This window comes from Phormidium tenue FACHB-1052 (assembly GCF_014696675.1).
GTDB classification, from domain to species: domain Bacteria; phylum Cyanobacteriota; class Cyanobacteriia; order Phormidesmidales; family Phormidesmidaceae; genus Nodosilinea; species Nodosilinea tenuis_A.
In genome coordinates this window covers 56485-112231 of record NZ_JACJQN010000020.1, presented here as the reverse complement: position 1 = coordinate 112231, position 55747 = coordinate 56485, and the positions used below count along the sequence as shown (strand labels likewise).

At 57.2% G+C, this 55747-nt stretch carries 53 protein-coding genes, 1 pseudogene and 1 riboswitch (2 of these 55 running past the window's edge); of the genes and pseudogenes, 25 read left to right on the top strand and 29 right to left on the bottom strand.

The window, feature by feature from the left end:
• Positions 1-1820: the 3' portion of an ABC-F family ATP-binding cassette domain-containing protein gene (locus H6G07_RS22660; RefSeq protein WP_073610460.1), read on the top strand. The gene continues 112 nt to the left of window position 1, outside the view; the window shows 1820 of its 1932 coding nt (coding positions 113-1932); its start codon lies off the left edge, out of view; it ends in the stop codon at positions 1818-1820.
• A gap of 228 nt (positions 1821-2048) precedes the next feature.
• Here H6G07_RS22660 and H6G07_RS22655 read toward each other — a convergent pair whose 3' ends face one another.
• The 4 genes from H6G07_RS22655 to H6G07_RS22640 all read right to left on the bottom strand — a co-directional run bounded on the left by H6G07_RS22655 (position 2049) and on the right by H6G07_RS22640 (position 5750).
• Positions 2049-2741, bottom strand: a complete 693-nt coding sequence (locus H6G07_RS22655) for a hypothetical protein (protein WP_073610459.1) — start codon at positions 2739-2741, stop codon at positions 2049-2051.
• Positions 2742-2844: 103 nt separating this feature from the next.
• Positions 2845-3525, bottom strand: a complete 681-nt coding sequence (locus H6G07_RS22650) for an actin-binding WH2 domain-containing protein (protein WP_073610458.1) — start codon at positions 3523-3525, stop codon at positions 2845-2847.
• A gap of 216 nt (positions 3526-3741) precedes the next feature.
• The gene (locus tag H6G07_RS22645; RefSeq protein ID WP_073610457.1) at positions 3742-4680 is read right to left on the bottom strand and encodes an exopolyphosphatase; all 939 of its coding nucleotides are present in this window, start codon (positions 4678-4680) and stop codon (positions 3742-3744) included.
• A gap of 284 nt (positions 4681-4964) precedes the next feature.
• Positions 4965-5750: a dienelactone hydrolase family protein gene (locus tag H6G07_RS22640; protein WP_199312361.1), complete on the bottom strand. Its 786-nt coding sequence runs from the start codon at positions 5748-5750 to the stop codon at positions 4965-4967.
• 153 nt (positions 5751-5903) lie between these two features.
• Here H6G07_RS22640 and H6G07_RS22635 point away from each other — a divergent pair, with 153 nt between their 5' ends.
• Complete coding sequence (locus H6G07_RS22635; RefSeq protein WP_242026949.1) at positions 5904-6122, top strand: PCP reductase family protein; 219 nt, start codon at positions 5904-5906, stop codon at positions 6120-6122.
• Between the two features lie 659 nt (positions 6123-6781).
• Here H6G07_RS22635 and sir read toward each other — a convergent pair.
• The gene (sir, locus tag H6G07_RS22630) at positions 6782-8722 is read right to left on the bottom strand and encodes a sulfite reductase, ferredoxin dependent (RefSeq protein WP_073610454.1); all 1941 of its coding nucleotides are present in this window, start codon (positions 8720-8722) and stop codon (positions 6782-6784) included.
• 311 nt (positions 8723-9033) lie between these two features.
• On the opposite strand from sir, the gene H6G07_RS22625 reads away from it, so the two are divergent.
• The gene (locus H6G07_RS22625; protein WP_073610453.1) at positions 9034-9315 is read left to right on the top strand and encodes a CRR7 family NDH-1 assembly protein; all 282 of its coding nucleotides are present in this window, start codon (positions 9034-9036) and stop codon (positions 9313-9315) included.
• 144 nt (positions 9316-9459) lie between these two features.
• Here the strand turns inward: H6G07_RS22625 and H6G07_RS22620 are convergent, their stop codons facing one another.
• Complete coding sequence (locus tag H6G07_RS22620) at positions 9460-11691, bottom strand: PhoX family protein (protein WP_073610452.1); 2232 nt, start codon at positions 11689-11691, stop codon at positions 9460-9462.
• A 389-nt stretch (positions 11692-12080) separates the two neighbouring features.
• On the opposite strand from H6G07_RS22620, the gene H6G07_RS22615 reads away from it, so the two are divergent.
• On the top strand, positions 12081-13103 hold the full coding sequence (locus tag H6G07_RS22615; protein WP_073610451.1) for a cysteine hydrolase family protein: 1023 nt from the start codon (positions 12081-12083) through the stop codon (positions 13101-13103).
• Positions 13104-13387: 284 nt separating this feature from the next.
• Here H6G07_RS22615 and H6G07_RS22610 read toward each other — a convergent pair whose 3' ends face one another.
• Positions 13388-13996, bottom strand: coding sequence for a cytochrome b/b6 domain-containing protein (locus H6G07_RS22610; protein ID WP_199312359.1), 609 nt, complete (start codon positions 13994-13996; stop codon positions 13388-13390).
• Between the two features lie 417 nt (positions 13997-14413).
• On the opposite strand from H6G07_RS22610, the gene H6G07_RS22605 reads away from it, so the two are divergent.
• Complete coding sequence (locus tag H6G07_RS22605) at positions 14414-15037, top strand: TMEM165/GDT1 family protein (RefSeq protein ID WP_073610450.1); 624 nt, start codon at positions 14414-14416, stop codon at positions 15035-15037.
• Between the two features lie 34 nt (positions 15038-15071).
• Here the strand turns inward: H6G07_RS22605 and H6G07_RS22600 are convergent, their stop codons facing one another.
• The 5 genes from H6G07_RS22600 to H6G07_RS22580 form a co-directional block, all read right to left on the bottom strand.
• The gene (locus H6G07_RS22600) at positions 15072-15512 is read right to left on the bottom strand and encodes a YbjQ family protein (RefSeq protein WP_073610449.1); all 441 of its coding nucleotides are present in this window, start codon (positions 15510-15512) and stop codon (positions 15072-15074) included.
• 2 nt (positions 15513-15514) lie between these two features.
• Positions 15515-15862, bottom strand: a complete 348-nt coding sequence (locus tag H6G07_RS22595) for a YbjQ family protein (RefSeq protein WP_073610448.1) — start codon at positions 15860-15862, stop codon at positions 15515-15517.
• A gap of 231 nt (positions 15863-16093) precedes the next feature.
• Positions 16094-17935, bottom strand: a complete 1842-nt coding sequence (ftsH3, locus tag H6G07_RS22590) for an ATP-dependent zinc metalloprotease FtsH3 (RefSeq protein ID WP_073610447.1) — start codon at positions 17933-17935, stop codon at positions 16094-16096.
• A 165-nt stretch (positions 17936-18100) separates the two neighbouring features.
• Positions 18101-18901 (bottom strand): aminotransferase class IV, encoded by an 801-nt coding sequence (locus H6G07_RS22585; RefSeq protein ID WP_073610446.1) that lies wholly within the window; start codon positions 18899-18901, stop codon positions 18101-18103.
• Between the two features lie 6 nt (positions 18902-18907).
• Positions 18908-20431 carry an N-acetylmuramoyl-L-alanine amidase gene (locus H6G07_RS22580; RefSeq protein WP_073610445.1) on the bottom strand — a complete coding sequence of 508 codons (1524 nt, stop codon included), beginning with the start codon at positions 20429-20431 and terminating at the stop codon, positions 18908-18910.
• 140 nt (positions 20432-20571) lie between these two features.
• On the opposite strand from H6G07_RS22580, the gene H6G07_RS22575 reads away from it, so the two are divergent.
• Positions 20572-21789: a DNA double-strand break repair nuclease NurA gene (locus H6G07_RS22575; RefSeq protein ID WP_073610483.1), complete on the top strand. Its 1218-nt coding sequence runs from the start codon at positions 20572-20574 to the stop codon at positions 21787-21789.
• A gap of 177 nt (positions 21790-21966) precedes the next feature.
• Positions 21967-22998: a WD40 repeat domain-containing protein gene (locus tag H6G07_RS22570; protein ID WP_073610444.1), complete on the top strand. Its 1032-nt coding sequence runs from the start codon at positions 21967-21969 to the stop codon at positions 22996-22998.
• Between the two features lie 72 nt (positions 22999-23070).
• On the opposite strand, the gene H6G07_RS22565 is transcribed toward H6G07_RS22570, so the two are convergent.
• Positions 23071-23814, bottom strand: coding sequence for a succinate dehydrogenase/fumarate reductase iron-sulfur subunit (locus tag H6G07_RS22565; protein ID WP_073610443.1), 744 nt, complete (start codon positions 23812-23814; stop codon positions 23071-23073).
• Between the two features lie 231 nt (positions 23815-24045).
• On the opposite strand from H6G07_RS22565, the gene H6G07_RS22560 reads away from it, so the two are divergent.
• Positions 24046-24402 carry a translation initiation factor gene (locus H6G07_RS22560; protein ID WP_084173499.1) on the top strand — a complete coding sequence of 119 codons (357 nt, stop codon included), beginning with the start codon at positions 24046-24048 and terminating at the stop codon, positions 24400-24402.
• A 29-nt stretch (positions 24403-24431) separates the two neighbouring features.
• Positions 24432-26576, top strand: a complete 2145-nt coding sequence (locus H6G07_RS22555) for a glycoside hydrolase family 10-like protein (RefSeq protein ID WP_073610442.1) — start codon at positions 24432-24434, stop codon at positions 26574-26576.
• Between the two features lie 69 nt (positions 26577-26645).
• On the opposite strand, the gene H6G07_RS22550 is transcribed toward H6G07_RS22555, so the two are convergent.
• Complete coding sequence (locus H6G07_RS22550) at positions 26646-27056, bottom strand: cupin domain-containing protein (protein WP_073610481.1); 411 nt, start codon at positions 27054-27056, stop codon at positions 26646-26648.
• Positions 27057-27272: 216 nt separating this feature from the next.
• Here H6G07_RS22550 and H6G07_RS22545 point away from each other — a divergent pair, with 216 nt between their 5' ends.
• From H6G07_RS22545 to H6G07_RS22535, 3 genes are all read left to right on the top strand, one after another.
• Positions 27273-27890, top strand: coding sequence for a hypothetical protein (locus H6G07_RS22545; protein ID WP_073610441.1), 618 nt, complete (start codon positions 27273-27275; stop codon positions 27888-27890).
• Between the two features lie 133 nt (positions 27891-28023).
• Entirely contained in the window at positions 28024-28308 is a 285-nt protein-coding gene (locus tag H6G07_RS22540) for a DUF3493 domain-containing protein (protein WP_073610440.1), read from the top strand.
• 150 nt (positions 28309-28458) lie between these two features.
• The gene (locus H6G07_RS22535) at positions 28459-29451 is read left to right on the top strand and encodes a ligase-associated DNA damage response exonuclease (RefSeq protein ID WP_073610439.1); all 993 of its coding nucleotides are present in this window, start codon (positions 28459-28461) and stop codon (positions 29449-29451) included.
• Positions 29452-29498: 47 nt separating this feature from the next.
• Here H6G07_RS22535 and H6G07_RS22530 read toward each other — a convergent pair whose 3' ends face one another.
• Positions 29499-30110 carry a hypothetical protein gene (locus H6G07_RS22530; RefSeq protein WP_073610438.1) on the bottom strand — a complete coding sequence of 204 codons (612 nt, stop codon included), beginning with the start codon at positions 30108-30110 and terminating at the stop codon, positions 29499-29501.
• Positions 30111-30281: 171 nt separating this feature from the next.
• A complete protein-coding gene (locus H6G07_RS22525; protein ID WP_073610437.1) occupies positions 30282-30962 on the bottom strand; it encodes a HupE/UreJ family protein in 681 nt (226 codons plus the stop codon).
• Between the two features lie 31 nt (positions 30963-30993).
• Positions 30994-31168, bottom strand: a riboswitch (cobalamin riboswitch).
• A gap of 118 nt (positions 31169-31286) precedes the next feature.
• Between H6G07_RS22525 and H6G07_RS22520 the strand changes: the two genes are divergently transcribed.
• The gene (locus H6G07_RS22520) at positions 31287-32933 is read left to right on the top strand and encodes an ABC1 kinase family protein (protein WP_073610436.1); all 1647 of its coding nucleotides are present in this window, start codon (positions 31287-31289) and stop codon (positions 32931-32933) included.
• A gap of 29 nt (positions 32934-32962) precedes the next feature.
• On the opposite strand, the gene H6G07_RS22515 is transcribed toward H6G07_RS22520, so the two are convergent.
• Complete coding sequence (locus tag H6G07_RS22515; protein WP_073610435.1) at positions 32963-34393, bottom strand: FAD-binding domain-containing protein; 1431 nt, start codon at positions 34391-34393, stop codon at positions 32963-32965.
• 122 nt (positions 34394-34515) lie between these two features.
• Between H6G07_RS22515 and H6G07_RS22510 the strand changes: the two genes are divergently transcribed.
• Positions 34516-34680, top strand: a complete 165-nt coding sequence (locus H6G07_RS22510) for a hypothetical protein (RefSeq protein WP_171973082.1) — start codon at positions 34516-34518, stop codon at positions 34678-34680.
• Between the two features lie 431 nt (positions 34681-35111).
• Positions 35112-35411: a ferredoxin gene (locus H6G07_RS22505; protein ID WP_035992149.1), complete on the top strand. Its 300-nt coding sequence runs from the start codon at positions 35112-35114 to the stop codon at positions 35409-35411.
• A gap of 126 nt (positions 35412-35537) precedes the next feature.
• Here H6G07_RS22505 and H6G07_RS22500 read toward each other — a convergent pair whose 3' ends face one another.
• The 3 genes from H6G07_RS22500 to H6G07_RS22490 all read right to left on the bottom strand — a co-directional run bounded on the left by H6G07_RS22500 (position 35538) and on the right by H6G07_RS22490 (position 37235).
• Positions 35538-36047, bottom strand: coding sequence for an inorganic diphosphatase (locus H6G07_RS22500; protein ID WP_073610434.1), 510 nt, complete (start codon positions 36045-36047; stop codon positions 35538-35540).
• Positions 36048-36305: 258 nt separating this feature from the next.
• Positions 36306-36494: a TLTLP motif-containing protein gene (locus H6G07_RS22495; protein WP_073610433.1), complete on the bottom strand. Its 189-nt coding sequence runs from the start codon at positions 36492-36494 to the stop codon at positions 36306-36308.
• A 324-nt stretch (positions 36495-36818) separates the two neighbouring features.
• Positions 36819-37235 carry a DUF8631 domain-containing protein gene (locus H6G07_RS22490; protein ID WP_073610432.1) on the bottom strand — a complete coding sequence of 139 codons (417 nt, stop codon included), beginning with the start codon at positions 37233-37235 and terminating at the stop codon, positions 36819-36821.
• Between the two features lie 138 nt (positions 37236-37373).
• Between H6G07_RS22490 and H6G07_RS22485 the strand changes: the two genes are divergently transcribed.
• Positions 37374-39329 (top strand): FAD-dependent oxidoreductase, encoded by a 1956-nt coding sequence (locus H6G07_RS22485; protein WP_073610431.1) that lies wholly within the window; start codon positions 37374-37376, stop codon positions 39327-39329.
• A 14-nt stretch (positions 39330-39343) separates the two neighbouring features.
• On the opposite strand, the gene H6G07_RS22480 is transcribed toward H6G07_RS22485, so the two are convergent.
• Both H6G07_RS22480 and H6G07_RS22475 read right to left on the bottom strand, forming a co-directional pair.
• Positions 39344-39817, bottom strand: a complete 474-nt coding sequence (locus H6G07_RS22480; protein WP_073610430.1) for a Tery_1686 family protein — start codon at positions 39815-39817, stop codon at positions 39344-39346.
• A gap of 110 nt (positions 39818-39927) precedes the next feature.
• Positions 39928-40500, bottom strand: coding sequence for a hypothetical protein (locus H6G07_RS22475; RefSeq protein WP_073610429.1), 573 nt, complete (start codon positions 40498-40500; stop codon positions 39928-39930).
• Between the two features lie 442 nt (positions 40501-40942).
• Here H6G07_RS22475 and H6G07_RS22470 point away from each other — a divergent pair, with 442 nt between their 5' ends.
• Positions 40943-42121 (top strand): histidine kinase, encoded by a 1179-nt coding sequence (locus H6G07_RS22470; protein WP_073610428.1) that lies wholly within the window; start codon positions 40943-40945, stop codon positions 42119-42121.
• Positions 42122-42198: 77 nt separating this feature from the next.
• On the top strand, positions 42199-43113 hold the full coding sequence (locus H6G07_RS22465; protein WP_073610427.1) for a YhjD/YihY/BrkB family envelope integrity protein: 915 nt from the start codon (positions 42199-42201) through the stop codon (positions 43111-43113).
• Between the two features lie 16 nt (positions 43114-43129).
• On the opposite strand, the gene H6G07_RS22460 is transcribed toward H6G07_RS22465, so the two are convergent.
• Positions 43130-43318 (bottom strand): hypothetical protein, encoded by a 189-nt coding sequence (locus H6G07_RS22460; RefSeq protein WP_073610426.1) that lies wholly within the window; start codon positions 43316-43318, stop codon positions 43130-43132.
• 295 nt (positions 43319-43613) lie between these two features.
• On the opposite strand from H6G07_RS22460, the gene H6G07_RS22455 reads away from it, so the two are divergent.
• Positions 43614-44201 (top strand): SRPBCC family protein, encoded by a 588-nt coding sequence (locus H6G07_RS22455; RefSeq protein WP_073610425.1) that lies wholly within the window; start codon positions 43614-43616, stop codon positions 44199-44201.
• A gap of 75 nt (positions 44202-44276) precedes the next feature.
• Here the strand turns inward: H6G07_RS22455 and H6G07_RS22450 are convergent, their stop codons facing one another.
• Positions 44277-44468, bottom strand: coding sequence for a hypothetical protein (locus H6G07_RS22450; protein WP_073610424.1), 192 nt, complete (start codon positions 44466-44468; stop codon positions 44277-44279).
• 164 nt (positions 44469-44632) lie between these two features.
• On the opposite strand from H6G07_RS22450, the gene H6G07_RS22445 reads away from it, so the two are divergent.
• Positions 44633-45301, top strand: a complete 669-nt coding sequence (locus H6G07_RS22445) for a class I SAM-dependent methyltransferase (protein WP_073610423.1) — start codon at positions 44633-44635, stop codon at positions 45299-45301.
• A gap of 124 nt (positions 45302-45425) precedes the next feature.
• Here H6G07_RS22445 and mnmE read toward each other — a convergent pair whose 3' ends face one another.
• Positions 45426-46871 (bottom strand): tRNA uridine-5-carboxymethylaminomethyl(34) synthesis GTPase MnmE, encoded by a 1446-nt coding sequence (mnmE, locus tag H6G07_RS22440; RefSeq protein ID WP_084173495.1) that lies wholly within the window; start codon positions 46869-46871, stop codon positions 45426-45428.
• Between the two features lie 246 nt (positions 46872-47117).
• Here mnmE and H6G07_RS22435 point away from each other — a divergent pair, with 246 nt between their 5' ends.
• Complete coding sequence (locus tag H6G07_RS22435) at positions 47118-47690, top strand: DUF2062 domain-containing protein (protein ID WP_199312355.1); 573 nt, start codon at positions 47118-47120, stop codon at positions 47688-47690.
• Here the strand turns inward: H6G07_RS22435 and dapB are convergent.
• The gene (gene dapB / locus H6G07_RS22430) at positions 47661-48485 is read right to left on the bottom strand and encodes a 4-hydroxy-tetrahydrodipicolinate reductase (RefSeq protein ID WP_073610422.1); all 825 of its coding nucleotides are present in this window, start codon (positions 48483-48485) and stop codon (positions 47661-47663) included. The two genes, H6G07_RS22435 and dapB, sit on opposite strands and share 30 nt — an antisense overlap.
• 125 nt (positions 48486-48610) lie before the next feature.
• On the bottom strand, positions 48611-49132 hold the full coding sequence (ilvN, locus tag H6G07_RS22425; RefSeq protein WP_073610478.1) for an acetolactate synthase small subunit: 522 nt from the start codon (positions 49130-49132) through the stop codon (positions 48611-48613).
• A 585-nt stretch (positions 49133-49717) separates the two neighbouring features.
• On the opposite strand from ilvN, the gene H6G07_RS22420 reads away from it, so the two are divergent.
• Both H6G07_RS22420 and H6G07_RS22415 read left to right on the top strand, forming a co-directional pair.
• Positions 49718-52723, top strand: a complete 3006-nt coding sequence (locus H6G07_RS22420; protein ID WP_073610421.1) for a HEAT repeat domain-containing protein — start codon at positions 49718-49720, stop codon at positions 52721-52723.
• Positions 52724-52775: 52 nt separating this feature from the next.
• Positions 52776-53306 carry a Crp/Fnr family transcriptional regulator gene (locus H6G07_RS22415; RefSeq protein WP_084173493.1) on the top strand — a complete coding sequence of 177 codons (531 nt, stop codon included), beginning with the start codon at positions 52776-52778 and terminating at the stop codon, positions 53304-53306.
• Positions 53307-53453: 147 nt separating this feature from the next.
• Here the strand turns inward: H6G07_RS22415 and H6G07_RS22410 are convergent, their stop codons facing one another.
• Both H6G07_RS22410 and H6G07_RS22405 read right to left on the bottom strand, forming a co-directional pair.
• Positions 53454-53621 carry a hypothetical protein gene (locus H6G07_RS22410; protein WP_171973081.1) on the bottom strand — a complete coding sequence of 56 codons (168 nt, stop codon included), beginning with the start codon at positions 53619-53621 and terminating at the stop codon, positions 53454-53456.
• 62 nt (positions 53622-53683) lie between these two features.
• Complete coding sequence (locus H6G07_RS22405; RefSeq protein WP_084173491.1) at positions 53684-54928, bottom strand: serine/threonine protein kinase; 1245 nt, start codon at positions 54926-54928, stop codon at positions 53684-53686.
• An 83-nt stretch (positions 54929-55011) separates the two neighbouring features.
• Between H6G07_RS22405 and H6G07_RS22400 the strand changes: the two are divergent.
• Together H6G07_RS22400 and H6G07_RS22395 are read left to right on the top strand one after the other, a co-directional pair.
• Positions 55012-55232, top strand: a pseudogene (locus H6G07_RS22400) (Tn3 family transposase); the annotation flags it as partial.
• Positions 55233-55342: 110 nt separating this feature from the next.
• Positions 55343-55747: the 5' portion of a LemA family protein gene (locus H6G07_RS22395; RefSeq protein WP_073610418.1), read on the top strand. The gene runs 186 nt beyond the window's last position; the window shows 405 of its 591 coding nt (coding positions 1-405); it begins with the start codon at positions 55343-55345; its stop codon lies off the right edge, out of view.

Here is a 55747-nt window from a genome sequence, read left to right as displayed (position 1 = left end):
ACGGCTCGGGCAAATCGACCCTGCTGAAGATGATCGCTGGGTTAGAGCCCTTCGACGGCGGCGATTTTTGGGTCAACCCCGGCGCGAAAATTGTCTACTTGCCCCAGCAGCCTGACTTTGAGGCCGATCGCACCGTCCTCGAGCAGGTGTTTGCCGACGCGGGCGAGCAGATGGCGCTAATTCGCGAGTACGAAGACATCTCACACCACATGGCCCAGGGCACAGGCGACGCCGATGCCCTGATGGCCAAGCTCTCGATAGTCTCTGAAAAAATTGCCGCCGCCGATGCCTGGGATTTAGAGAGCAGCGCCAAAGCCATTCTCAGCCGGTTAGGCATCAATGACTTTGACGCCAAGGTGGGCGATTTGTCGGGGGGGTATCGCAAGCGGGTGGCGATCGCCGCTGCCCTGCTCGCCGACCCCGACGCATTGCTAATGGACGAGCCCACCAACCACCTTGATGCCGAATCGGTGGAGTGGCTGCAAAGCTACCTCAGCGGCTTTCGCGGCGCGCTGCTGCTAATCACCCACGATCGCTACTTTCTCGACCAGGTCACCAACCGCATTCTCGAAATTGACCGGGGCGACCTTTACAGCTACTCCGGCAACTACGCCTACTACCTAGAGAAAAAAGCGTTAGCCGAAGCTGCCGACCAGAGCACCCAAAAGAAACATGCTGGCGTTCTGCGCCGCGAGCTGGAATGGCTGAAGCGTGGCCCCAAAGCCCGCAGCACCAAGCAAAAAGCCCGCATCGATCGTATCGGCGACATGCAAAACCGCGAGTTTAAAGAATCCCTCGGCAAGGTCGATATTTCCACCGTCGGTCGCCGCATCGGCAAGAAAGTGATCGAGCTAGAGAATGTCTCTAAAAGCTACGAAGATCGCCTTTTATTCAAGAATTTCACCTACGATTTTGCCCCCGACGATCGCATCGGCATCATCGGCCCCAATGGTGTCGGCAAATCGACTCTCATGAACGTGATCACCGGGCGGCTTGAGCCCGACACCGGCATCGTCGATATTGGCAGCACCATTCATGTGGGCTACTTCGACCAGCATTCCGAAGATTTGTTTGCCAACCCCAGCCAGCGGGTGATCGAATACCTCAAAGAAACCGCCGAACTGGTGACGACCAACGACGGCAGTGTGATCACCGCCTCCCAAATGCTAGAGCGGTTTTTGTTTACCTCCAACCAGCAGTATTCTCCCTTAGAAAAGCTCTCCGGCGGCGAGCGGCGGCGGCTGTTTTTGCTGCGGGTGCTGCTCTCCGCCCCGAACCTGCTCATTCTCGACGAGCCCACCAACGATCTCGACGTGCAAACCCTCGGCGTGCTCGAAGAATACCTGGAGGAATTTAACGGCTGCGTGATTGTGGTTTCCCACGATCGCTACTTTCTCGATCGCACCGTCAACACCATTTTTGCCTTCGAAGGCAACGGCGTACTGCGCAACTATCCCGGCAACTACTCGGTTTATTTAGATTACAAAAAAGCCGCCTCAGACACCGAAAAGGAGAATGGGAAACAGGCTGCTAGCAAAGCCCAAGCCGCTGCGTCTGCTCAAACAATGGCAAAGGCAGAGCCAACTTCCGATGCCAAATCCAAAAAACTCTCCTACAAAGAAAAGCGAGAATACGAGCAGCTAGAAACCCAAATTCCCGCCATGGAAGCTGAAAAAGAGGCGCTAGAAAAGCAGCTCTACGGCAACCCACCCAGCGACTACAGCGAGGTGACAAAGTTGTCTGAGCGCCTAGGGGAACTCACTGCCACCATCGACACCTCCACCGAACGCTGGATGGAATTGGCAGAGCGGATGGAGTGATATTGAATGCAACTCACACTTGCAGCTGCCCACCGATCAATTGGCAAAATCTAGGTTTAAACCGAAGACCGACCACTCCTTTCCGTGAGGTGAAGGACGGCGGAACGTCCTTCTCGATAGGGGTCTGGGGGTAGCGAAATACCCCCAGCAGCAGATCTGGCCTCAGCGTAGAATTGTGCGCTGCAATAGACAACCTAAGCTCTCCTAAGATATTTCTAGGGCTTAGTTTCAGTCTCTATTCCGCTGTCCCATCTCTCGTTGGACAGCGAGGCCGATATTGAGCGCCTCCTGCAAAAACTGTCGGTACTCGCTGGCCTGATGATTGACCTGAAGGGTTTGCAGCGTGACCAGGTTGGTCTCAATGGTGGTGAACAAATCCTGTCGGCGTTCCAGCAGCGCGCGATGGTGACGCAAAATTTTTTCGGTCATCAGAGCCGAAGTCAGACTGTCTCGGGTGGACTGGAGGGCAATCAAGATCTCGCTGTTCTGCAACCCTTGAGAGCCTGCACCCTGCGCCACATCCAACTCCTCCATCACTTGCAGCGCCTGAATGATGTCGTTGTGGCGATCGCACTCATCCAGCAATCGCGCCAGGGTGATGAAGCTTTTAGATCGCTGCCACTGGTAGAAGTGCCAGGCGATGGCTCCAATCGCGATCGCCCCGGCAATCCCCAGCAGCAGCGCGCCAAACTGGTCAAAGCCCTCCTGCTGACTCACCAGCACCAGCCCGAACCCCAGACAAACTACAAAAATTGTCCCCAGCACCAGGCATTCTGTAATGAAAAGGGAGAACAGTTGCCGCCGCGATCGCCACACCGAAGGGCGAATCATTCTGCCCATAAAGACCGAGTCGATATCTAAACCCGTGAGCTGATCGAGTTCAGACCGGGTAATGCGTAGCGCCTGCAAATCAGAGGTCATCGTCTCTGCAAAATTAGAGATTATCAGTTAAAAATATGAATCAGAAATACAGTATTTTTGGCGGAGAAAGTGACCGTTTCCTCTGCCTATGCAGAACAGTCAATCAATTGCCAAACAACAGGGCGACAATGCTGCGAATTACCTGGGAGTAAAAGTTGCCTTCTACCTCACGGAAGAGTTGAAAGGGTTGGCCAGGGGAGCCAAAAAAGGGTCTTAGCGTCCACCCCAACTGGCTGCCCACCAGTCCATAGAGCGTTAGCCAAAACAACAGCAGCCGATTGCGAATCTGCGGTGTATCTTCAGTGAAATTCATTACCGAACGAATGCCCGAATAAAACAGCCTCACCCCAATAAATCCGGTGAGACCGAAGATAGCAACATTGAGCAGTAAAAAGAAGTGATAGCTGCGAATAGAGATTAAAAAGAACAATGTCACTGGCGCAAAGCTGAATAGCAGCACGCTAATCACCGAAACGGTGGTAAGGCTGAGTACCGCATACTGGCGAAAGTCGGCTTTAGAACCGAACAAGATGTCAAAAAAGTATAGTGTTGGCAGACAAATGAGCAGGGTTAGCAAGTAGAGGGCCGGCAGCTTGACCATCGACACCAGCAGTTGTTGCCAGCCGCTCGACGAGCCAATAATGGCCCCATAGATGGCAAAAAATAGCGAACTAACCACTAGCAGCGATAGAATTTTGGACTCGATTTTTTTGCCCTCGCGGACTTCTTCTAGAAAGGTGGGGCGATCGCGCAGCAACAAAATCAGGGTTGAAAAGTGATCCATAATCTCACTCAAAGCGACAGCGGTATAAGCTTATCTGGAGCATAGCCACATCTCAGGGTGGAATAGGTCGGAAAAAGTCGGTGCTGTCTAGAAGCACCTCATAGGGTAGGCTAGGTGATTCAGCACTTGCAGCAAAACACACCTACTGCTAACTGCCGATGGGGCAAACCAGCGGTAGGCGTGCTGGCCAAGGTTACGTATTCTTAGGAATACGCCTCAGCCATCTGCATTAATCTGAGTAATTAGGTCGGCTAAAACCTGCTCAGCCTGCTCGTTCTCGATCTGGCAGGTACCAGCGGCATCGTGCCCGCCGCCGCCATACTTGAGCATGAGTTCGCCAATATTGGTTTGAGAGGTGCGGTTAAAAATAGATTTGCCTGTTGCCAGCACGGTGTTTTGCTGTTTTAACCCCCACATCATATGAATCGAGATATTGCATTGGGGGAACAGCGCATAGACCATGAAGCGGTTGCCCGCGTGAATGATAGATTCTTGCCGTAAATCCAGCACGACCAGGTTGTTGTGAACTGTAGCACAGCGCAAAATTTGGGCTTTGAACTCAGGCTCTTGGGCAAAGTAGAGTTCTACCCGCTCTTTCACATCGGGCAGGGCTAAAATTTCGGCGATCGTGTGATTTTTGCAGTAGTCAATCAACTGCATCATCAGGGTATAGTTTGAAATGCGAAACTCTTTAAACCGCCCCAGTCCTGTCCTCGCATCCATCAAAAAATTCAGCAGAGTCCAGTCTTCAGGTTGCAGCACTTCTTCTTCGACATACTGGGCTGAATCGGCCTGATCTACTGCCAGCATCATTTCATTAGAAATAGAAGGAAAACGGGTGACTCCACCGTAGTAGTTGTAGACAACCCGAGCCGCTGAAGGAGCTTGCGGGTCGATGATGTGGTTGTCGCGCTGTCCTTGATTGCGGAGCATTTCGCTGGAATGGTGATCGAAGGCTAAGTGCACCCCTTCCACATAGGGCAGGTTGGTGGTGATATCGTTGTCATTGACATCAACTTTTCCATCCTGCATGTCTTTAGGATGAACAAACATAATGTCATCAATGAGATCCATCTCCTTCATTAGAACAGCACACACAAGGCCATCAAAATCGCTGCGTGTGACCAACCGATGCTGAGTTTTAGTAGCTACCATAGGGGCTCCTTGCGATCCAAAATGCTGGATAAACGCTGAAAAAATGGTTATTCGAGCCCAGTTTTCCCAAACTCAGTCAATCACTACCAAGAACAAGTCTCGATAGTTGGTAAACGTACAGCTCCGCTAGCTACTGGCCGCCAAAGTTCTCTATCTGACCAAAATCGTCCTTATGAAATGTAAAAACACCGCAGGCTGGGCCTAGCCTACGGTGTTTTGATGAAAATGCACTGCCTAATCTGCGCTAAAGCATAGCGATCGCGCCCACGACCCGCGCTACAGCGTCAGCTTAGGACTTCTCCTAAAAAGGTCATGAGGGTTTGCCACGAGCGGCGATCGGCCATGCCATCGTAGCGGTTGGCGTCGCTCCAAATCGTAAAGGCGTGGTCAACGCCGCCGTAGATTTCCATCTCGAAGTCAACCTCGGCGGTGTCGAGTTCGGTGGCGAGCTGAGCTACGTCGGCCATGGGGGCCGCGCTATCGGCAGAGCCATGCAGAATGAGAACGCGGCCCTGGGTTTGGCTGTAGTCTTGCCCCTCAGGGGTGTCAAAGCTGCCGTGGAACGCCACGAAACCATCCACATCCATACCGGCGCGGGCCATTTCCAGCACAGCGGCCCCGCCAAAGCAGTAGCCGATCGCCACGACCTGGCTACCATCTACCCCAGTTTGAGCTTGAGCCTGGGCTAGACCGGCCATCAGCCGGGCACGCATGGTGGCGCGATCGCCGTAGAGAGCGCTGGTTTGAGCCCGCGCCTCATCGACGCTGGTAGGCCGCACCCCCTGACCAAAGAGGTCTATCGCAAAGGCTGCGTAGCCCTGCTCCGCCAGCATTTGGGTGCGGCGCTTTTCATAGTCATCTAGGCCATCGCGATCGTGAATGAGCAGCACTAGGGGCTGGGTGTCGCCAAAGTTTTGATTGAAGGCAAAGTAGCCTTCAAAGGGCTGCCCATCAATGCTGTAGACCACAGGCTCGGCCACAATATTGGCTTTGGCCTGGGGGGAGAGGCCCACTGCCACTAACATGGTCACCACGGCGGCTAGTATGACGAGTAAGAGTTTCCTGAGCACTGCGATCTCCTTAATTCTTGACAAAACACTAGAGCTAAAACTCTCTGGCAAGAGGATTTTAGAGCCTAACATCCCCTTAACTGAGGGGAGACCTGCGGCGGATAGGGCATGGGTTATAGCCCTATCGCTGCAAAATTAGACTTTGGGTTAGAGATGGCTCTATCCCCTGATATCGTAAAGAAGTTTGAAGCTCTACGCAAAATTGCGCCTCTACCTATGGAATGGACTGCTGACGCTGAAGCTCGACTCAAAGAGATTCCCTTCTTTGTGCGCCCTGCTGCTCGTAAAAAAATCGAGAAGTTTGCCCAAGAGCAGGGTACGAGTCAGATTACCGTCGAGGTGTACGAAGCGGCTAAGAAGCAGTTTGGCTAAGAGGGCGATCGCCCCGACAACAATTTCAGCGACACCAAATTCCTATTTGTGCCGCTAAAAAGTATAGGGTTTTAGTCCATTTGCCTGCCCCTTTATCGTTAGTAAATGGGCAAAATTTCTCACCTAAAAACTGGCAATCTACGCACCGCAATCTACGCAAAAAAATCCTGCCAACTATTAAGTGGGCAGGATTTTTGTCATATCTGGTTGCGGCAATCCGAACTACTTCGAAGTAGTAAAACCCCTATCTTCAGCAGAAGCTTTGGCTAGACTATAGGAGTGAACCTAGAGGAAAGACATCGTTCATCCTGTCTAACGCTTGACATTGCTAGCTTGATAGGACAAGTAGAGAAACCCCTCTCGAAGGAACGTGCCAACCATTCTCTGCCTTGGGAGGCGAATCTAGTTATGAGCACTGCTCTTGTTGCCGGACTCGAAATCATTGCCGCAGTCACCCTGATGACCGTGGTGGTCTGCCCCATGCTGGTGTGGATACTGCCCGATCGCAGCCAACTCGTGGGCTAACATATCCAGGGGGCGGGAGCCTATTCAGCTTGGTTTGCAAAACTTGCTGGCAAAGTCAGGCTCCCGACCCCTTTGGCACTTAACTTTGCTGAAAAAAGGGGGATGGATCGCGCGATCCATCCCCCTTTGTCGTACTAGTCTCTAGGCACTGGCTTTTGCAGGTAGACCGCTAGGGCATCGGCCATGACCTGGGCCATGGGTCGACCCTCTTTGTCGGCGGTGGATTGCAGGGTCATGAACAAATCGTGGGAAATGCTCAGCCGGTGCCGCCCTTCTTTGGTGTGGCGCGGGGTGTATTGGTCGGCGTTGTAGGTGGCAGAAAACTGCCGCAGGGCTTCAAAGCCGACGCGATCGCAGAAATCCCCAAAGCTTTCGCCCTTTTTGCGCCCGTCGCGAAAGAACACAAACAGCGGTTCTAGGGTGGTGTCGACATCGTTGTCGTGGAGGCGCTCTAGGTAGGGACGAGCCAGGCGGGTCTGGTTGGGCGAGCCACCTAGCCAAACTTGATACGACTCGGGGGCGCTGCCCACCAGACCTAGCTCGGCCATGTAGGGGCGGGCGCAGCCGTTGGGGCAGCCGGTCATGCGCACGACGAAGTGCTCATCTTCGAGGCCCAGCTTGGTGAGCAGGGCGCGCAGACGACCCAGCACCGTGGGCATGATGCGCTCTGACTCGGTCACCGCCAGGCCGCACAGGGGCAGGGCCGGGCAGGCCATGGCGTAGCGCACCAGAGGGTCGATTTCGGTTTCGGTGGCGATGCCGCAGCGGGTGAGAATGGCCTGGATTTCAGCGCGATCTTCGGGCTTGACCTCGTAGAACAGCACGCTCTGGTTAGGGGTGATCAGCATCGGCAGGTGGAATCGCTGCACGATCTCCCTCAGCGCCGTTTTGAGCTGAATGCCCTCGCGGCGATCGATAATTCGCCCATTCTCAACGGGGATGCCGACAAACAGGTTGCCGTCGCCCTGCTCGTGCCAGCCCAGGTAGTCATAAAACGTCCACTTAGGCAGCTTCTTGAAGGGCTTGAGGGGCTTGCCCAGGTAGGTTTCGACCTGCTGGCGGAAGCGATCGACGCCCCAGTCGTTGATCAGGTATTTCATGCGGGCGTGGCGGCGATCGTGGCGATCGCCGTAGTCCCTCTGAGTCGCTACGATCGCCTTCATCAGGTCGTAGACATCGGCTTTGTCTACGTAGCCAATTTCGTCGGCGACGCGAGCGAAGGTTTCTTCTTTGTTGTGGGTGCGGCCCAGACCGCCGCCCGCCAAAATGTTAAAGCCCTTGAGCTGTCCAGAGCGATCGGTGATTACCACCAGGGTCACGTCGTGGGTGTAGGCATCAATGGAGTTGTCGCCGGGCACTGTGACCGCGCATTTAAACTTGCGGGGCATGTAGTGGGTGCCGTAGATCGGCTCTTCGCTGTTGTGCACGACGGTGCCGTTGCCGTTGCGCTGGCGGGCCGCCACCACGTCGGGGTGCTCTTCAACGGAGACTGCCTTCTCGCCATCTAGCCAAATTTCGTAGTAGGCTCCGGTTTGGGGCCGCAGCAGGTCGGCGATGTTGTTGGCATACTCCTGGGCCAGCCGGTACTCGGGCCGGTTTTTGTAGGGAGCCGGGGGAGCCATGATGTTGCGGTTGAGGTCGCCGCAGGCCCCTAGGGTCGAGCCCATGCTGCGCACGATCGCCCCGATGGTGGCCTTGAGGTTTTGCTTCAGCACGCCGTGGAGCTGAATGCCCTGACGGGTGGTGGCCCGCAGGGTGCCGTTGCCGTACTCATCGGACAGGCGATCGAGGGTGAGATAGAGTTCCGGAGACAGGTACCCGCCGGGGTTGCGGGTGCGCAGCATCATCTGGTAGTCCTTCTCCTGGCCCTTGGTGCGGTTGTCGCGGTTGTCTTGCTGGTACGAGCCGTGGAACTTGAGAATTTGAATGGCCGGTTCAGAGAAGTGCGTGGTGTCTTGCAGCAGCTCGCTGGCCACGGGCTCGCGCAAAAAGTGGCTATTCTCTTTAATGCCCTCCATTTTGGAGGGGGTCGGCCCAGGGGCGGCGGTGTTGGGTTTGATAGGAGTCTGAACCATAGCGGCAGGCAATAACCGTTAAAACAGAAAAATCCAGGCAATGGCACCGCAGAGCGGCCTATTCCCGGAAGCTTGGACAGTGACAAAACCGAAAATTCACCGGTAACCCGGTCGGGATTTCGGTGAATGCTTCATTATCCTACCATCGGATCCAAAGATTCGGGCGCTTTGCCCACGGAAGTTCACAGTTCCCCATAAGAATTCCCGCTAGAGTTGGGGATGGTTGGGGAGGGGTTGACAAACGCGATCGCCGCCGCCGTTTCAGGGAACCAATCCGTTTAGGATCAAACCAAAGCCCAAGGAGCGACACTATGCCCGATGCCATTATGTACCAGGAAGAGATGTTCGTCGTGCTGATGCCCGGCGTCGCCGAAGAATTTCTTTCCCCCGAGGAGCTGCTAGAGCGGTTGACGGGGCTGCTGAGCGCTGGCGCAGCCTCTCCAGCGGAGAATCGCCAATACAACTTGCCCCGTGACCTCCAGCGCTTTACCACCGTCGCTGAGCAGGCCCGTCACCTACGCGATACTGCCTGCGAGCTAGAACTCAGCCCCGGCGAAGCCATGCAATGGTATGTGGTACGTCTGGAGAAGTAAAGGTCGTCCCTGGCAAGCGATCGCAACTCTAAGACAACTGTAAATGTAATTCTTCCCGCTTGATTACGACTTGCGGCCATAAAAACGGGAACCTGGCGATCGCCAGGTTCCCGCTCCGACACCAATGGTGCTGTTTAGGCGGGTCTAGACCGCAATTCTGCCGCCATCATTGCGGGTGATGACCACCGTCGCCGAGCGGGGACGAGCATCGCCGCCATCGGGCCAGTGGCTGGTAAATTGTGCTGGATCCGTTACCGAGGCGCTATTCTCGCCCGGATGCTGAATGTTGACGAAAATTACCTGGCCATCGGGCGATTCAGTGATGCCGGTGATCTCACAATCACGCGGCCCCACCAAAAAACGGCTCAATACCGTGGGGCTAGCCCCTTGGCCAACATAGGTCTTAACCTGCTGATCGGCATCGCCGTTGATCGGTACACCTTTGTTGGTCACCATTTTGGCGGTGCCATCGCCTACGGTTCCCGGCAGAGCCGCTAGCATCATGCAGTTGGTGGAGTCGGTGATGTAGCCGTCATCGGTTTGTAACCACAGCAGACCGGGCACCGCCTTGCTAAACCACAGGCCATCGGGGCTAGAAAAATCGTTCTCGTCGGTGAGGCCAGACAGATTGACATCGGCTTCAGCCGTGGCCCGCGCTCCAAACAGGTATACATCCCACTCAAAGGTGGTGGCGGCATGGTTGCCCCCGGCCTCGCGCCAGCGAACGACGTGACCATTGACGTTGCCCTTGCTGACGGTGTCCCCCTTGGCGTCAGCATAGTAGCGAGGGTTGGCGGCATTTAGAGGCGTTCCAACGCCGCGCCCACCGCTGCTCGACACGTTGTTGGTTAGGGTGAGGTAAACATCCCCATTCACTGGGTTAACACCGCCCCACTCAGGCCGATCCATCTTAGTGGCCCCGGCGGCATCGGCGGCGATGCGGGCGTTGATGAGCACGTCGGCTTCGTCGGCAAAGGCGTAGTCGGCGTAGTTGGCGATCTTGGGGTTGCCCATGGTCAGGGGCAGCCACTCGCCAGTACCGTCGTCGTTAAATTTGGCGGCGTACAGGGTGCCTGCGTCCAGGTACTTATTCCCAGCGGCCATGCCTCGGTTGGTATCGCGGGGATCCCACCTGGCGGCGGAGACAAATTTGTAGGTGTACTCGTTGCGGGCGTCGTCGCCGGAGTAAAACACCAGGGGTTGACCTTCTACAGCCGCCGCAGGCCAGCAGCCCTCGTGGGCAAAACGCCCGATCGCCGTGCGTTTTTGCGGCATGGCGCTGGGGTTGAAAGGGTCAATTTCGACCACCCAGCCAAAGGTGTTGGCCACATTGCGAAAATCTTGGTTAGCGCGGGCGGCGGTTTTGCTAGCATCCCAGCGCTGGTAGAGGTCGGTGTTGCCGGTGGCGTCGGCCCGCGACCAGTTGTAGCGGCCCGAGGTGGCATTGCCGATGCCATAGCGCTTAAAGGCCACCAGTTCCTTGGCGGTGCGGGCGCTGTCGTCTTCGCGGCGGTTAAAGTAGCCTGCCCAGTTTTCTTCGCAGGTGAGGTAGGTGCCCCAGGGGGTGTAGCCGTTGGCGCAGTTGTTGAGGGTGCCTCGGGTCTGCTCACCACTGGGGGAAAAGGCCGTGGCCAGCAGAGGGCTGCGCCGGGCGGGGCCGCTGATCTGACAGCGGGTGGCGGCGGTCACGCGATGGTTAAAGCGCGAATCGCGGTTGATCGCGTAGGTCGAGCCCTGCTTGACCACTTCCACAACGGTGACGCCGTGGGCCGCCACTTCTTTGTCGATTTCGATCGCCGGACGGGCCTCGGTGCTCTCGGTGCCGTAGTTGGTGGGGCCGTTAGGGTGCACAAAACCCACGTCTTCGCAGACTTCGTGGTTGATGCAGAGCAGGGCGCGATCGCTGCCGTTGGGGTCCCAGCCGTTGCCGGCCCGGTTCAGACCAAAGTAATGCATGGCGTCGTGGTGGTCGCCCGCCCGTCCTTCAAAGTCGTTGTCAGTGCCGTCGTTTTTGTAGGGGGTGACGTTGCCCTTGATCGGGTCACCCGTAGCCAGCAGTACGCGGGCAGTGTAGCCCTCGGGCACCACCAGCGTATCGGCAATGCTCTTGGCCACGGGGCTAAAGCTGAGGCGCAAATCGGTAGCAGCTTTGGCAGCTTTGCCAGCCTGCTTAGTAGAATCGGCGGCAAAGGCTAAACCTGTACCCAGCATGGCGGCGGCGGCCAGAGATGAACTGCCCTTAAGAAACCCCCGCCGACCCAGGCGGGCGCGCTCTAAAACTTGGTTAAAGGAATCGTTATTTGAGGGATTGTGATTTTCATCCTCAAGGTTGACCAGCTTTTTAAGGACGGTCCGAATATCTGACTTTTTTGCCATGGTCAGGGCTCCCAATAGGCTTTTTGAGTAACCAAAAAATATTATTGGCCCCTGGTAACGGAGGGTTTAACGATTGTTTAGCAGTTATTTAAGCGACAGTGAAGGGAGGGTAATCAATTTTCTAGAGCGGTAGTCAATAGCAGCTAGAGCCAAGACTGCGAAACTCTAAAGCTTTCGGCTTGGGCTGTTATGTCTGCAAAAATCGCGGTGGTTAAGCCGTCGATCGCGCTTAAAGGTCGTGCCTGTTGCTTTGCCATTTTTGGGCCAATCGGCGGGCAAGGGCCTGTATGAAGCTTAGTAAGCCTGACCCCTGAACCCCATCCCGCTCGCCTGCCATTGCGCCTAGAATTAGAGCACCCAACCTGTGATAATTTGCGGAGCCTCAGCCCATGACCGACTCAGCCCTGCTGCCAGTGCCCGATTTTTACAACCCCAGCCGAGTTGGTGAGGTGTGGTCGGTGCCCTACCAGCAGCGTGCCGCCGAGGCCAAAGCCTGGGCTAAAGCCCATCGCATTGCCCCCGCCGCTGAGGATAGTCGCCGCCTTTGCCTGCTGCTGATCGATGTGCAAAACACCTTTTGTATTCCGGGCTTTGAGCTATTTGTGGGCGGGCGATCGGGCCAGGGGGCGGTGGATGACAACCGCCGTCTAAGCGAGTTTATCTACCGCAACTTAGGGCAGATCACCACCATCACCGCCACCCTCGACACTCACCAGGCGATGCAGGTGTTTCACCCCGCCTTTTGGGTCGATGCCGAGGGCGAGAACCCGCCGCCGATGACTATGATTCACTACGACGACGTGGTGCAGGGCAAGTGGCGGGTCAACCCGGCGATCGCCGCCAACCTTACCGCCCCCCGCGACCTGCAAGAGTATGCCCTGCATTACACCAAAACCCTGGATGATCGGGGCAAATATCCCCTCACCATCTGGCCCTATCACTCGATGCTGGGGGGCATTGGCCATGCCCTGGTGCCTGCGATCGAAGAGGCCTGCTTTTTTCACACTATCGCCCGCCAGAGTCAGACCCGTTTCGAGCTTAAGGGCAGCAACCCTCTGACCGAAAACTACTCGGTGCTTAGCCCCGAGGTGATGGAGGATGGGCAAGGACAGGCGATCGCCCAAAAAAACAGCCCTCTGATTCAAACCCTGCTGGAGTTTGACGGGGTGATTGTCGCGGGTCAAGCCAAGAGCCACTGCGTTGCCTGGACGGTGGCTGACCTACTGAGCGACATTGAGGCCACTGACCCGGCACTGGCCCAAAAGGTTTACCTCCTCGACGATTGTGCTTCTGCCGTAGTTGTCCCCGGCGTGGTCGATTTTACTGATCAAGCCGAAGATACCTATCAACGCTTTGCCGAGGCTGGCATGCACCGGGTGCAGTCAACTACAGCGATCGCGGATTGGCCCTAGTACCGCTACGCGGAGTTCAAAATTCGAAGTGAAAAATTCTTGGGGTAGAGGTATTTCAAGCATTCTGAGCAGCGGGATCATCTCTGCCACCGCGTACTAGCCTGCGATCGCTAAACTTAAGTTGCTGCTCAATAGCTGTGCCGCTACTACAGTTCAGCCAAATAGGTCAACAGCGGCAAAACGAATGCGGCAAAAATGCCGCCAATGACGACCCACTCAATTACCTTCAATGGAGCATTTTTTCTTTTCATGAAACCCGTTCTTTAAGCCTAATCAATTGATGTCTAACGTCCAAATCGCTCACGGAATTTTTCTCGAAGATAGTCTATCCACAGCGAGGGCGATTCTTCAGGACGGTACGTTGTCTGAATCATTGACAGCAGTAAAGGCACCCCGCCGACCTTGAGACCCATGGCAATGTGAGCTAACAAAGTTAACAACAGCACTAACCACGCTGTCAGATGTAGCCTGTACCAAACGTGGTACAACTCTCCAGCGGGCAACCATGCCTCTTGCATCATTCTGCCGGTAACTACGGCCAATGTAGCAGCTAAGAGCATAGCGGTATTTAACAGTCGCTGAAGATTGGCCCACCAGCCAGGTTTACCCACGTGATGGGTCAAGCGACCCCAAAAGTCAGGAAACAATAATCGCCGATATCCCCAATGAAAACTATAGATGGCAAGCGCGGGAAACATCAGCAAAAAGAAAAGACCGAACGTACCATGAATACCTTGAATGTCTGGCAGTAAGGGTAGAGGAATAGAGCCAAATCGGCCATCATAGGTGTTGTAAACCAAAAATCCAGTAATTAAGGCACCAATGGCTAGCAAGCCAGCAATGCTGTGTACAATCCGTAAAACCAGAGGTTGATAGGGAATTAATTTAGACATTTCACCCACCAATTTAATATAATTTTATCCGCCTGAAAAATATCATAGGCCAGAGGATACCTATATAGCAAACAGTAAAAAATGAACAAAAAATGAAATAGAGCTGCCCCAAAAATGATTGAATTATGAAATAAAAATTTGTTTCTTATAGCTTCAATCAGTATTTTTAATTAGTCTCAAATCCACAGTTCGTGATATGGTTTGAGTTATGAAGGGGAGTAGCTTTGGATTTCTTAACCCAAACATCTGAGTCAACATACTGGCGATGAGCCTGGTTCAGATGGCGAATTAGCACCGTAAATAAAGCCGTGCATTCGCAAGCGAGACCTTCACTGAGTCCACAACTGACGTGGGCTTGGTGGAGTTCTTGTGATCATCCATCATGCCCGCTCAGGTTTTATAGCCCTGGAGACGAGCATGCACCCACTGACCGGATTTACCGCTGGCTTACTATTCATCACCCTATCTGAGTTAGGGGATAAAACCTTTTTTATCAGCATGATTTTAGCCACCCGACACCCGCGCCGCTGGGTGTTTCTAGGGGCTACAGCTGCGCTATTTGTGATGACGGTTTTATCGGTAGCAATTGGTCAGGCCGTCACTATTTTTCCTGAGCACTACGTTCAGGGACTAACCGTAACTCTGTTTCTAGGATTTGGCCTCAAGCTGTTGTACGACGCTAGCCGCATGGTTGGGGGAGGGAGCCTGGCTGACGAGCAGGCCGAAGCTCTAGAGGCCGTCGAAGAAAGTGAGGCTGAGGTCAAAAAATGGTCGGTCAAAGCTGTGCTCATTCAATCCTTTAGCCTGACTTTTGTGGCTGAGTGGGGCGATCGCACCCAATTTGCCACCATTGCCCTGGCAGCAGCCAACCATCCAGTGGGCGTGGTGCTGGGGTCAACCCTAGGGCATGCGGTGTGTGCTGCGATCGCCGTCGCCTGCGGCAAACTCGTCGCCGGACGCATCTCAGAGCGCTGGCTGACGACCGTTGGCGGGCTGTTATTTGTCATCTTTGGCCTGGTTGCCGCTGTGGAAATGGTTTAGGACAAGCCAGCGGCAAGGCCAACCTGCCCAGCGGTTAGCGAACGCCTGTGCCATAGGCAATTACCTCGAGGGCAACAACGCCTTGGCCGTTGTTGCCGCTCAGTTCGGCGGTTTGAATGCGGATGTTGACCACCTGGTCTGCGCCCCAAGCCAGGGCCGATTCTTCCATCCGCAAGATGGCCTCGCGGCGGCCCCGTTCAAGCAGGCTTTCGTAGACCGTGATGCGTCCGCCGAAGAAATTAAATACCCCCGCGATGAACGTCTTAAAAAAGTCAGATGATATGACTACACTACCGGTGAATAGCTGTGCCTGAACTGCTTTGGGCAGAGATACTTTAGCTCCAGCCGTACTGAGCATCAACCCTTGAATAGCCTGCTCCCGCTGTTGCAACTGACGAAAATGCTGCTTTTCCGTTCGGGTACCAAAAAAGTATCCGATCCCTAGCAGTACGGCAAAAATGATTAGCTCCTCCATAGCTATTCAACCCGCACGGCGGTGCCGTAGGCGAACAATTCTGCTGCACCCTGGGTTAGCGACGAGGTGGCAAAGCGGACGTTGACAATGGCATTTGCGCCCCGCTTTTGGGCCTCTTGCACCATGCGGCTAGTAGCCTCTTCGCGGGCTTCTTGCAGCAGTTCGGTGTAGCCCTTGAGCTCGCCGCCCACGATATTTTTGAGTCCAGCGGCAATGTCGCGGCCAATGTGTTTAGCTCGCACCGAGCTGCCCTGTACCAAGCCCATGTGCTGAGTAACGGTTTTGCCAGGGACGGTTTCAATATTGGTGAGAATGATGTTTAATGCAGAAGATCGAGGTTGAACGGTCATCTCGCAGCCTGTGGCTCTATAAAACAACGACAACCCTAGCCCTTAGGCTCATCTGCGTCGATGATTTCTAACGGTTTGCCCACCATTGCTTGCAAAGCGTTACACAGCCCCCAGCGCTCGCCAAACGTCCTCGTCCCTATATGGCGTCTTGCCTAGCGATTGATGCTCACAAAAAAGGGGACGCCCTGGTGGACATCCCCTTTTCTATTCAGCTAATAGACTCAGTGTGACTTAGACGATCGAAGCCATGCTGACGTCGTTGGTAGCTAGCAACTGCTGAAGCTCCTCAGAATCCACCGTTTCTTTATCCACTAGCATGGTGGCTAGTTGATCGAGCACGTGGCGATTGTTGGTGAGCACTTGCTTGGCGCGGGTGTAGGCCTGGTCAACCAGACCTCGCACTTCGGAGTCGATGGTAGCGGCAGTTTCTTCAGAGAAATCGCGCTCGGCGGCGATGTCGCGGCCCAGGAACATGTTGCCCTGTTGGCGACCGAGGGCGACGGGGCCGAGCTTGTCGCTCATACCGAAGCGGGTGACCATCTGACGGGCAACACGGGCCACCTGCTGAAGGTCGTTAGAAGCACCGGTGGTGACTTCCTCTTCGCCAAAGATAATCTCTTCAGCGATGCGGCCACCGAGGGCGACGGCCATCTGGTTTTGCAGGTAAGAGCGGGAGTAAAGGCCCGACTCCAGGCGATCTTCGCTGGGGGTAAACCAGGTCAAACCACCAGCGCGACCACGGGGAATGATGCTGATTTTTTGTACGGGGTCGTAGTCGGGCATGAGAGCACCAACTAGGGCGTGACCGGCCTCGTGGTAAGCGACCAGCTCTTTGCGCTTTTCGCTCATAACGCGGTCTTTTTTCTCAGGGCCAGCCAGGACGCGATCGATCGCATCGTTGACCTCATCCATCGAAATCTCGGTGAGGTTGCGGCGGGCAGCGAGAATAGCAGCCTCGTTCAGCAAGTTCGACAGGTCGGCCCCAGTGAACCCAGGGGTACGACGGGCAATCTTTTGCAGATCGACATCCTTGGAGAAGGTCTTGCCGCGGGCGTGGACGTTGAGAATTTCGAGGCGACCGGCGTAGTCGGGGCGATCGACCACCACCTGACGGTCAAAACGACCGGGGCGCAGCAGGGCTGCGTCGAGCACGTCAGGGCGGTTGGTGGCAGCAATGATGATGATGCCGGTATTGCCCTCGAAACCATCCATCTCGGTGAGCAACTGGTTGAGGGTTTGCTCACGCTCGTCGTTGCCGCCGCCGAGGCCTGCACCCCGCTGACGACCGACGGCGTCAATCTCGTCGATAAACACGATACAAGGAGCATTGGCCTTAGCCTGCTCGAACAGGTCGCGGACGCGGGAGGCACCCACACCAACAAACATTTCGACGAACTCAGAACCGGAGATGGAGAAGAAAGGCACGCCCGCTTCACCGGCTACGGCCTTGGCCAGCAGGGTTTTACCGGTACCGGGAGGGCCGACCAGCAGCACGCCCTTGGGAATTTTGGCCCCGACAGCGGTGAAGCGATCGGCATTCTTGAGGAAGTCAACGACTTCGGTGAGTTCTAACTTGGCTTGCTCAATGCCCGCCACATCGCCAAAGGTGACCTGGGTCTGAGGCTCCATTTGCACGCGAGCCTTGGACTTGCCAAAGTTCATCGCCTGGTTGCCGGGGCCACTCTGGGCGCGGCGCAGCACAAAGAACAGCACCCCCAGCAGCAAAATGGGAATCAGCAGGGTGCTAAAGGCGCGAACCCAAACGCTGTCGTCGCTCTGGGGCATGACGACGATGTCGACATTGTTGGTTTCCAGGGTGCTGATCAGCTCCTGGTCGTTGGGCAGGTTAACGATGATCTGACCGTTACCCTCAGGGTCTGTGAAGCGAGCGCGGGTGCGATCGGCGCTGATGTTGACGCGCTCGATCTGGTTATTTTGCACCGCGTCTAAAAACTGGCTGTAGCGCCAGGTCTGGGTTTCGGGGCCAGAACCGTCAAAAATTGCGGTCGCCAGGGCAATGACTACAACGACCAGCAGGGCATATAGACCTGCATTTCTCCACCGTTTGTTCACCGGGCTAATGCCTCCACTTACTTCTTGGGATGAACTGTTGCTTAGAAACCGTTTCTAATGAAACCAATTTGGGGCTAATGCTTTAATAAGCCGCAAGATTAGAGAGATATTAACTTATGTTAACGTCATCTGTCGGAATGGGCTAATCAATAATTGGGTTAGGGGTCAATTTTCGCTAAATGCAGCCCGCAAAGCCGCTAGGGCTGGGTGCTGTGGGTTAACCTCCAGTCTACTGCGATCGCCCAAAACTGTGTGAATCGGTACTATCTGCACCCCTGAGTTGCTATAGGCCAACACCTCAAAGCGCTGAATCACCCCTGGCGGCCAGGGGGACTGATCGACCCGTTCCCCTTGCTGCTTTAAATATTCAATCAGGTGGGTACGGATGATCCCCGGCAGCAGGCCAGTTCCCAAGCCAGGAGTGTGCCATTGACCGTTGGCCCAGCCCCAGAGGTTGCCGGTGCTGGTTTCCAGCCATTGGCCTCGGGCGTTGACCAGGATGGCTTCGCGGGCACCGTGCCGCTGGGCGGCCTGGAGGGCTAGCCAGGCTCCAAGGTAGTTGCCGGTTTTGTAGGCAGGCAAGGATCTCCGATACATCTCCCCCTGCGCCACCCAGGCGGTAACGCCTTGGGTCTGCATTGTCTCTAAGTCTGGGGGCAAACTGCGCCCAGTCACCAGCTCGCGACCGTCGGGCAGGCAGGTGATCCGCAGAACAGGGTAGTCCTTTAACAAAGCCTCGGCCCCTTGACGCACCTGACTCCAGTCGGGGCTGGGCCAGCCAAAATCGGTCAGGCCATGAGCTAGGCGCTGTTGGTGGGCTGCCCAGTGGGTGAGGGGGTGGTCGAGCCTAGCCCCGTAGATGCGCAGAGTGGTAAACACCGTGGCCCCGTAAATCAGGGCGGGGTCATTGACGGCAAGGGCAAGATCGGTGCCCTCGCAGAGCTGCCCGGAGAACCAGTAGGCCATTCGCCGCTACAGCCCTTGCTGGATATATTGCAGAATGCCGCGGGCGATCGCCTGGGCCATAGACTCGCGCCAGGCGGGGTCAGCCAATCGGGGAGCATCCTGAGCGCCAGTGACAAAGCCGATTTCGAGCAGAGTGGCGGGCATGGTGGATTGGCGCAGCACGGCAAAGCGGGCTTGTTTCACGCCGCGATCGCGCATGCCCGTAGCCGCCAGCATGCTGGCCTGGAGGGTAGCCGCCAGCCGACGACCGGTTTCTGAGGAATAGTACGACTCAATGCCGTTAACATCGGGGCGGCTCATGCTGATGGCGTTGGCGTGAATGCTGACAAACAGGTTGGCCTGGGCGCGATTGGCGATGTCGGCTCGGGCCTGCAAATCGACGGCGACATCCTCGCGGCGAGTCATCACGACGACAACTCCCTGGCTTTCGAGCAGCTCAGCCACCCGCAGCGAGATGGGAAAAATTACCTGCTTTTCTTGCAGCCCGCCGATGCCCACCGCTCCAGGGTCACGCCCACCGTGACCGGGGTCAATGGCTACGACCACTCGGCCACTCGGCGCTGAGGGCAGAGCCACTGGCTCTGCGGAGCGCGTAGGCGGCGGGGTCGGACTGGGCGGTGTTTGGGCTTGGGGGGGCGGGGGCGTCTGGGCCTGAGGTGGTCTGCCCGGAGCCGCCGCCAGGGGGGCCGGTTCGTCGGCAATACTGCTGATCGGCACGCCGCTGGGGGGCAGCACAATCACGCCGCTGTTGTTGCGCAGGGCGCGCCAGTCGGGGCTGGTGGGAGAGAGCCGGAGGGTAATGCGGGTCGAGGGGGGATTGGTGGGTTGCTGAGCTACATCCCAGGCAATGATGCTGTAGCGGTAGTTGGGCAAATCGTCGGGGCGCAGATTGCCCGCTACGGCAGTGTTGGGCAGATCGATGATGGCGAAGCGGTTGTCGGCATCGTCGCTGGTAATTTGCACTGAGGGCGTGGGCGAAGTGCCGCTGAGCCGAATCAGGAAGCCGTCGCCGGTGGTGACCACGCCGCTGAGAATGGAGCCAGCGCCGGTGCCGGTGTTGCCCTGCACCCGGTTGGCGGTGGCGGTAGCCGGTGGCAGCGCTCCTGAGGCCGGGGCTGCGCCCTGGTTGAGGGTGGGGAGCTGCACCGCCCACTGGTTGGGGCGCACCCCTTGAACCCGCACATCTTGGGGGTTCAAACTGTAGCCGGGCGCAAGCTCGATGACTAGGCGGGTAGTTTGGCGATCGAACTGGCCCGCCCGCACTTCGCGCACGGCACCGCCGACGGCCTGGCTGGCATTGGTGCTGCCCAACTGGGTATTGGGCAGGTCAACCACGATGCGGGTAGGATTAACCAGCAGTTGAGCCCGAGGCTGCACCTGGCTATCGGTGGTAAACACTAGCTGGTTGGTCTGGGCATCAAACCACCAGTATTGCAGGGTTGCAGCCTGAACGGGGGCAGCTACAACTAGGGCACCCAGGGTTGCTAACGCTCCTGAGCTGAACCCCACGGTGAGCCATCTTGACGCCATAAGCACGACCAGAACACGACCAAGGCATAAGCCACCCGACAGTATAACGGTGAGCACCAAAGTGGCATCCGTAGGGCGCAGGTTCTCACGAAAAATTCTGAAAGGGGATGTTAGTATGGGCGTACCAAATTGACTCCGTCATGCTCGACCTGATGAAGCTGGCCCGGCAGATGCAGGGCATTAGCCAGCACCTCAGCCAGGAGGCTGCCGCCGCCCAGGAGCGCATCACGGCGGCCCGCCATCTGCTGGCGATCGCCGCCGCCCGCCAGCCCGATCTAGTCACCCAGGCCGAAATTTGGGGCGATCGCGCCCCCTTCACCGCCGCCCAGCCTACCGAAGCCCTCACCGTTCGCACCGCCATCGCTGCTGCCCCTGAGGTCCACACCGTCATCGCCACCGACGGATCGCAAATTTCCCCTAGCCACCATGAGATCGCCTACTGCTACTTGATCAACGTGGGCCGCGTCGTGCTCCACTATGGCCAGAGCCGATTTCCCCTGCTCGACAGCCTGCCGGAGGTGGTGTATCGGGCCGAAGACCTCTACCTGTCGCGCCAGTGGGGCATTAGCACCGAAGAATGGATGGGCCATCGCCGCACTGTGGCCGAGGCCGTGGGGCTGGCCGAACTGGGGGAAGCCGTTCACGACAGCCTGGTTGAAGCCGCCCCCAGGGCGAACCGAGTGCCCGTGCTGGCCCTGGTGGATGGGTCGCTGATCTACTGGTTTTTGGAATCGCTGCCGGGAGAAGCGCGCGATCGCATTCTGCCCCCCATTCTCGACGCGTGGGAGCGGCTGCGGCGGCAAAACATTCCCCTGGTTGGCTATCTCAGCGCCAGCCGCAGCGGCGAAGCGATGAACTTTTTGCGGTTTGCGGTCTGCCCGTTTTTGCAGCCCGACTGTCAAACCCATTGCAGTAGCGATGAGGGCAACCAGGTCGATCGCGCCCCCTGCGGTCGGTTTTTGCCGCTGCGGGATGCCACCTTCTGGGCAACAGAGTTAGCTCCTGGGGAACGTAGCCCCTTCTGGCGAAGCACCGCCAGCATTTTGGATCTGTATGGTGACCATCGCGTGTACTTCTGCTACCTCAATGTCGGCCCTGAGGTGGCGCGGGTGGAGGTGCCCCAGTGGGTGATGGCCGATGAAGCGCTCTGTGAAATGGCGCTCAGAATGGTGTTAACCCAAGTCCAGAAGGGGTATGGGTATCCAGTGACGCTGGCGGAGGCGCACAATCAGGCGGTGGTTAAAGGGGGCGATCGCAGCCGCTTTTTTGCCCTGCTAGAGCAAGAAATGATTCGCGCTGGCCTCAAGAATGTCGGCACCTCCTATAAAGAGGCCCGCAAGCGCGGCAGCATTGCCTAATCTGGACGGATTTTAAGAGGGCGACCCCAAAAAACAGAGCGATAGACAGATTCGGTTAAGCCCCGTGTTAATTAGTATTTCGGAATAGGATGCTGTCAGGGTGTAGTCGACGTTGAATTTACGGACTGGGGCCAGCCTGCGCCTATGTTTGCCGTTGCCAACAACCGATAGAGCTCTATGCTGCGTACCTTTGCCATGCCCCCTCAGCCCCCCGACTCTCTTTCCCAGGGCGATTTGGATGGCGATCCCTCTGCCTTTGAACTGGTGGATATGGCCACCGCCCTTGACCGAGGCACGGTCGTTGTGCCACCGCGCCGGGCTACCAAATGGGTTTGTACACGAGTGCTCACGGGTCATAGCAGTTGGGTGCGATCGGTGGTCGTCAGCGCCGACGGCAACTTTATCGTCAGCGGCAGCGGCGACAAAACTGTGCGGGTCTGGAACCTGGCCACCGGTCACACCATGCGGGTGATCGACAACCATCGGGCCTGGGTGCGGGCTGTCGCCGTGAGCCCCGATCGCACCTGCTTTGCCAGCGTCAGCAACGACAACACCATTCGCCTATGGGATTTCACCACCGGAGAAGCCTGGGGCCATATAGAAGGGCACACCAGCTGGGTGCGGGCCGTTGCCTTTAGCCCCAACGGCAAGTATCTGTTTAGTGGCGGTCAAGACCACAAAATTTGCGTTTGGCGACTGAGCGATCGCACCCTCGTGCATCAGTTCAATGGCCATACCCACTGGGTGCGCTCCATTGCCGTCAGCCACGACGGCACCACAGTAATTAGCGGCAGCCAGGATCAAACCATTCGCCTGTATCGCATTCAGGGTAAGGGGCGCAACCACGTGCTCACGGGCCATACCGGCGAAGTGCTGGCGGTAGCCGCCAGTCCCAACAACTGGCTGCTGGCCAGCGCCAGCGCCGACTGCACCGTGCGCTTTTGGAAACTCAACAGTGGCCGTCAGACCACCTGCTTTAAGGCTCACCCAGCCCCGGTTAACAGCCTCGCCTTTAACCCTGACGGCAAGCTGCTGGCTACGGCCAGTAACGACAGCACCATTCGTCTGTGGAACATGGAGCAGGGTCGCCTGATCTCTATTTTGCATGGCCACGAGGGCTGGGTTTGGGGAGTAGATTTTGCCCCCAATGGCAAAACGTTGGTCAGTGCCGGGTGGGATGGCACGGTGAGGGTTTGGCAGGAGGGGTGAGGTATTGAGTTTTTAGTTTTTAGTTTTGAATGCCGTGCTCAATTCAAAATTCAAAACTAAAAACTAAAAACTCTAAAGGCCCACTGTTGCTCGTACGTACTCCCGGCGCATGGAGGCGATCGCATCGATCGAAATCCCTTTAGGGCACACCGCCTGGCATTCGCCGTGGTTCGAGCAGTCGCCAAAGCCCTCAGCGGCCATCTGGTTGCCCATGGCTAGCACCCGCTGGTGGCGTTCGGGATGGCCCTGGGGCAGCAGCGCCAGGTGAGCGACTTTGGCGGCGGTAAATAGGGAGGCGGAGGCGTTGGGGCAGGCCGCGATGCAGGCTCCGCAGCCGATGCAGGCGGCGTAGTCAAAGGCGGCATCGGCGTTGGTCTTGGGGACAGGGATGGCGTTGGCCTCTGGGGCCGAGCCGGTTTTGACGGAAATGTAGCCCCCGGCCATGACGATGCGATCGAGCGCCGAGCGATCCACCACCAGATCCTTGATTACCGGAAAGCCCTTGGCCCGCCAGGGTTCGATGGTGATGTGGTCGCCGTCTTTGAAGTGGCGTAGGTAGAGCTGGCAGGTGGCGGTCTGGGGCAGCCCACCGTGGGCCTTGCCGTCGATCATCACGCCGCAGGAACCGCAGATGCCCTCGCGGCAGTCGTGGTCAAACTCCACCGGCAGCTCGCCCGCGTGGGTGAGCTGCTCGTTGAGCACGTCGAGCAGCTCTAAAAACGACATATCGGGGTGGGCATCGGCCACGGTGTAGGTGCAAAACTGGCCGGGGGTGTCGGCATTGGCCTGACGCCAAACCTTGAGATGGAGTTGCATAGAGTCGGGTGTTGCGGGGGATGGAGCTGCTGGTTCTAGTGTAGTCCTCCTATTCGAGGGAAGAACGGCTGGATGCTACCCGGATCGCCGCCATCGCATTGCGCCACTCATCGTTAGTTTTGATGACAGCCGGGGAGGGAACATGGCCCAGTCCAGCCTTCTGGGGGGATCTGGCCTAGGGCGATGCCCCGAGGTATCCCGGCCAGTGGTATAAATCAGGCAGTTCAGGTAATGGCTATGGGCAAGAATAAAGCTGGCAACAGTTCTGGAACCGGTGATCGTCACGCCTATCGCGAGTTTGGCCCCGCCGACCCGATGGCGCGGGGCGTGCCCGATCGCGCCCCCAATCAGCAAACGGTGCGCGTGCAGGTCAGCCGCAAGGGGCGCGGCGGCAAAACTGTCACCATCATCAACGGGTTTCAGCACAGCCCCGACCAGCTCACCGCCCTGGCTAAGCAGCTCAAGGCCCAGTGCGGCACCGGCGGCACCGCCAAAGACGACACCATTGAAATTCAGGGCGACCACGCTCAAAAGCTAGTCGAACTCCTGGTGGCCAAGGGCTACCAGGCTAAACGGAGTGGAGGTTGATGGGTATGGGCCAGGTGGAGAGAAGATGGATGGGTAGGGGGTGGCGGCGATCGCTGCTGAGTTTCAGCGCTGCGCTGATTTTAGCTGTGGGTGGCTCAGGGCTACTACCCCTGCTGCCCAAGGCGGTAGCAATGGTTCCGGTTGAGGTAGCCCAGGCCACTGGCCCTAAGCAGGAATTAGGTGATCAGGCGGAGCCTGGGCTCGCTCTCCCGCGACCCAATCTTCCCCGGCCCTCTGTTCCTGTCGTTATCCCCACCGACATTCAAAACCACTGGGCGAAGGACTGCATCACGGAACTGGTCGAACAGCGCCTGATCGCCCCCGACGCCAGGGGGCTATTTCACCCCAATGACCCGATTCTCTGGGGCGACTACGTCACTCTGTTGAACCTGATCTCACCCGTAGGGCCAGCCCAATCATGGGCGAACCCGCTGGAGCGGGCGTTGGGCGTGCAAACCGCGCCCACGGTGGCGGCCCACTACCCCGATGCTTACTTTCAGCGCGATCGCCCTCTGGTGCGGGCCGAGGGCATTATGGCCCTAGCCACCAAGCTGGGCGGCAGCTACCAAATTGCCGCTAATACAATCATTAACACCAGCCTAGAGGATGGCCGCCAGGTGCCCCCCTATGCCCGCGAAGGGGTGGCCCTTGCTCTCACCCAAGGCGTGGTGGTGAACTATCCCCAGGGCAATCGCCTCAACCCCACTCAACGGCTAACTCGGGGCGAAGCCGTGGCTTTGCTGTGCCACGTTGCGCCAAATAACCCGGCCCTGAGCCAGACGATTGACCCCGCCTGGGTGGCCCAGGCCCAGACCCCCGCCGTAGCCTCCCCCGCCCGTGAAACGCGCGGCGTGTGGTTAACCAATGTGGATAGCCAGGTGCTGTTTTCCACTGAGTCTCTGCAAGCGGCGGTAACCCGTCTGGCCGACCTCAACTTCAACACGCTTTACCCCGTGGTGTGGAACTACGGCCACACCCTCTACCCCAGCGCCACTGCCCGGCGCGAGCTGGGGGTGAGCCAGCACCTTTACGGCGACCTGCGCGCCCCCGGCCCCGCCAGCGAAAGCGATGGTCAAGGACCGGCAGGCCAACGCGACATGATGCGCGAGGCGATCGCCATGGGTCACGCCCGGGGCATGGCCGTGGTGCCCTGGTTTGAGTTTGGCTTTATGGCCCCCGCCAATTACGAACTCTACCGCCGCCACCCCGACTGGTTCACCCAAAAACGAGTTGAGCCAACGCCCCCTGATCCAGAGCCTCTTGCTCCCCGTGATTCCACACGACCTAGGGATGTGCCCAAACTGGCCGCTAGTCTACACACTAAACAGGCTGCCAAGCTAACCCCCGCTTTGGATGTCCCCAAAGCAGGGGAGCTGGCCCGCGAAAAGCAGCGGACGGATCAGTGGCTGGCCCAAGACGACTTTCTCCCCGACCCTGACGTAGTGAATGACCCCGGCATTTGGATGGAGGGCAACGTGATTCCGCGCCGCTGGATGAACCCGTTTCATCCCCAGGTGCAGAAGTTTCAGCTAGAGCTGATCAACGAGCTGGTCTCAAACTACGAGGTGGATGGTTTTCAGTTTGACGACCACCTCGGTCTGCCGGTGGACTTTGGCTACGACCCCTTCACCATCAACCTCTATCGGGCCGAGCACGGGGGTCGTACCCCACCAAACGATCCTCAAGATGCGGAGTGGATGGCCTGGCGGGCCAGCAAAATTTCCGACTTTTTGGCCGAGGTGCACAAACTGGTGAAGGCGCGACGGCCCAATGCGGTGGTGTCGATTTCGCCCAACCCCTACCCCTTTGCCTTTACCAACTACCTGCAAGACTGGCCCACCTGGGTCAACCGGGGCATTGTCGATGAGCTGGTGGTGCAGGTCTACCGCAGCGACAACAACCGCTTTATGTGGGAAATGAATAAGCCCTCAATTCAGGCAGCGCGGCGCAAAATTCCGGTGAATATCGGTATTCTTAGCGGTCTGCGGGCGGCTCCGGTGAAGATGGACTTTATTACTGATCAGATGGCGGCGGTGCGCGATCGCGCCTACTCCGGCATGTCCTTCTTCTTCTACGAATCGCTGTGGATCTCGCCACCGCCAGAGACTGCCGAGCAGCGGGTGGGCAAGCTCCAGCAGGCCTTTGCTACGCCAGCTACCCGTCCTACTCGGTAGAACCAGTGTTTGGAGTAGATGGGAGTAGAGGGTAGGGGGTGAGGGGTGTGGACAGAGTCGGCGGCGGCTTCACACGCTGTATAGCACCACATTCTCCTGCTCGTTGGGGTCGTTACGAGACACGATCGCCTGGGCGGGTTCGGTGTCGCTCAAGTTAGTAGGCTGGTGGGGCACCCCAGGCGGAATGTAGAGAAAGTCGCCCGCCTGGTTGACGATGGTTTTCTTTAGACCCTCGCCGTAGGCCGTTTTGACCCGCCCCTGGAGAATGTAAATGGCGGTTTCGTAGTCTTTGTGGAAGTGGGGCTCTGCCGAGGCCCCAGGGGGAATGATCACCAGATTCATCGAAATGCCGTGGGAGCCCGCCGTGGCTCCAGAGATGCCGACAAAGTAGGGCAGCTTTTGCAGCGTTGCGGTGTCGTGCTGGGGTCGCACGGTAACAATTTCGGCATCGGCGGCAGTGAAAGCGGCTGAATCAACCATGACGGTTTCCTCCAAGATGCGGGTCAGTGTGAGATAGCCAGAGTGGGTTTGACCACAAGACTTAATGCTGCCATGACGCACCCCCACGTATCCTGATAGGGCATTAGTGTAGAGCTACGGCAGCAATCATGGTGATGAATGGCTAGCGGCTGACAACCGGGTAACCCCTCTGCCCAAGCCGTATCTCTCCAGTCATAACCCAAAACCTTTAGAGCTATGCCTAAAAAAAATCAATTTTCTCAAACCCTCGCCCTGCTGGGGCTATCGCTACTGATCGCCACCACTGCTTGCACCAGTGAGACTACCGCCCCAGATCCAGCCCCCACAGACGCAGAAGCCCCCACAGAAATACCTGCTGAAACGCCTCAGTCCGAGGAGGTTGGCTTGATTTTGGCAGGGGAAGGGCTACAGCTGGTAAATTTGCAAACGGGATCGACCACTGCTTTAGCCTTTGCCAGTGACATGGACTCCACCCTAGATGCTGTCACCCAGGTTTTGGGCGAACCTGAGGAAACCGGCGAGAACAGCGAGTGCCCCTCGGGTCCGTTGACGATCGCCACCTGGTCTAATGGTTTAGCGTTAAACGCTGCTGACGACACCTTTGTGGGCTGGGCCGTGCAGCCCGGTGACGACGACACCGCCCTGACCACCGCAGCAGGCGTTGGCATTGGCTCTACCCGCCAGGAGTTAGAAGAAGCCTACACTGTCGAACTGTTAGACAGTTCCCTCGGGGTCGAGTTTTCGGCAGGGGATCTCTTTGGGCTACTCACCTCGCCTGAACCCACTGGCACCATTACCAACTTGTGGGCTGGGGTAGCCTGCAATTTCCGGTAGCGCAACCCACCAGAGGTCAACTTGGGGGAGCAATTTCTAAGGTAACTGTCGAGGTGCAGGGCAGCTGACTCAGCCGTCACTGCTCAGGGAATGCCTTGTAGGATGACAGTATGTTCCGATTAAGGCCCGATTGATGCGCCCTGAATATAGCCGCCCCGACCAACTGCCAGACACTCCCCCCAAGGGCATGAGCCCTGAAAAATATGCCCGGCTGAAAGCTGAAGCTCAAGCGCCCTACAAAAGTCTGCGCAAGTTTGTCTATGGGGCCGTAGGGGCTTCGGGGGCGATCGGGGCGTTTGTCTTCTTTACCCAACTGTTGGCCGGGCGTGATGTCGGCAGCGCTCTGCCCAACTTAGGGGTGCAGCTTGGGGTGATCGGCATCGTAGTGCTGCTGTTTCGGCTAGAGAAGAAAGATTAGTACTTGACCAAGCTGATTGTGGAAGCTCTAGCGGTTCAGAGGTTAGGGTTTAAGGCAGTTGGTGAACCTCAAACTCTGAATTCTTATTAGCTGGTCAGATTTCTAACGTACTAACTTTTGAAACCGTTAGCTTGCCACCCTTCTAAACCGATGACACTAATTACCGTGCGCCCTGAGGGGCTCTACTGTGAAAAAGGCGGCTTCTACATTGACCCCTGGCGCGGGGTGGAGACGGCGCTGATTACCCATGCTCACAGCGACCATGCGCGATCGGGCTCGACCCAGTACATCGCTACTGCTCAATCAGAGGGCATTTTGCGGCGGCGGCTAGGGGAAGATATTCGGCTTCAGGGAGTTGCCTATGGCGACAAGCTCAAGCTGGGCGAAACCTGGGTGTCGTTTCACTCGGCGGGGCATGTGCTGGGTTCGGCGCAGATTCGCGTGGAGCACCGGGATGAGGTGTGGGTGGTGTCGGGCGACTACAAGCGCGGTGCCGACCCCTCCTGTGCTCCCTTTGAGGTGGTGCCCTGCGACACGTTTATCACTGAGGCTACTTTTGGTCTGCCGATTTACCGATGGGAGAGTGGCGCTGAGACCACCCGCCAGATCTACGACTGGTGGCAGGGCGATCGCGATCGCCCGTCAATTCTATTTTGCTACGCCTTTGGCAAAGCCCAGCGGGTGCTGAGTGAACTAACCCAGCTCACCGATCGCCCCGTCTACGTCCACGGCGCAATTCATGTGCTGACTGAAATCTATCGCGAGCAGGGCGTGGCCATGGTGCCCACTATCTGCACCTCAGAGCTGCCCCGCACCCATAGCTTCACGGGTGAGCTGGTGCTGGCCCCGCCCTCGGGCCACCGCTCTAGCTGGATGAAGCGGTTTAAGCATCCCCAAACGGCCTTTGCCTCGGGGTGGATGGCGGTGCGGGGGGCGCGGCGGCGACGGGGCTATGAGCGCGGGTTTGTGCTTTCTGACCACGCCGACTGGCCGGGGCTGATCCAAACGGTGAAAGATACGGGAGCTAAAACGGTGTACGTTACCCACGGTCAGTCAGACGTGGTGTCGCGCTATCTGCAAGAATCGTTGAACCTAGAGGCCATGCCCCTGGAGACGCTGTTTGAGGGAGAAGGGGACATTTAATGGAAGCGACGTCTTGGTTAGATGGAGCGATGGGCGGACTGGCCTTATTAATTTTGCTGGGAGGTCTGTGGATGCTCTTGAGTGGCGTGGGCGACATGGATCGTTGAATCTGAGCGCAGGGCCGTGACGTAGGCCACCAGTTTGCTGCTGCCGTAGAGCACGGTAATGGCGAACAAGCCCCCGGCTACCCAACCCTGGGCCCGCTGGGCAATCCACAGGATGGCGAGCACGAGGGCGATCGCATCTAACCCCAGCACATCGAGGCGCGATCGCCAGCCCGCTGACTGAATTGGCTTTGGGCTAGCGGGCTCTAGACGAATGGTAGCCGCCAGGTTAAACCCCAACAGGCTGACCAAGATCAGCCCCATGCCCCAGCCCAGATGGCCCAGGGCAGCGATGGAAAAGCCTGCTACTTGACCGGCGATCGCCAGCACGACCACGCGACCAAAGTGGCCCAGGCGCGGATCGCGGGTGCGTTGCCCCACTAAGTCTCTATGGCGTAGGTCAACCCGGGCCATATGGGCCTGCTCTAGACTCATCAGCATCAGCGCCAGCGCCAGCAGGCGATTGGGCCAGGGATGGGGCTGCACCGCCTGGTATAGCAACCCCACTGTCGCAGGCATAAACAGGGCCGCCGCCCAAGCAGGGGATAGGGTCATAGGGAATGCACCACTGGCTCAACTAAACGGCTTAAGCATACCGTCAGACTGAGCAGCTAGACTGATTCCTTGTGCCTATTCTGCAACAGGCTCAGCTTAAGGGAGAGAATTTGGCACGATTTGGAAACGACAGGTGCTCCATGGCGTTTTCCCAACTCCTGTTTCACGCGCCTAGGCAGGCAGCAGACCGTTGAGGAGCGCAGTGGCGAGAAACGTCGCCCCAATGCCGCAGATCACCAGGCCCGCTTGCTGCACGAGGTGTGTCGTAGACCGTTGGGTAAGCTGTCGCCCCAGAAGGAAGGCGGCGATCGCGATCCCCAACTGCACCGCTGTAAACCCAGCTAGATAGGCCACTAACGGCATCGATTCTGCGCCAAAAATGGCCTCGCCGTAGGCAAAGCCGTGGAATAACCCAGCTAGCACCGCCAAACCAGCGATCGCGCCGCTCTGGGGTCGGTTACGGAGTGCCAGCAGCACCCCAGACCCAAGCACCGAGCCAGCAATCACCAACTCTGCTGCCGGTAGCGTTAGCTCCGCTAGGTGCAGCCCCGTACCAACCATAGCCGCCATCACAAAGGCAGCAGGAATCGCGATTCCCCAAGTGCTAACGGCTGCCAGTAGGCCCACCGCTACCACAAACGCTAGATGATCGAGGCCAATGATGGGGTGGGCCAGACCCGACAAAAACCCCTCGGCAAAGTTGGCGGGCACTCGGCCCCCAAGCGGATGGTGGGCCAGGCTGGGCAGAGGCAGTAGCAGCAGCAGGGCCAGAGCTCCTACCGCGCCCCTACCCGCAGACTTGGATAGCAGACCGGCTCTGATAGTTCTCAGGGCAGCAACGTGATAACTCATCCGTACCTCGCAGACGAAGAAAGAACAGTGGAAAGCAGATCGGCGATCGGCGGGCGTTCTGGCTCGGCTACTTTGTGGTTGGCGAGATAGCTCCGTTCAACCCCAAAACAGCTTCACAGCTGCGGGACAGCGGCAGTCTTGCACTGCACTTTCCCCCTTGCCTCCAGTGGCTGATCCCCACCGGAACCGACAGCGCCCAAGCATCATAGCACCGGGTGAATCCGGCCCCGCCGTTGGTTTATCAATAGTCACCTGGCGCACTACAGGCAGCCAACGCCTGACTCTGGGTGCGCTAGCATCGAGCAAAACCTACCTCTGCCCCCAATGGTTTCATCGTCTCGTCTGGCTCGGCAAAAAGAAATTATTGAAGTGGTGCTTGGCAACGGCTGGGACTATATGCGGCGGCTGTTGGTGGGGGGCAAAGCCGATGAGCCCGAGATTCCGCCCCCAGCGGTGCTGCGCAACATTCTGACTGACCTGGGGCCGGTCTACGTCAAGCTGGGCCAGCTGTTGAGCACTCGACCCGACCTCATGCCCCGGGCCTACATTGAGGAACTCAGCAGCCTGCAAACCACTGTACCCTCGGTAGACCCCAAGGAGATCGAGGCCTACATTCGTCAGCACCTGGGTAAGCCCCCCGAGGAGCTGTTTGAACGGCTGGACTATCAAGCGATCGCCGCCGGTTCCATTGCCCAAACCCACAAGGCCGTGCTCAAAGATGGCCGCCAGGTCGCCCTCAAGGTGCAGCGCCCCGGCATTGAGCGCCAGGTCGAACGCGATATGACTCTGATTCGCGATATCGCCCGGCTGGTATCAGCCACCCAGTTTGGCCAGCGCTACAACGTCGTGGAGTTGGCCGAAGAGTTTGCCGATGCCATCAATGCCGAACTCGACTTCACCACTGAGGCGGGCTATACCGACCAGCTGCGGCGCAACCTGTCTAAAAGCGCCTGGTACGACGCTAGCCAGTTGGTCGTACCGCAGATCTATTGGGATCTGACCAATACAAAGATTATGACCATGGAGTGGCTGGAAGGCACTCCTCTGCTCAAGGCCGATTTGCTGGCCGAAGATGCCCACAGCGATGTCGTTGGCCTGCGATCGGCTGCCACCACGCTGCTGTTTCGGGCCTTCTTCAAACAGTATTTTGTGGATGGGTTTTTCCACGCCGATCCCCACCCCGGCAACATTTTTTACTTGGCAGATGGTCGCCTGGCCCTGCTCGACTGCGGCATGATGGGCCATATGGATCCTCGCACCCGCAATACCATGACCGAGATGGTGCTAGCGATTGTTAGCTGTGACGCCCAGCGCTGCTGCCAGCTCACCCTGCAACTGGCCGAACCCCTCAAACCCGTCAACCTGGCGCGCCTAGAGAGCGACTATACCCGGCTGCTGGGTCGCTACTACGGCCTCAGCCTAGAGCAGATCAACACCGCCGAAATTTTTGGTGAAATCTTGGCGGCGGGCATTCGCAACAACCTGCGCTGGCCCGCCAACGTGGGGTTGTTTACCAAGTCCCTCGCCAATCTAGAGGGGGCGGTTCGGCAGTTTAACCCCGGCGTCAACCTGCTCGAGGAGGTACGCCCGCTGATGGCCGATCTGTTTCGCCAGCAGATGGTGGGGGATGACCCGCTGCAATCGCTGCTGCGCACGGGGCTAGAGTTTCGCAACCTGTCGCTGAGTTCGCCGCGCCAGCTGGGCTTTTTGCTCGATCGCCTCAGTTCAGAGCAGCTCAAGTTTAGTCTCAGCATTCAGGGGCTAGACGACCTGCGCCGCAGCCTAGATGAATCTTCTAACCGCCATGCCTTTAGTACCGTGGTGGCGGCGCTAATCATTGGGGCGGCGATCGTGTCCACGGGGCAGCAGACATCCCAAGGGCAGATCTTGAGCATTATTTTGTTTGCGGCGGCCAGTTTCTTTGGGCTATGGCTGCTGTTTAGCATTGTGCGACCGCGACGGCGGCGGTAGACTGTGCCCAGCGTTTAGGGCCTTTGCCGTTAGCCTCTCTGAGCTTTGTACTTATCTTTAAAGAGCGCCTGCTGAATTTTGTGATCGACGATGGGGGCAGGGTAGTCGCCGCGATCGCGCTCCCTAATCTTCCCCGTCACCAAAGCTCCTGTATCCAGCGAACGTAGTTCCGGCACCCACTGACGGATGTACTCGGCCTCGGCGTCAAACTTTTGGGCTTGGCTGGCGGGGTTAAAAATCCGCAGCGGTTTGGGATCCATACCGCTAGAGGCGCTCCACTGCCAGCCGCCGTTGTTGGCCGACAGGTCTCCGTCTACCAGGTGCTGCATAAAATATTTCTCGCCCCACTGCCAGTTAATGATCAAATCTTTGGTGAGAAAGCTAGCCACAATCATGCGGCAGCGGTTGTGCATCCAGCCGATTTCGTTGAGCTGGCGCATGGCGGCATCGACAATCGGGTAGCCGGTGCGCCCCTCGCACCAGGCGGCAAAGTGATCGTCGTTGTTGTCCCAAGGAAAATCCTTCAGCGGCTGGCGATAGGGGCCATCGGCCAATTCTGGAAAGAAATACATCACGTGCTGGTAAAACTCGCGCCAAGCCAGCTCCTGCTGCCAGGTCTGCACATTGTTGCGGGTTTCGTCGCTGCGGCTGCGCCCGTAGGCAGCCTCGGCGGCGGCCCACACCGTGCGAATGCCCACAGCCCCAAACTTCAACGCCGCACTGAGCCGCGAGGTGCCATCCACAAAGGGAAAGTTGCGCTGCTCGTCGTAGCCTTCGATGGCTTGACTGCCGTCGCAAAACTCCTCCAGCCGCTCCAGGGCACCCTGCTCCCCCGGCTCGACCGGGAAGCCGTTCTCCCAGCCAAATCCCAAATCCGCCGGGCTGGGCAAATCGATGCAGCCCGCCTGCTTCGCTGCCTTAACCTGATGAGCAGTCAAGGATTTCAGCCCCTCCGGTGTCGGCAGGGGCGCAGCCTTAGATCGCTTTACCCAGTTGCGCCAGAAGGGGGTGTACACCGTGTAGGGGTCGCCTGCGCCGGTGCGAATGTCGCCCGGCTCGTGGAGCAGCTGATCCCAAAAAGTGGTGCGAAACTCTATGCCAGCTTCCTTGAGGGCCTCGACCACCGCCGTATCGCGCTGGCGCGAGTAAGGTTCGACATCGCGGTTCCAGTAAACGGCATCGGCAGCTAGCGCCTTGGCCAGCGCCGGAATCTGGGCGCGGGGATCACCCTGGAGAATGAGTAGCTGGCCACCGGCTTGGGCGTAGCTATCCTGCAATTTTTCCAGACAGCCGATCATGTAGGCAACCCGTGCCGGGGCGACATCGCCGTTGCCCAGAATGTCGGGGTCGAGGCAAAATACGCCGACTACTTGGGGGGTGCGATCGCGCGCCGCTGCCAACCCGACATTATCTCCTAGGCGCAGATCGCGACGGTGCCAAAACAACAGTAAATCGGCCATAGATGCAGCTCGCCCTTGCTCAGCAAACCGATTCAGTATAACGACATTAGCTCCTCGGGTTGAGCAGCTTTTATTATGGGGCAGCACCCGTTTGTCGGCGGCTCACCCTAAGGAGATCAACCATGCTGCAAAATAAGCAAATTATCATGCGTACCTTCAATGGCTACCTCGACTTTGTCACCGAGAGTCAGCCCACCCTGTCGCCCGATGTGGCCTGCCAGGTGGCGGCTCTGCTGACCCAGGCCGAGTTCAACCTGCAACTGTCTGAGCACAGCCGCAAGGCCTAGTTTTTCCGCTAGTTCTTTAAAGGGACGTCAGCCAAGGGCATCGGGGCCAATCCACCGATTGGAACGCCAATGGTGGACAGTCGGTGTCCGTAAGCCGCTGTTTGAATTCGCTGCGGGGGTAGCCTGATGCCCAGGCTGCCCTACGTTTTGTGAACAGATATTGAGAAAAGCTGTACGGGTTTAACCGCGCGATCGCCACTATCTTACGTTTGGGATCCTAACAGGGTATAAGCAAATCAACCCATTACTAATCGGTTTGATTACGAATCCCGTTCAGCCAGGGGTGAAAAAGGCAAGACAGGCTCCAGGTTTTCCCGTAGTATCAAAGTTGTGTTAGGTCTGCTCAGAACAAATCCTGGAAACGTTATCCGAAGGGTGTTCTGTAGCCTAAAGATCGATCTGCAATCTGTATTTGACGAGAGGATAGCACCATGGCAACCTACAAGGTTACGTTGATTAACGAGGCTGAAGGGCTCAACCAAACCATCGACGTCGATGACGATACTTACATTCTTGACGCTGCTGAAGAGCAGGGTCTAGACCTGCCCTATTCCTGCCGGGCTGGGGCTTGCTCCACCTGTGCTGGCAAAATCACCGCTGGCACCGTTGACCAATCCGATCAGTCCTTCTTGGATGATGACCAGATCGGCGCTGGCTACGTGTTGACCTGCGTTGCCTACCCCACCTCCGACTGCACCATCTTGACCCACCAAGAAGAAGAACTCTACTAGGTCTGAAGCGCCTGGTCGCGCTCGGCGGGGCCAGGCCTCCAAACGGGTTTTCTGACAAAAAAAGGATGCTTCGCCAAAGAAGCATCCTTTTTTTATGACTAGTGCTTTAAACGCGCACCAGAGGTATTATTTCGCTGCCGCGATACACTGCTCTACCAAAGCTGCAACCTTATCGACGTTCTGCCAGCCGAGGATTTCGGTCACCTTCTTCTCCAAGTTTTTGTAGGAGCGGAAGAACTCGGCGATCTCGTCGAGGCGGTGGGGGGCGACGTCGTCCAGCGATTTGACGCTGCGGTAGCGGGGATCAGCGGCGGGTACGCAGAGGATTTTCTCATCGCGATCGCCGCCGTCGATCATCTCCAGCATGCCGATGGGCCGCGCCGCAATCACACAGCCGGGGAAGGTGGGCTCATCCATCAGCACCATGCCGTCGAGGGGGTCGCCATCGTCCGCCAGGGTGTTGGGCACAAAGCCGTAGTCGTAGGGATATTTCACCGACGAAAACAATACCCGGTCTAAAATAAACGCGTTTAAGTCTTTGTCAAACTCGTACTTGTTTTTGCTGCCGCCGGTAATCTCCACCAGCACGTTGATCAGTCCCGGCTCAGGCTGAGCTGGAATACGCGATAGATCCACAACACTACTCCAATCAATAAAAAGCTGAATGTACAGGGCAGAAAGCTTAGACTTTTCCCCAGCGCACGGCTAAGTACGGTCGCCAGGCTTCCGCACAAGTCCTGCCGCCATAGTATTCTACGGGGCAGTGGCTCCTTTTCCGCATGGTTTAGTCTACCGCCCCAAACAAATCAGCAGAATTATTAGGCGGCAATTCTCCTCTGTGGACACTGCGTGAACGTCCCTATAGTGCGCCCTACCCGTGCCCTGGGTCTTGCCCTAGCGCCCCGCCGCCGCTGGTACCGAGAAGGTCGGGGGTTGTTCTAGTTCTGCCGTCGCCGTTGAAAAATGGGCGACTACAAACAGTGGCAGAGTTAGGGTTAGTACCGCAATTAAAATGCCCAACACGTTAGATGAAGGACTAGGAGGTTCCCCCACAGGGGTATCCGGTTGACTGGCAGAATCCATACAGTGAGATAACAGAATTCAACAAGGGATATCAATCTAAGGTCGAGGCCGAGGCCCAGAAAGCTCAGACCATCCCACATATCCAACCTTCGTAGGTAGACTCGGTCGAGACTACCACCGACGTGTACTCATCCTGGACGAGAGTATCGACGATCTTGGAGTAAAAAATGGTTCCATTGAAACTATATGCAAGGTTATAGCAATCGATCCATGACATTGATCACTCCAAAGGCTGAACCTTTGGCCAAACCAAGGCTACAGGTTTAAACCACTTCTGAATCTAGCATTCCCGACGGCTGCGGAGAACTACGGATATCACACTCCCTACTCCCCACCCTCCCGCTTCTCCAACAGCAGCCGAATCGCCCGCATTTCCTGCAATATCTGCCGCATCAAGTCGTGGGTGATCGTCTCTTCGGGGGGCTGCACCTGAATGGTGGGATGCAGGCCCAGTATTTCTTCAGCGAAGCGGCGCACTTCCTGGGGACGAAATTCAAGGGGCTCGTCTTTGTCGCGGCGCACTTCGGGGTTGAGCTTGGTTGGGTTGTAGGGAGGGTTGAGGTTGCCGGGGTCGGTGTTGGCGTAGCGGTAGACCGAGGCCCGCGATCGGTTGAGGTACTTTTGCACCGCGTCTACCGACAGCAGTGCCCCGATATCTTCGGCGGTTCCTATCCATTTGGAGGTTGGGGCAGGGGTGGCACCGTCAGTGGGGTTGACAACAAAGGGCGAATCGGGGGACATAGGGCAGAACGTAGCGGATCTGTGGCTACTGTATCAGGTTCATCCTGGGCTGGAATGCCCTGTAACAGAGCGTGCCAAAGGGCGATCGCCTGGGTAAAGGTGTGCTAAAACCTTGGCAGCGTTAACTAGGATTTACGTGTGAAGGGCGATCGCAGGCAGACTCAGCGACAAATCTGGCGACAGTGGCGACATTTGCCAGGGCTGGCTGCCCTGATGTTTGGGGTAGGGGCGATCGCCGGGCTCACGGCATCGCGCTGGTCGCCCACTCCCTCGCCGGGGGCGGGAGGCGACATCACCCCAGCCCTGCGGGTGCGTAACGTGCCGCAGCCCATTGTGTTTAACGGTCGCCCCCGCATCGACCCAATGCCCCAGTTCAAAGAGGTCTGGGAATGCCAGGTGGTGGTGGTGGGCGGCTCCCTCGGTGGGGTGGCTGCCGCTGCCCACGCCATGGCCAGCGGTGCCACCACCTGCCTGATCGAAGTTGCCCCCTGGCTGGGGGGGCAGATTAGCTCCCAGGGTGTCTCTGCCCTCGATGAATCGCTGCGCATGCGCCAGGCCAACAATCTGTCCCCTAGCTGGCAGCGGTTCCGACAGTTGATTAAGCAGCAGGTGGTTAACCTGCCGACCTGGAGCCCAGGCGGTAGCCCGCGATCGGTGGCCGACATCAATAGCTGTTGGGTGGGCACCCTGTGCTTTCCCCCCCAGGCCGGGGCCAAGGCCTCAGAACAGTTCTTAACTGATACTAAGCCCAGCGCCCCTGCCAGCCGCTGGGCCGCGATGACGGCGTTTAAGGGAGCTGAGTTTGACGCCACGGGCCGCCGCATCACGGCGGTCTATGGGGTACGGCGCATTCCTAAAGATCCTGGCTATCAGCCTGTGGGACGACTGTCGGCGGAGCTGGCCGAGTGGTATAGCTGGTCGCCCACCGCCGAGTTTGATCGCGTACCCGTCAAGCTCCAACCGCCCCCTGGCCAGCCAATGATCGTAATTGACGCCACCGACACGGGCGAGCTAGTGGCCTGGGCCAAGGTGCCCTACCGGCTCGGGTCTGAGTCGAAGGCAACCACGGGGGAGCCTAACGCCGCCGCCTTTGACAACCCCGACTGTACCCAGGCCTTTACCTACCCCTTTGCCCTCGGCATTCACAATGACGGAGGCGATAGCCTGGCGGCTCTGATGCGGCTACAGCCTACCTACGGCCTCCATGAACACCAAGCCTCGTTTGATTTAGAAGGATTTCCGTTTTTTGCGGGCAAGAGCGTCTTTCACTACCGACGCATCGTCAGCCAAAACCGGGGCAATCCCTACACCAGCGCTCCCGTTGCGGGCGACATCTCCATGATCAACTGGAACCGGGGTAATGACTGGAACTGGATGGATCCACCGCTACTGCTCAACGCCACTGCGCTAGAGGCCGCTGGCCAGCACCAAAACTGGATGGGGGGCCTATCAGCGTCAGCGCTTAAATTTGGCGAAGAGAATGCGCTGATGTTTGCCCGCTGGCTGCTTGAAACCCAGTCTGGACCCAACTATCCACTGGCCTACCTCTACGGAGCCGATAGCCCTATGGGCACGCTGTCGGGCCTCAGCATGGTGCCCTACTTTCGCGAGGGGCGGCGAATTGTGGGCCGCGCTGCCTACGGCCAAGATGAGTTTATGATTCGCGAAAACGATCTGCGCTACGATTTTCCCGGCCAGCGCGATTTTAGCCCCACCACCGTTGGGCTGACCCACTATGCGATCGATATCCACGGCTGTCGCTATCGCAACTGGCTGCCCTCAGGAGAAGCGGTTTCCGCTCCAGCCCAGGAGCCCCGAATCAAGCCGGTGCAGATTCCATTGGAGAGTCTGATTCCCCAGGGGGTCGACAATTTGCTGATCGGCGGTAAGCCCCTAGCCGCTACCCATATTGCGAACGCTTCAACCCGCATTCACTACGGTGAGTGGCAGGTGGGGGCTGCCGCCGGAGTGACCGCAGGCTGGTTAGTATCAGCCAGTGCGCCTGTCGGTGACCCAGTCGCTGTGATCCCCAGTGGGTCTATGGGGGCACTCCAGGAGGTCATGCGGCTGCAAGGGCTAAAAACCCATTGGTAGCGTTGCGATATGGGCTAAAAGCAGTCTGGCTCAGCAGGGGCGGACGGAGCGTTAAATAGAGCAAATACCTGGCGACAGCAGCGCCTCAACCGTTCACGACAGGTGGGATCAGGGGCAACCTCGCCTGAGAACGCCCAGTTATCGATGGTAGACAAGCTCCAGCGTTTGCCGCGATGGTCAAATCCGGCCAGGTCAAGGCCGATCACCCGATATTTCTCTAGCTGCGTCAATTTTTGGTTGTCGTCTTCAGGCTCACTGTACAGGCGAATCTGCACCAGTAAGCTGCGGCACTGAAACAACCGACTCACCCCAGGGAAATGAAACCCTACATCAATGGAGTCGGGATCAACCAGGTCGCGGGTACCAGGGTCATTGGCCCAGGGCTTGAGGTCGGCTCGCAGATCGGGAAACTCGGCCTTAAAGAGACCCACTACGGCGGCAATTTTGCTGGCAAACTCAATGCTGCTGGCCTGTTCTGCTGCGTTCACGCGACCTACAACGATAATAGGGGAGCCTTAAGCATAGACTAGCGCTCCCCTTTCAACAGTTAACTGGGTAACGGCTGAACAAACTTCGAACCCGTTCACCCACCTCGCAGTTACTGAGCTGAGCCGACGACCCCGCTGCACATTTCGAGCATGCGGTGGTCGTTTTCACTTAGGTCTTCAATGGCGTGAAAACCGTCGAGGTCAAAGGGAACTAGCTCACCAGAGGCATCGCTAGACGCTACCGCAGAATCCTCAACCATGGCCAGGCTGTAGGGGTAGGTGTCGGCTTGGTCGTAGCTGTTGATAACGGTCATGGCGATCTCGGTACCCTGTACTTGACCCTCAAAGCAGTCGAAGGATGAGCTGGGGTAGTAGAGTGCGCCATAAACGCGATCGCCCGTACGCTCTAGCACCACATAGCCTTGGCCAATCTGGTCGGGTTGGGGAACTTGGCCAAACAGATAGCGCTCGCCCACAGGCTCAGCGGCAGTCTGAGCGACCGCTAGCGCCTCCGAGGAGGTTTGATTATCTACAGTTTGAGCTTGGGCAGCTGTGCCCAATGTCGCAGCCGTAACTGCACCTAATAAGACGTAGGAGAGTGCGCGGCGATCGCAGCTCTGGCCCTGGTTTGCAACTCGGTTTACCAGGGAAGATAGGGTGAATTGAAACGTTTTGATACCCATTCTATTGCCCCCTTTTGTTTAACCTTTATAAGTAGCTAATCGATCATTGAGAAAACTCATTTCTCGCTCTAGCTCAAAGCTTCAATGCGCCGCTCCATGCCCCTTTCGGGTTCTGTAGCTTGAACTTAATGTAGTAGACCTCAGCAACCAGATTTACACCCTAACGGCGAACCGTAACAACTCTTGTTAGTGGTGGTCATTTGTTTGCAATCAGCCTGAGTTAGCTGTGATTTTTGCTATCTGCCGAGGGGCGATCGCGCTACACACAACTTGTCTTGCCACTGGGTATAGTTTCAGGCCAATACCTCAATTAGACATCTGTCGATGGGCCAGCTTGGCAACTGGTCAGAATTGGTAGAGGTTCTCAGTTGGGCTGTAGAGACCTGAGAGTCAGGGTAAAATCGTAGGTAGAAACCGGTTTTCAGACTTGTAGGAGACAGTAATGGAGGGTTCCTCCACTTCTTTTGACGACCTTCGGGTGCCCCTCAAACTGCTGTTGTTTATTGACAAGCGGCCTAGCTTGGCCCGGCAAATGCGCCAGATCAAGCAGTATCTGAAAACCCTGGAGACCCACTTTGAGTTCAACCTCGATGTTGTTGATATCGGTGAACAGCCCTACCTCGCTGAGCATTACAAGCTAGTAGCTAGCCCGGCGCTGATTAAAATTTCTCCCGCGCCCCAGCAGATGCTGGCGGGCAGCGACATTGTCAACCAGCTAGAACGCTGGTGGCCCAAGTGGCAGCAGGAGCATCTCGATAGCCTCAATTTGGTAGGGGTGGGGGCCGACTCAGACCCGACGGTTGATGCCCTGGCCCAGGAAACCGACCTCTTGACCACCTCCGCTGAGCTGATGAAGCTCTCCGACGAGATCTTTCGGCTCAATCAAACCCGTGAAGAACTAGAGGCCCAGCTACGTTTTAAAGACCGCATTATCGCCATGATGGCCCACGATTTGCGTAATCCCCTGACGGCTGCCTCCATTGCGGTTGAAACCCTGGAGTTGGGCTACGCCCCTAACCAAACCCGCAACATCACCCTCAGCCCTGAGCTAACAGGCCAGTTGCTAAAGCATGCCAAAACCCAAATTCGAGCCATCAACCGGATGATCACCGATATTCTCAAGGCAGCTCGGGGAGCCTCCATGGAGCTTCAGATTGTGCCCCAGGAGCTGAACCTATCTGCACTGTGCCTAGAGGTAGTCGATGCGTTTCAAAACCGTCTTCAAGAGAAACAGCAAAGCCTAACGACCGAAATTCCCCAAGATCTGCCCACGGTCTATGCCGATGGCACCCAGGTTAAGCGCGTTGTCACCAACCTGCTCGACAACGCCATCAAATACACGCCCGAGGGGGGCCAGGTTTCGATCATTGCGCTGCACCGCACCACCCAAAAGGTACAGGTGGCGGTGGTCGATACCGGGCCGGGCATTCCGCCCGAAAATCGCGACAAAATCTTTGAAGAGAGCTATCGGCTGCAACGCGATGTCACGCAGGATGGCTATGGGCTAGGGCTAGCCCTCTGCCAGCGCATTGTGCGTGCCCACTATGGTCAAATCTGGGTTGACTCGGCCCCTGGGGCGGGCAGCTCTTTTTTCTTTACCCTGCCGGTCTATCGAGCCTAGCTTGAATTGGCCGATCGCCCGCAGCCCACCCCTAAATCAGCGCCCTAAACACCGAGGCCTATGGCAAGATAGGGGCCATGGGAGAGCGGTTTTTGTATTATCTCAGCCCGGCCCTTTGGGGCAGCACACTGGCGGTCTACGGCAGCGGGAGACTCTGGCGTGAGGTTGGGCAACAGGCCGCTCGATCGCGCTGGGCAGAGGTCACTGCTGCGATCGCCTTTCTGTGGCTGCTGGGCCTACTGGGACTCAGTTTTGTGCTGCTCCACGGCGGGCAAAACGCGCTGCTGCCCCCCGGTGCCCTGGCGCTGGCTCGCGGTCTCCAAACCATGCTGGGGATGGCTAATACCCCACCAACCGCCGCTCCGGGGCGCTGGGGGCTGGGCCTGGTGGGCCTGGGGGCTTGGCTCTGCCTGGTGGTCGGCACTCAAAAACTGGTGGAGCTAGTAGCAGGGGTCACAGGGAGCCGTCCGACCTCCCTAGGGCGCTGGCGCGACCGACTGCTGCCCTGGGGCATCACGCTGCTAGGTCTGGCAGTAGCGGGGCTGGTGTTTAGCCTTGTGGGCGGCGCGCCAGAGGCGGGGGCGATCGCCAGTCGGTGGAGCTTTCTAATTCGGCTGGGGCGCTGGGTGTTGGCGATTGGCATTGGGGCTGTAGGTCTGGCGTTGGTATATCGAATCACCCCACAGCGCTGGCTACCCGGTTTGGGGCTGTGGCCTGGCGTCAGGGTCGTCTTAGTCTTGGGCCTAGGGATTTTGGCGCTGCGGCACTGGGGGCTGAGCTGGCTGACTCGCCAGGCGATCGCCTACGATCTCTTGCTGGCCCTTGGCCTCAACCTAGTGACGCTATACGGTCTAATTCTGCTGGTGCCGGTAGGAGCTCAGATCAACCTCAGCCTCCTGCGCTATCGGGGATCAGGGCATCGTTCCTGGGTGCGCCCGACACCAACGCCGCCGCCATCTTTCGATTCTTTCAAAATCAAGCGCCGAGATTGAGCCAGGCCGCCAGTCTCTAGCGAATACGCTGCAAGCTGCTGACGATGCCTAGGCCAAAACACAGCAAAATCAGTAGCCAGATCACCAGACCCGGCAAAAAAGCCAGCAGCGACAGACCCCGTAAAAACCACACAACGGCGGTCAGCCCCAAGGCCGCTAAAAAGAGTTTGGTCAGGGGTTGTAGCGGGTAGCGACGACGGCCCATGGCAGCAATGTCTCCATTTGTAAAGCTTTTACTGGATTACGGAGCAATACTGAGGCCATTGGTAAAAGCCCCGTAATGATACTACCGTTCTCCCTACGCTTTGAAACTGTCTCATCTTTAATAGAAAAGCCAGCGACACAGCGCTAGTATGGCCCAGATACCGTGGCCCTTATTAGGGCAATGAGCAGGACTGGGGTTTGCGATCGCTCCAGAGCCAAACAGCCCCGATAGCCTTAGCAGGAATTGTCGGCTACTGGTACCAACACCGGATCGCATCGTTAGGAGGAATAGATCAATGGTTACTAGCGAAGCTCAAGGTATCCACGAGGTCAAGCAGGACGGATTTCTCGCCCAGTTTTCTCCCACCGACCAGGTAGCGCTGCTTCGGGGAGACGTATTGCTCCAGTCGCAAACCGGCAATGCCAGTGGTGCTGTCACTGCTCACATGTACGTCCCCCTGGCCCGCCCTCAAATTTGGCCCCAGGTGACCAACTACAGCTGCTGGACTCAGTATTTTCCCAATATCGTACACAGCGAAGTGCTAGAGACTGTAAAAACTGCGACTCAGCGCTATCGCCGTCTCTACCAGGTGGGGCGTAAGGGGTTTATGCTGCTGAGCGCCCAGGTCGAAATTTACCTCAAGGTGGTTGAAACAGCCTGTGAAGCGATTCAGTTTCGCCTAGAGCAAGGCACGTTCTCCCACTTTGCAGCCGACCTGCACCTGCAAGATTTCAACCAGGGCACTCTGCTGACCTACTCGGTGCAGGCCGCGCCGACCATTCCAGTACCCTCATTTTTGATTGAACAGGCGATTAAGACCGATCTGCCGGGCAACATGCGACAGATGAGACGGGTGCTGTGTGCCCGCTATGGTGTGGCGTAGGCAGCAGTTCAGGTCATTTACTGCGCTAGTTCAAAATTCTGTGTCTGCCCAACGGCTTAGAGGTTATTTAGGCTGCTAATGGTATCGCTCCACAAAGGCGCGCCCTGCCGACATGGCTGCACTGCTAGTCGTGTAGAAAGTGCCGTCGCTGAGCACGTCTAAGTCAGGCTTTACAATCCAGCACTGGTAGCCCCGGTCTTTATTGTGGCTGACGCCAATAATCCAGCCGGTCATGGCTGAAACTTGCACGACCGAATCCGCGTCCATCGCAGTATCCTCCCGTGGGCCTATGACCTGTCCCAAACCAAGATCAAGGGCAGAGCTGAGCGGTGCTATCGTAAGTCAGATTGGGTCTTGAGTGAGCAAAACCCCCAACTTTCTTCTCATTTTTCCTGGGCTATGCTGTATTCCTGCGCCCCTACTCTGTTGCTATGAGCAATCAAACCCTGCCCCTTGACGATCGCCTCTACCGCTACCTGCTCGACCACTCGGTACACGAGCCTGAGGTGCTAACGGCCCTACGTCACGAGACCGCCCAGCACCCCATGGCCCAAATGCAGATTGCCCCAGAGCAGGGGCAGTTTATGGCGCTGCTGGTTCAGCTTTTGGGAGTGACTAAGGCTCTTGAGGTGGGGGTGTTTACGGGCTATAGTGCGCTGCGGGTGGCGCTGGCGATGCCCCCGGAGGGCAAGCTGGTGGCCTGCGATGTGAGTGAGGAGTATACGGCGATCGCCCGCCGCTACTGGGAAAAAGCCGGAGTTGCTCACAAAATCGACCTCCGCATCGCCCCCGCAACCGAAACCTTAGATCAACTGATTGCTGCTGGGGAAGTCAACAGTTTTGACTTTGCCTTTATCGACGCCGACAAGAGCGGTTATCCTACCTACTACGAGCAGGCGCTGCAACTAGTAAGGCCGGGCGGATTGATCGCGATCGACAATGTACTGTGGTCAGGCCAGGTAGCTGACCCCACTGTGCAAGACACCCGCACCAACACCCTTCGCCGCCTCAATGAAGCAATTCATAACGACGATCGCGTCGTTGCCAGCCTGGTTCCTATCGCCGATGGTCTCACCCTAGCGATGAAACAGCGGTGCTGATCGCCGCTGTCCTGGGCCAAGCCTTACGGCAAATGCAGCAGCGGGTACCAACCTAGAAGTTTAGCTTGTCCACTACGGCGAACAATCTAGTGATTTGGCTGAGTAATTCCCTAAGGTTCCAGTGTTACTTGCCAATACAAAACCGGCTGAAAATTTCATCGAGCATAGATTCGGTGATTTCGTCGCCGGTGATGCTGCCCAAGGCCGCGATCGCACTCCTCAGGTCAATCGTCCAAAAGTCCAGCGGTAGCTGATTCTCAATAGTTTGCTGCACCTGATGGAGCGCATTGCGGGCCGCTGTCAGGGCGGCCCCCTGACGCTGGTTGACGGTGAACTCTAAATTGGCCGTGGTGAGCCGATCGGCGTGGATCGCGCTCAGAATCGCTTGCTCCAAGGCATCGATCCCCTGCTGATTGGCGGCGGCGGTGTGAACTGTAGGCACGTTATAGGGAAGTAAGAGCTGACTTGCAGCATCAGCGGCCACCAAATCCACTTTGTTAACAACCAGGATTAAGCAAGTTTCCTGCACCGACTCGTAGAGCTGCTGGTCGGCCTCAGTCCATCCGGCGGCGGCGTCAATGGTGAGCAGCACGAGGTCTGCGCTCTGGGCCACCTGGCGCGATCGCGCAATGCCCATTTGCTCGACCGGGTCGCTGGCCTCGCGAATGCCCGCCGTATCGAGCACCTGAATGGGGATGCCGCCCACCACCAGCTGCGACTCCACCACGTCGCGGGTGGTGCCGGGCAAGTCGGTGACAATGGCGCGATCGCAGCGGCTCCAGGCATTCAGCAGGCTCGACTTGCCCACGTTGGGGCGACCCACAATCGCCACCTTCAGCCCGGTGCGCAGCAGTTCCCCCGACTCTGCCGTGGCCAGCAGGCGCTCGATCTCGGTCAGCACGGCGGCCAGTTGCGATCGCACCGTCTTTTCATCCAACGGGGGCAGATCGTCTTCAAAGTCAATGCGGGCCTCCACCTCGGCCAGCACGTTGAGGCAGGTCGAGCGCAGCTGGCGGATGGGCTGAGTGAGCTTGCCCTGCAATCCCGCCAGGGCCGTCTTCGCCGCCAAGCCTGACTGGGCCGCCACCAAATCGGCCACCCCTTCTGCCTGAGTGAGGTCGAGCCGACCGTTCAGAAACGCCCGCAGAGTAAATTCGCCCGGTTCTGCTAGCCGTGCTCCTTGACTGAGGCAGAGCTGGAGCACCTGCTGCACCGCCATCAGCCCGCCGTGGCAGTGAAATTCCACCACATCTTCGCGGGTATAGGAGCGAGGAGCCAGCATGAGCAGCAGTAGCGCTTCATCCACAGGCTGCTGAGTGCGAGGGTCGCGCACGTGACCGTAGAGAATGCGGTGGCTTTCCCAAGGTTGTTTGCCGGGGGCGTGAAATAGCTTGTGGGCGATCGCCACGGCCTCCGCTCCGGACAGCCGCACAATGCCGACGCTGCCCTGCTGGGGGGCAATGGCGGTGGCGATCGCCGCAATGGTCTCACCTTGGGAGGGTGCGTTTTCGGGAGACTTGCCCTTAATCGTTGAGAGTAACGCCCGTTGCTGAGCAGCCGCGCCATCCATAGCCTCTATCCTGCACGATGAAGTGATGTTGAAGCCCAAGGCAAGTCTGTTAAAGCACCGATCTACTGGGTAGAATAGAAAAGAATCTTTACGTGTCTCTAAGATTCTACCGCTGAGTTTTTCTGCCTACCCAGGGGTAGTCTACCAAGCCCTTAGGCATGGCTACCCACCCAACCGTTGAGCTGTCTCTAATTTTTCCTTTCCCCTAGGTTCTTGGGGAAACTTAGCCTTTGGTATACCCCGTCTATGATCACTACGTCCGCCGCTGAATCTACCCCCGAACCTAAGCCCGTGATGCGAAAAACGACTCACCCTCAGTGGCGGCGGCAGCTCCGCTATCTGTATCTGCGTTTTTTGCGGCTTCAGGGCACTCCCGAGCAGCTGTCTCGGGGCATGGCCTCGGGGATATTTTCTGGCTGCTTTCCTCTGTTTGGCTTTCAGATGATCATTGGGGTGGGCGTAGCTACGGTGCTGCGGGGCAACCGCATCATGGCGGCGGCGGCCACCTGGGTCAGCAACCCCTTCACCTATGTGCCTATTTTTGCCTTCAACTATCAGGTGGGGCTGTGGCTGCTGGGGGGCAAGGCCACTCAGACCTTTGATAACCTCGACACCCTCAACAGCTGGATGGATATGGGCACCGAGGTGTCGGCACGGCTGATGCTTGGCAGCACGGCAGTGGGGCTAGTGGCAGGCGTGGCCAGCTACTTTGTCGGTCTACCGCTGATTCGGCAGGTGCGATCGCGCCAGCTCGCCCGGCAGCAGCGCCAGCTCGAAGCTCCCTCCGGATTAGAGAACCTTATCCAGACCGTAGATTAACGATTTTAGGGCCATCACCCGGCGAATGCAGAGCAGCACACCGGGCATGAAACTGGCGCGATCGCTGGTGTCGTGGCGCAGGGTGTAAAGTTGTCCTGGCGAGCCAAACAAAATCTCCTGGTGGGCAATTAGCCCCGGCAGCCGCACGCTATGGATATTGATGCCCTCGGGAGTTGTGCCGCCTCGGGCACCGGGAATCGTCTCAGTTTCTTTCACCAGCGGGGTGTTAAAGGTTTTTTGCGCCTCCGCCAGCATTTGAGCAGTTTGTACGGCGGTGCCGCTGGGGGCATCGGCCTTTTGGTTGTGGTGCAGCTCGATGATCTCAACATGGTCGAAGTACTGAGCGGCCTGCTGAGCGGCCTGCTGCATCAGCACTACCCCAATGGAAAAGTTGGGCACAATCAAGCAGCCAATGCTGGCCTTATCGGCAAACTCGGCCAGGTCGCGAATTTGCGCGTTGCTCAGGCCAGTGGTGCCGACGACGGGGCGCACACCATAGGCGATCGCGGCCCGCACCGACTCATACACGCTGTCGGGATGGGAGAGGTCAACCATCACCGCCAGGCCCTCGCTCTGGGCAGCCACCAGGGTTGCCTCCAGGTCATTCATGACCGGCACTTCTAGGGGTTTGTAGCCGATCACCTCGCCAATATCCTGGCCCATCAGCTCAGGATTTCTGCCGATTGCCCCCACTAGCGTGATATCTGGCGCTTGATCGATAGCTTTAATGACCTCACGGCCCATTTTGCCGTAGGCTCCGTTGACCACGACGGGAATAGTCGATTGGGTAGGCATAGAAAAACTTGGTTTAGCGGGCTAAGGAAACTAGCAGATCAGCAAATCCGACGGTTAATCAGCTACCAGTTCTGAAATCTCGAACATTTCAACCTGCCAGCGCTGCAATCGTCAGACCTGACTGACTACTGAAACTTGCGTTCTAGCGACTTGAGATACTCGGTGTTGACCCCCGACTCACGGGGTAGAGAGATTTTGCCGGTGCGAGCGATTTCGCGAATGCCAAAGCGGTTGAGCACCTGCACGATCGCCACCATCTTGCCAGGGTCGCCCACCACTTCTAGGGTGAGAGAGTCTTCAGACACATCGACCACCCTGGCCCGAAAGATTTGGGCGAACTCAATAATTTCAGAGCGGCTGGTGCTGCTCGCATTGACCTTGAGCAGCATTAGCTCTCGCTCGACGCAGGGGGTGTCGGTGACGTCGTTGACCTTAAGCACGTTAATCAACTTGTAGAGCTGCTTGGTGAGCTGCTCGATCACCGCATCGTCGCCGGGCACCACCATGGTGATGCGAGAAATGCCCGAGGTTTCAGCTGGCCCCACCGCCAGGCTCTCGATGTTAAACCCGCGTCGGGCAAACAGACCGGCAATGCGGCTCAGCACCCCGGCCTCGTCTTCAACCAGTACAGAGAGGGTGTGTTTGATGGCCTGCTGAGGAGCCACAGCCGAACTGGGGAGAATAGAAGGGTTAACCATAGGGCCTGGGGATGTAAAAGGTTTCAGCACCAGCGCTGATTCGCGAGACGTTCAAAACTAGCAAACCTCAATACTATCCCGAAAGTCCCTGCCTTAAAACCATCCCTCCTGCACCTTCCACCATTTCTCCTGACAAAACACTGGACTTTCTGGCGTTGCTGAATTGAGGAATGAATTTGCAAAAGCAACAGTTGCTGCATCGGCCCCCCAACCCCCCAATTTTGGGGGACTTTGAAGTCGTCTGGTTCCCCCCAGAATTGGGGGGCTAGGGGGGCAAATCATACTGCTGATCAGCAACGCCGACTTTCTCACCCTCGCCTCTTCAGGGACGTTTTTCCAATGGCGATCGCCTGCCTGAGAGACAGACAACGCCGTTGCTCCTAGTAGAGCCGCTAATGCAAACCGGCACTGGCTCCCTCCTCCCATCGCACCCTTACATCTCTATCTAGCTTGGCTTCACAAACCCCTAAAGCCCGCCCACATCCTCCAGATTGGGTATCCTTGAGGCACTAGCCTACCGTCACTGCATTTGGCATGAGCTTATCTGGCCCCGCTAAAGAGATTCAGTCCCTTAAGGGGCGCTTGCTCGACCTGATTAATTTGCGCCCTGGGGAAGAAGAGCGCACGCTGCTCATGTTTGCCTTTTACACCGCCACCTCCATGGGGATTTTGTGGCTGGAGGTGAGTTCAGCGGCGCTATTTTTGGAAGCCTATGGGGCGGCCAGCCTTCCGTGGATCTATATCTTTAGCGCTGGGGTGGGGCTGGGGCTGAGCGTAGTCTATTCCTGGTTACAGCGGCTGTTTCCGCTGCGTCGGGTGATTGTGATCATTGCCATGCTGATGGCTGTGCCAGTTTTGGGGTTTCGCTGGGGGCTAACGATACCGTGGCTGGCGGCTCCCATGGTGTTTTCGATGCGGCTGTGGATTGAGGCCATCTATGGGCTCAATGACCTCAACCTGTCGGTGACCGCCAACCAGCTCTTTAACATTCGCGAGATCAAGCGGGCGTATCCGATTATTAGCAGCGGCAACCTGGTGGCCGACGTGATCAGCGGCTTTTCGGTCTACCTGCTGCTCAAGCTGATTGGGCTGCAAAACGTTATGCTGCTTGCTTTTGTGGTGATGGTGGCGGGGGCGGCTATTTTGTACCACCTCAGCCGCAACTACGAGCACGCCTTCCCCGACTCACCCCGCCGCCAGGCAGAAGATGCTGAGTCAGTGGAGAGCTTCAAGTCGCGCCAGCGGCTTCAGGGGCCGATCCAGCAGTATGTGGTGCTGCTGTTTTCGTTCTTTGTGCTGGCCCAGATGCTGCTGTTCTCCATTGAGTTTCAGTTCTTCAATCAGCTGGAGACCAATCTTGATGTCGATGCGATCGCCGCTTTTTTGGGCTTTTTCAGCGGCCTGCTGGGGCTGATTGAGCTGTTTACCCAGTGGTTTACCTCCAGCCGACTGATCGAGCGAGAAGGGGTGTTTAAGGTAGCCCTGGTGCTGCCCTCGGTGATTGTGGTGATTGGGGTGATCGCCCTGGTGGGCAGCTACCCCGTGCGGCTGGGGCTGACGGTCATGTTTGTCGGGCTAATTGTGCTGAAGTTTTTTGATGAGTGGTTGCGCTATACGCTGGTCGCCACCACGCGCCCGATCCTGTTTCAGCCGATTCCTGATCAGGTGCGCAGCACGGTGCAGTCATGGGTGGGGGGGATTGCTGAGCCGCTGTCGATGGGGGGCACGGGGGTGGCCATTTTGGTCACTATTGCTGTTTGCAACCGGGTTGGGCTGGTGGATACTCTGGTGCAGGCACGACTGTTTTTGTTGGGCACCGTGGTAGCGGCGCTGGTGTGGTTTGCGATTATGGTGCTGCTGCGATCGCGCTACCTCAACCTGCTGGTGCGGGGAGCCGAGCGCGGCCTGCTGACCTTTTCTGACGCCAACCTGCGGGTGCTGAAGCGGGCCTTTATTGAGCAGCTTGAAAAGCCTGGATTGGATGCCAACAAGCGATCGTGCATTGAGCTGCTCAGCCACATCGACCCCAAAAATGTGGGCGAAATCTTGGCTCCCCGCCTGGAGGCTCTACCTCCAGCCCTTCAGCGCCAGAGCCTAGAGGCGATGCTAGAGTATCCCAACCCGGCCTACACCGCCCAGGTGCAAGAGCTGCTAGAGGTGCCCCACCAGGCTCCCGAAATTTTGGCCCTGGCCCTCCGCTACGTGTGGTTGGCCCAGGAGCGCTTTGATATCAATGATCTGCGACCCTACCTGCCGCCGGAGGTGGATGCGGTGGTGCGCGGTACGGCGGCCTCGCTGATGCTGCGGCGGGGCAACCTACAGGAGCGGGCCGAGGCCACCGCTACCCTGCGCAAAATGCTGGTGCACGACGAAGAGCGGGAGCGGGTGATGGGCTGCCGCGCCCTGGGTGAGGCCGACTATATGGAATCACTCAGTATCTACATTGACGACCTGTTGCAAGACTCGTCGCTGCGAGTGCGGCGGGCGATCTTGGCAGCGATCGCCGCCACTCAATACAAAAAATATTACCCCTCGCTGCTCAAGGCGCTTCAGTACAAGTCAACCCGTGAAGCCGCTATAGCTGCCCTCACCCGCCTGGGCAACGATGCCCTGCCCATGCTTCAAGAGCTTGCCCTCGACAGCTACCGTCCCGAAATCTTGCGTAACCAAGCCTGGCAGGTGATTGGCAACATTGGCACCGTCTCCGCCCTAGAGTTTCTTATTCAAAACCTGATCACCACCTGGGGCAGCACCCGTCGCCACATTCTGCGGATCTTGCTCAGCCTGTACCAAGAGTCAGGGGTAAAGCGATCGTCTCTGATCGACGAGGCCCTAGACCGCATGCTAGGCCGCAGCGGCATCGAAGATCTGCTGAATACGGAGCTGGCCTTTGCCGGGCAGATGCTGGCGGCCAAGGTCGATTTGGCATCCAACCGTGTTGAGGGTATCGAGGCGGATCTACTGCGCAAAGCCCTTGATGGGCTACAGGCAGACGCTACCGAGCGGCTATTTATGCTGCTGCGGTTCGTGTCGCCCGCCACTGCCATTCAGGCCGCCCAGGTGAGTCTCAGCGGATCAGCCGCCCAGTGGGCCAGGGGCATCGAAATTCTCGACAATGTGGTGGATGTGGCCAACAAACGGTCGATTCTGATCCTGCTCGATCGCCGTCTAGACGCCGACAAGCTGAAGCTGCTGGCCCTGTCTACACCGCTGATTGCCTACCGACCCATGCTGCCCCGCGATCGCCTGCGTCAGCTGCTCGACCTGCGCAACTTTTTGTCAGACTGGACGATCGCTTGCTGCTTTCACCTGGCCCGCGTGCAGCGGTGGAATCTCACCGCCGAGCACACCCTGGCCTCGCTCCAGCACCCTACCGGCTTTGTGCGCGAGGCTGTGCTGACCTATTTAGCCGTGGCGTCGCCCCGTGCCCTGCGGGAGCTGCTGCCCCTGATGCAGCAAGACGCCGACCCGCTAGTGCTGGCTCAGGTTAAACAGCTGATCAACACCTATAATCTGGAGCCGAGCCCCTCCGCTGGCTGACGCTTCTGGCCCCCTTCACCCGCCGTTACCCCGTAGAGCAAACCGCCCCCGTATGTTAAACAGCGTCGAACGACTCCTTTTTATTCGTAACGTCCCCATGTTCAAAGAGCTGCGGGATGACTTTTTGGTGCGGCTGGCCTCGGTGATGGATGAGGTGTTCTACGACAGCAACTACACCATCATTACCGAAGGCCAGGAGGGGCGATCGATGTACATTGTGGTGTCGGGCCGCGTTAGTGTGCACATCGGCGGGCAGGAAGTGGCCCAGCTCAAGGAAGACGAATGCTTTGGCGAAATGTCGGTGTTTGATGCCGAGCCGCGATCGGCCTCAGTCACGACTCTAGAGCCCTGCGCCTGTCTGGTGCTCACTCAGCAGCAGCTCTACGATGCCATTGACGAAACCCCCGGCATTGCGGTCAACGTGATTCGCCTGCTCTCGCGCCGCATTCGGGAGCTAAACCAGGATCTCAACCAGGTTAAACAGCAGCTGACGCAGCCTTCACCATTCCCCCAAACCCGACCCCAATGGTATCGACCGCTGCCGTTTCCGCCGTCGGAGCCCCTGGCGCGATCGGGCAGTTAAAGGGATGAAGCTCTGGGGTGCAAGGTTTAAAAGGCTAGAACAGCGACCTCAAGACACTTTCATAAAAGGTGGTGTAAGCCCAAACCCCTCGCCTTACTCAAACCCTATCCACGCCCTTATGGATAAATAACGGTCAGGCATTAGAACTCAGAGATTTCTCCAAGTCATTGCCTGAATGTCTGCCCACTCGCTTAATTCATTGCAGAGCCATTCAATTTCCCGACGATCGCCTTCGATAATCATTTGGTCATTAGATGGGAATTTCAAGCTGAGCCGATAGCGGGTCAAGGTCTCCGCGCCAACAGAAATGCCCATTAGTCTTTCTTGAAAAATTACAGTCGACTCCCCACCTTTTAGCAGGTTAAGGATAACAATAACTACCCTCGCTTTTTTTGGAGTGTAATCTTAGCATTAGTATTGGAGAAATCACTTGAAAAGCGCTTACCCAGTGCTTCGCCTTGACCTGGAACTCGAAATCTAGGTTGTAGCGTAAAAAAAGTCACCCTAGAACCTACTAGTAAACCCAAAACCAAAAACAATAATGTAATCCAAAACTTGTTGAAAGGTATTGCAAAAAACGGCATTGAAACTAGCTCTAGGTAAGCTAATAACATCACTAAAGCTAGTGCTAGATAAGTCCATAACGCCATGTCACTATCTATATATTGAATTTGCTTTAATGGTACTTTTAGTTGAAGAGTAGTTTGAGTTTTTTTCAGGAAAATAGAGGAGGAGTCGGGACGTGTCGTTGTCCCTAAGTAGTTCTCTTGTATGGTCAATGTTGCTTTTGGCTCTGGACGAGGATTGAGAAAGCGTAGCCTTGCGTCCTGTGCTGTTGCCGGTCTTCTGGTTAGGCTTGGGTCTGTTAGCCATTCAATCCAACTGATAAAAGACCTACTGAGGGATGTCAAGTGCTTAAATTCAACGTGCAAATCGTTCTGAGGCAAATCGGCAGGATGTTGACCTGTCGCCAGATAAATCAAAGTCATCCCGACACCATACAAATCGGATGCCGGTAACGATCGTCCACCAAATTGTTCAGGTGGCATATAACCATAGGTGCCAACCACTGTTACCGTGCCGCCATGGGCGGCTGTTTGCACTGAGCCAAAATCAATCAGATAGACCTCACCAGGGCTATTGCCGCTGCGGTTTTTGAGCAACACGTTGCTCGGTTTAATATCGCGATGAATGACAGGTGGCTGAAGGCGATAAAGGTACTCTAAAATATCTAGCAAGTCTTTAGCAATTGTAGTTAATTCTGCTTCGCTAAACCTGAATCCGTCCTCTACCCATTGCTGGAGTGAGCGTGCCTCAATGTAACTTTGTACCAGCGCAAAACCCTTGCCGAACTCAATTTCTACCTCAAAGAAATCGAGGTATTGGGGGATTGCTGGATGATCAAGAGCTTTGAGGGTTTCTGCCTCACGCTCAAATAATTTCAAGTCTTCCCAGGTAAAATCTGGGCTAAACAGTAAGAGTTTAATGACAACAGACAATTGGTTTTGTAAATCGAGCGCCAAAAACGTTTGCCGTCCGGGTTTGCGACCCAGCAGGGCTTGAATTTGATAGCGATCGCGCAATATCTGGTTTACAAACGGACTGCCATCGAAATCGGCCATTGGTAAACCTTTTTAAGCTGAACACTACGAATGCCTTTGGCATCTTGGTATCAAAGGTACCCAACTCTATGAGGCTCACCTCCGAGATCAGCAAGCAATGTGCACGGTTGATCGCGATCGCTGTCATCTACTACAACTCCGCCATTCTGTTTCTTCTACTTACCAAGTACGAGGTCAGTGGGAATGTGAAAGCCTTGTCCATCATCAAGCAGATCTCACGACGGCTTGGCGATCTATCTATAGTGGGCATATAGGCTTTGCTGCGAGGGTGTGTTCTTCATCTGCGAATCCCCTTCATCCTTGAGCTTAAAACTTTCAGATCATCTCTCTTCAACACAATTTTTCTTAACTCTGCGACGCGTCCTTAGAGCTTGGGCAAGCTAACGGTACGAAGCCGTTTTTGAGGATTTGCCCATGGGGCTACTGATACTGCTGGTGGCCGTACTGCTCATTGCAGCGGTCTTTTTTGTCAATCTCTATAACCGCTTGGTGACCGGTCGCAATCGCTACCAAAACGCCTACGCCCAAATCGATGTGCAGCTGCGCCGCCGCTACGACCTGATCCCTAACCTGGTGGAGAGCGTCAAGGGCTACATGGCCCACGAGAAAGAAACCCTGGCAGCGGTCATCAACGCCCGCAACAGTGCCATGACTGCCAGCCGTCAGGCGGCCCAGGCTCCCGGCGATCCGCGAGCGATGACGCAGTTGGCCGCCGCCGAAGGCATGCTCGACAACACCCTGGGGCGGCTGTTTGCGCTGTCGGAGGCTTACCCCGACCTCAAGGCCAACCAAAATATGGCCCAGCTAATCGAAGAACTG

Coding starts and splice junctions, on each gene's coding strand:
- H6G07_RS22655 (WP_073610459.1), bottom strand. CDS start 2,741: ATGACCTCTGATTTGCAGGCGCTACGCATTACCCGGTCTGAACTCGAT.
- H6G07_RS22650 (WP_073610458.1), bottom strand. CDS start 3,525: ATGGATCACTTTTCAACCCTGATTTTGTTGCTGCGCGATCGCCCCACC.
- H6G07_RS22645 (WP_073610457.1), bottom strand. CDS start 4,680: ATGGTAGCTACTAAAACTCAGCATCGGTTGGTCACACGCAGCGATTTT.
- H6G07_RS22635 (WP_242026949.1), top strand. CDS start 5,904: ATGGCTCTATCCCCTGATATCGTAAAGAAGTTTGAAGCTCTACGCAAA.
- sir (WP_073610454.1), bottom strand. CDS start 8,722: ATGGTTCAGACTCCTATCAAACCCAACACCGCCGCCCCTGGGCCGACC.
- H6G07_RS22625 (WP_073610453.1), top strand. CDS start 9,034: ATGCCCGATGCCATTATGTACCAGGAAGAGATGTTCGTCGTGCTGATG.
- H6G07_RS22620 (WP_073610452.1), bottom strand. CDS start 11,691: ATGGCAAAAAAGTCAGATATTCGGACCGTCCTTAAAAAGCTGGTCAAC.
- H6G07_RS22615 (WP_073610451.1), top strand. CDS start 12,081: ATGACCGACTCAGCCCTGCTGCCAGTGCCCGATTTTTACAACCCCAGC.
- H6G07_RS22610 (WP_199312359.1), bottom strand. CDS start 13,996: ATGTCTAAATTAATTCCCTATCAACCTCTGGTTTTACGGATTGTACAC.
- H6G07_RS22605 (WP_073610450.1), top strand. CDS start 14,414: ATGCACCCACTGACCGGATTTACCGCTGGCTTACTATTCATCACCCTA.
- H6G07_RS22600 (WP_073610449.1), bottom strand. CDS start 15,512: ATGGAGGAGCTAATCATTTTTGCCGTACTGCTAGGGATCGGATACTTT.
- H6G07_RS22595 (WP_073610448.1), bottom strand. CDS start 15,862: ATGACCGTTCAACCTCGATCTTCTGCATTAAACATCATTCTCACCAAT.
- H6G07_RS22585 (WP_073610446.1), bottom strand. CDS start 18,901: ATGGCCTACTGGTTCTCCGGGCAGCTCTGCGAGGGCACCGATCTTGCC.
- H6G07_RS22580 (WP_073610445.1), bottom strand. CDS start 20,431: ATGGCGTCAAGATGGCTCACCGTGGGGTTCAGCTCAGGAGCGTTAGCA.
- H6G07_RS22575 (WP_073610483.1), top strand. CDS start 20,572: ATGCTCGACCTGATGAAGCTGGCCCGGCAGATGCAGGGCATTAGCCAG.
- H6G07_RS22570 (WP_073610444.1), top strand. CDS start 21,967: ATGCTGCGTACCTTTGCCATGCCCCCTCAGCCCCCCGACTCTCTTTCC.
- H6G07_RS22565 (WP_073610443.1), bottom strand. CDS start 23,814: ATGCAACTCCATCTCAAGGTTTGGCGTCAGGCCAATGCCGACACCCCC.
- H6G07_RS22560 (WP_084173499.1), top strand. CDS start 24,046: ATGGCTATGGGCAAGAATAAAGCTGGCAACAGTTCTGGAACCGGTGAT.
- H6G07_RS22555 (WP_073610442.1), top strand. CDS start 24,432: ATGGGTAGGGGGTGGCGGCGATCGCTGCTGAGTTTCAGCGCTGCGCTG.
- H6G07_RS22550 (WP_073610481.1), bottom strand. CDS start 27,056: ATGGTTGATTCAGCCGCTTTCACTGCCGCCGATGCCGAAATTGTTACC.
- H6G07_RS22545 (WP_073610441.1), top strand. CDS start 27,273: ATGCCTAAAAAAAATCAATTTTCTCAAACCCTCGCCCTGCTGGGGCTA.
- H6G07_RS22540 (WP_073610440.1), top strand. CDS start 28,024: ATGCGCCCTGAATATAGCCGCCCCGACCAACTGCCAGACACTCCCCCC.
- H6G07_RS22535 (WP_073610439.1), top strand. CDS start 28,459: ATGACACTAATTACCGTGCGCCCTGAGGGGCTCTACTGTGAAAAAGGC.
- H6G07_RS22530 (WP_073610438.1), bottom strand. CDS start 30,110: ATGACCCTATCCCCTGCTTGGGCGGCGGCCCTGTTTATGCCTGCGACA.
- H6G07_RS22525 (WP_073610437.1), bottom strand. CDS start 30,962: ATGAGTTATCACGTTGCTGCCCTGAGAACTATCAGAGCCGGTCTGCTA.
- H6G07_RS22520 (WP_073610436.1), top strand. CDS start 31,287: ATGGTTTCATCGTCTCGTCTGGCTCGGCAAAAAGAAATTATTGAAGTG.
- H6G07_RS22515 (WP_073610435.1), bottom strand. CDS start 34,393: ATGGCCGATTTACTGTTGTTTTGGCACCGTCGCGATCTGCGCCTAGGA.
- H6G07_RS22510 (WP_171973082.1), top strand. CDS start 34,516: ATGCTGCAAAATAAGCAAATTATCATGCGTACCTTCAATGGCTACCTC.
- H6G07_RS22505 (WP_035992149.1), top strand. CDS start 35,112: ATGGCAACCTACAAGGTTACGTTGATTAACGAGGCTGAAGGGCTCAAC.
- H6G07_RS22495 (WP_073610433.1), bottom strand. CDS start 36,494: ATGGATTCTGCCAGTCAACCGGATACCCCTGTGGGGGAACCTCCTAGT.
- H6G07_RS22490 (WP_073610432.1), bottom strand. CDS start 37,235: ATGTCCCCCGATTCGCCCTTTGTTGTCAACCCCACTGACGGTGCCACC.
- H6G07_RS22475 (WP_073610429.1), bottom strand. CDS start 40,500: ATGGGTATCAAAACGTTTCAATTCACCCTATCTTCCCTGGTAAACCGA.
- H6G07_RS22470 (WP_073610428.1), top strand. CDS start 40,943: ATGGAGGGTTCCTCCACTTCTTTTGACGACCTTCGGGTGCCCCTCAAA.
- H6G07_RS22465 (WP_073610427.1), top strand. CDS start 42,199: ATGGGAGAGCGGTTTTTGTATTATCTCAGCCCGGCCCTTTGGGGCAGC.
- H6G07_RS22460 (WP_073610426.1), bottom strand. CDS start 43,318: ATGGGCCGTCGTCGCTACCCGCTACAACCCCTGACCAAACTCTTTTTA.
- H6G07_RS22455 (WP_073610425.1), top strand. CDS start 43,614: ATGGTTACTAGCGAAGCTCAAGGTATCCACGAGGTCAAGCAGGACGGA.
- H6G07_RS22450 (WP_073610424.1), bottom strand. CDS start 44,468: ATGGACGCGGATTCGGTCGTGCAAGTTTCAGCCATGACCGGCTGGATT.
- H6G07_RS22445 (WP_073610423.1), top strand. CDS start 44,633: ATGAGCAATCAAACCCTGCCCCTTGACGATCGCCTCTACCGCTACCTG.
- mnmE (WP_084173495.1), bottom strand. CDS start 46,871: ATGGATGGCGCGGCTGCTCAGCAACGGGCGTTACTCTCAACGATTAAG.
- H6G07_RS22435 (WP_199312355.1), top strand. CDS start 47,118: ATGATCACTACGTCCGCCGCTGAATCTACCCCCGAACCTAAGCCCGTG.
- dapB (WP_073610422.1), bottom strand. CDS start 48,485: ATGCCTACCCAATCGACTATTCCCGTCGTGGTCAACGGAGCCTACGGC.
- H6G07_RS22420 (WP_073610421.1), top strand. CDS start 49,718: ATGAGCTTATCTGGCCCCGCTAAAGAGATTCAGTCCCTTAAGGGGCGC.
- H6G07_RS22415 (WP_084173493.1), top strand. CDS start 52,776: ATGTTAAACAGCGTCGAACGACTCCTTTTTATTCGTAACGTCCCCATG.
- H6G07_RS22410 (WP_171973081.1), bottom strand. CDS start 53,621: ATGGGCATTTCTGTTGGCGCGGAGACCTTGACCCGCTATCGGCTCAGC.
- H6G07_RS22405 (WP_084173491.1), bottom strand. CDS start 54,928: ATGGCCGATTTCGATGGCAGTCCGTTTGTAAACCAGATATTGCGCGAT.